47 protein-coding genes (2 of these 47 running past the window's edge) are annotated in these 57671 nt (G+C 50.6%); 6 read left to right on the top strand and 41 right to left on the bottom strand.

Features of this window, described 5'->3' with window-relative positions:
- The 11 genes from OHJ21_RS26670 to OHJ21_RS26620 all read right to left on the bottom strand — a co-directional run.
- On the bottom strand, window positions 1-471 hold the 5' portion of the coding sequence (locus tag OHJ21_RS26670) for a carbohydrate ABC transporter permease (RefSeq protein WP_486021603.1). 390 nt of this gene lie to the left of the window's left edge; the window shows 471 of its 861 coding nt (coding positions 1-471); it begins with the start codon at window positions 469-471; its stop codon lies beyond the left edge, outside the window.
- 12 nt (window positions 472-483) lie between these two features.
- Entirely contained in the window at window positions 484-1344 is an 861-nt protein-coding gene (locus tag OHJ21_RS26665; protein ID WP_486021699.1) for an ABC transporter permease, read from the bottom strand.
- Between the two features lie 249 nt (window positions 1345-1593).
- Window positions 1594-3903 (bottom strand): helix-turn-helix domain-containing protein, encoded by a 2310-nt coding sequence (locus OHJ21_RS26660; protein WP_486021602.1) that lies wholly within the window; start codon window positions 3901-3903, stop codon window positions 1594-1596.
- A gap of 361 nt (window positions 3904-4264) precedes the next feature.
- Window positions 4265-5026 (bottom strand): CPBP family intramembrane glutamic endopeptidase, encoded by a 762-nt coding sequence (locus OHJ21_RS26655; RefSeq protein WP_486021601.1) that lies wholly within the window; start codon window positions 5024-5026, stop codon window positions 4265-4267.
- Window positions 5007-5558, bottom strand: coding sequence for a helix-turn-helix transcriptional regulator (locus OHJ21_RS26650; RefSeq protein ID WP_394059087.1), 552 nt, complete (start codon window positions 5556-5558; stop codon window positions 5007-5009). Before OHJ21_RS26650 ends, OHJ21_RS26655 begins: the two co-directional genes overlap by 20 nt.
- A 195-nt stretch (window positions 5559-5753) precedes the next feature.
- Complete coding sequence (locus OHJ21_RS26645) at window positions 5754-6008, bottom strand: hypothetical protein (RefSeq protein WP_486021600.1); 255 nt, start codon at window positions 6006-6008, stop codon at window positions 5754-5756.
- A 151-nt stretch (window positions 6009-6159) separates the two neighbouring features.
- Entirely contained in the window at window positions 6160-8427 is a 2268-nt protein-coding gene (locus tag OHJ21_RS26640) for an outer membrane protein assembly factor BamB family protein (RefSeq protein ID WP_486021599.1), read from the bottom strand.
- A 186-nt stretch (window positions 8428-8613) separates the two neighbouring features.
- A complete protein-coding gene (locus OHJ21_RS26635; RefSeq protein ID WP_486021598.1) occupies window positions 8614-8934 on the bottom strand; it encodes a hypothetical protein in 321 nt (106 codons plus the stop codon).
- Window positions 8935-9186: 252 nt separating this feature from the next.
- Window positions 9187-10404 (bottom strand): sensor histidine kinase, encoded by a 1218-nt coding sequence (locus OHJ21_RS26630; RefSeq protein WP_486021597.1) that lies wholly within the window; start codon window positions 10402-10404, stop codon window positions 9187-9189.
- Window positions 10405-10425: 21 nt separating this feature from the next.
- Entirely contained in the window at window positions 10426-11118 is a 693-nt protein-coding gene (locus OHJ21_RS26625) for a response regulator transcription factor (protein ID WP_326095722.1), read from the bottom strand.
- A 154-nt stretch (window positions 11119-11272) separates the two neighbouring features.
- On the bottom strand, window positions 11273-12457 hold the full coding sequence (locus OHJ21_RS26620) for an acyltransferase (RefSeq protein WP_486021596.1): 1185 nt from the start codon (window positions 12455-12457) through the stop codon (window positions 11273-11275).
- Window positions 12458-13048: 591 nt separating this feature from the next.
- On the opposite strand from OHJ21_RS26620, the gene OHJ21_RS26615 reads away from it, so the two are divergent.
- Window positions 13049-13795, top strand: a complete 747-nt coding sequence (locus tag OHJ21_RS26615) for a class I SAM-dependent methyltransferase (RefSeq protein WP_394058623.1) — start codon at window positions 13049-13051, stop codon at window positions 13793-13795.
- A 181-nt stretch (window positions 13796-13976) separates the two neighbouring features.
- Here the strand turns inward: OHJ21_RS26615 and OHJ21_RS26610 are convergent, their stop codons facing one another.
- The 13 genes from OHJ21_RS26610 to OHJ21_RS26550 form a co-directional block, all read right to left on the bottom strand.
- Window positions 13977-14465, bottom strand: coding sequence for a cation:proton antiporter regulatory subunit (locus tag OHJ21_RS26610; protein WP_071221197.1), 489 nt, complete (start codon window positions 14463-14465; stop codon window positions 13977-13979).
- Window positions 14466-14546: 81 nt separating this feature from the next.
- A complete protein-coding gene (locus tag OHJ21_RS26605; protein WP_394058626.1) occupies window positions 14547-15767 on the bottom strand; it encodes a cation:proton antiporter in 1221 nt (406 codons plus the stop codon).
- A 368-nt stretch (window positions 15768-16135) separates the two neighbouring features.
- Window positions 16136-16738, bottom strand: coding sequence for a response regulator transcription factor (locus tag OHJ21_RS26600; RefSeq protein WP_100540608.1), 603 nt, complete (start codon window positions 16736-16738; stop codon window positions 16136-16138).
- Complete coding sequence (locus OHJ21_RS26595; RefSeq protein WP_100540607.1) at window positions 16735-17868, bottom strand: sensor histidine kinase; 1134 nt, start codon at window positions 17866-17868, stop codon at window positions 16735-16737. Before OHJ21_RS26595 ends, OHJ21_RS26600 begins: the two co-directional genes overlap by 4 nt.
- 99 nt (window positions 17869-17967) lie before the next feature.
- A complete protein-coding gene (gene desA / locus OHJ21_RS26590) occupies window positions 17968-19044 on the bottom strand; it encodes a Delta(5) desaturase DesA (RefSeq protein ID WP_394058629.1) in 1077 nt (358 codons plus the stop codon).
- Between the two features lie 126 nt (window positions 19045-19170).
- On the bottom strand, window positions 19171-20169 hold the full coding sequence (locus OHJ21_RS26585) for a Gfo/Idh/MocA family protein (protein WP_486021595.1): 999 nt from the start codon (window positions 20167-20169) through the stop codon (window positions 19171-19173).
- Window positions 20170-20219: 50 nt separating this feature from the next.
- Window positions 20220-20675, bottom strand: coding sequence for an acyl-CoA thioesterase (locus tag OHJ21_RS26580; RefSeq protein WP_326115541.1), 456 nt, complete (start codon window positions 20673-20675; stop codon window positions 20220-20222).
- 288 nt (window positions 20676-20963) lie between these two features.
- The gene (locus OHJ21_RS26575; protein WP_100540603.1) at window positions 20964-21959 is read right to left on the bottom strand and encodes an ABC transporter permease; all 996 of its coding nucleotides are present in this window, start codon (window positions 21957-21959) and stop codon (window positions 20964-20966) included.
- Window positions 21956-23503, bottom strand: coding sequence for a sugar ABC transporter ATP-binding protein (locus tag OHJ21_RS26570; protein ID WP_486021594.1), 1548 nt, complete (start codon window positions 23501-23503; stop codon window positions 21956-21958). Before OHJ21_RS26570 ends, OHJ21_RS26575 begins: the two co-directional genes overlap by 4 nt.
- An 87-nt stretch (window positions 23504-23590) precedes the next feature.
- Window positions 23591-24712, bottom strand: coding sequence for a sugar ABC transporter substrate-binding protein (locus OHJ21_RS26565; RefSeq protein ID WP_100540602.1), 1122 nt, complete (start codon window positions 24710-24712; stop codon window positions 23591-23593).
- 183 nt (window positions 24713-24895) lie between these two features.
- A complete protein-coding gene (locus OHJ21_RS26560; protein WP_486021593.1) occupies window positions 24896-25432 on the bottom strand; it encodes a GNAT family N-acetyltransferase in 537 nt (178 codons plus the stop codon).
- A 182-nt stretch (window positions 25433-25614) separates the two neighbouring features.
- Window positions 25615-26250 carry an SGNH/GDSL hydrolase family protein gene (locus OHJ21_RS26555; protein WP_100540600.1) on the bottom strand — a complete coding sequence of 212 codons (636 nt, stop codon included), beginning with the start codon at window positions 26248-26250 and terminating at the stop codon, window positions 25615-25617.
- Window positions 26251-26584: 334 nt separating this feature from the next.
- Window positions 26585-28327 carry an ABC transporter ATP-binding protein gene (locus OHJ21_RS26550; protein WP_100540599.1) on the bottom strand — a complete coding sequence of 581 codons (1743 nt, stop codon included), beginning with the start codon at window positions 28325-28327 and terminating at the stop codon, window positions 26585-26587.
- A gap of 147 nt (window positions 28328-28474) precedes the next feature.
- On the opposite strand from OHJ21_RS26550, the gene OHJ21_RS26545 reads away from it, so the two are divergent.
- The 3 genes from OHJ21_RS26545 (at window position 28475) to OHJ21_RS26535 (ending at window position 33340) form a co-directional block, all read left to right on the top strand.
- Entirely contained in the window at window positions 28475-29917 is a 1443-nt protein-coding gene (locus OHJ21_RS26545; protein WP_100540598.1) for an ABC transporter permease, read from the top strand.
- Window positions 29918-29930: 13 nt separating this feature from the next.
- Window positions 29931-31439 carry an ABC transporter permease gene (locus tag OHJ21_RS26540; RefSeq protein WP_326115547.1) on the top strand — a complete coding sequence of 503 codons (1509 nt, stop codon included), beginning with the start codon at window positions 29931-29933 and terminating at the stop codon, window positions 31437-31439.
- Window positions 31440-31519: 80 nt separating this feature from the next.
- Window positions 31520-33340 (top strand): ABC transporter substrate-binding protein, encoded by a 1821-nt coding sequence (locus tag OHJ21_RS26535; RefSeq protein WP_100540596.1) that lies wholly within the window; start codon window positions 31520-31522, stop codon window positions 33338-33340.
- Between the two features lie 463 nt (window positions 33341-33803).
- Here OHJ21_RS26535 and OHJ21_RS26530 read toward each other — a convergent pair whose 3' ends face one another.
- The 15 genes from OHJ21_RS26530 to OHJ21_RS26460 form a co-directional block, all read right to left on the bottom strand.
- Complete coding sequence (locus tag OHJ21_RS26530; RefSeq protein WP_326117241.1) at window positions 33804-34346, bottom strand: alpha/beta hydrolase; 543 nt, start codon at window positions 34344-34346, stop codon at window positions 33804-33806.
- Between the two features lie 98 nt (window positions 34347-34444).
- Window positions 34445-34579, bottom strand: a complete 135-nt coding sequence (locus OHJ21_RS26525; RefSeq protein ID WP_279300483.1) for a hypothetical protein — start codon at window positions 34577-34579, stop codon at window positions 34445-34447.
- Window positions 34580-34657: 78 nt separating this feature from the next.
- Entirely contained in the window at window positions 34658-37216 is a 2559-nt protein-coding gene (locus OHJ21_RS26520) for a beta-mannosidase (RefSeq protein ID WP_486021592.1), read from the bottom strand.
- A gap of 160 nt (window positions 37217-37376) precedes the next feature.
- On the bottom strand, window positions 37377-38393 hold the full coding sequence (locus tag OHJ21_RS26515) for a glycosyl hydrolase (protein WP_486021591.1): 1017 nt from the start codon (window positions 38391-38393) through the stop codon (window positions 37377-37379).
- Window positions 38394-38603: 210 nt separating this feature from the next.
- Window positions 38604-39599 (bottom strand): carbohydrate ABC transporter permease, encoded by a 996-nt coding sequence (locus OHJ21_RS26510; protein ID WP_100540593.1) that lies wholly within the window; start codon window positions 39597-39599, stop codon window positions 38604-38606.
- 48 nt (window positions 39600-39647) lie between these two features.
- Window positions 39648-40547, bottom strand: coding sequence for a carbohydrate ABC transporter permease (locus OHJ21_RS26505; RefSeq protein WP_326115557.1), 900 nt, complete (start codon window positions 40545-40547; stop codon window positions 39648-39650).
- Complete coding sequence (locus tag OHJ21_RS26500; RefSeq protein WP_486021590.1) at window positions 40544-43120, bottom strand: DUF5696 domain-containing protein; 2577 nt, start codon at window positions 43118-43120, stop codon at window positions 40544-40546. The genes OHJ21_RS26505 and OHJ21_RS26500 overlap by 4 nt, the downstream gene beginning before the upstream one ends.
- A 14-nt stretch (window positions 43121-43134) precedes the next feature.
- Window positions 43135-43755, bottom strand: coding sequence for a Yip1 family protein (locus tag OHJ21_RS26495; protein ID WP_100540590.1), 621 nt, complete (start codon window positions 43753-43755; stop codon window positions 43135-43137).
- Window positions 43736-45199: a gluconolactonase gene (locus tag OHJ21_RS26490; protein ID WP_486021589.1), complete on the bottom strand. Its 1464-nt coding sequence runs from the start codon at window positions 45197-45199 to the stop codon at window positions 43736-43738. The genes OHJ21_RS26495 and OHJ21_RS26490 overlap by 20 nt, the downstream gene beginning before the upstream one ends.
- 10 nt (window positions 45200-45209) lie before the next feature.
- Window positions 45210-46121: a carbohydrate ABC transporter permease gene (locus OHJ21_RS26485; protein WP_100540588.1), complete on the bottom strand. Its 912-nt coding sequence runs from the start codon at window positions 46119-46121 to the stop codon at window positions 45210-45212.
- Window positions 46122-46125: 4 nt separating this feature from the next.
- The gene (locus OHJ21_RS26480; protein WP_100540587.1) at window positions 46126-47094 is read right to left on the bottom strand and encodes a carbohydrate ABC transporter permease; all 969 of its coding nucleotides are present in this window, start codon (window positions 47092-47094) and stop codon (window positions 46126-46128) included.
- Window positions 47095-47106: 12 nt separating this feature from the next.
- Entirely contained in the window at window positions 47107-50064 is a 2958-nt protein-coding gene (locus OHJ21_RS26475) for an extracellular solute-binding protein (RefSeq protein ID WP_486021588.1), read from the bottom strand.
- Window positions 50065-50123: 59 nt separating this feature from the next.
- Window positions 50124-51491, bottom strand: a complete 1368-nt coding sequence (locus tag OHJ21_RS26470) for an ABC transporter substrate-binding protein (RefSeq protein WP_486021587.1) — start codon at window positions 51489-51491, stop codon at window positions 50124-50126.
- Window positions 51492-51921: 430 nt separating this feature from the next.
- Window positions 51922-52965 carry a LacI family DNA-binding transcriptional regulator gene (locus OHJ21_RS26465; RefSeq protein ID WP_326115563.1) on the bottom strand — a complete coding sequence of 348 codons (1044 nt, stop codon included), beginning with the start codon at window positions 52963-52965 and terminating at the stop codon, window positions 51922-51924.
- 221 nt (window positions 52966-53186) lie between these two features.
- Window positions 53187-54101, bottom strand: a complete 915-nt coding sequence (locus OHJ21_RS26460) for a hypothetical protein (RefSeq protein WP_486021586.1) — start codon at window positions 54099-54101, stop codon at window positions 53187-53189.
- A 379-nt stretch (window positions 54102-54480) separates the two neighbouring features.
- On the opposite strand from OHJ21_RS26460, the gene OHJ21_RS26455 reads away from it, so the two are divergent.
- The gene (locus tag OHJ21_RS26455; RefSeq protein WP_100540582.1) at window positions 54481-55530 is read left to right on the top strand and encodes an S-layer homology domain-containing protein; all 1050 of its coding nucleotides are present in this window, start codon (window positions 54481-54483) and stop codon (window positions 55528-55530) included.
- A gap of 93 nt (window positions 55531-55623) precedes the next feature.
- Here OHJ21_RS26455 and OHJ21_RS26450 read toward each other — a convergent pair whose 3' ends face one another.
- A complete protein-coding gene (locus OHJ21_RS26450; RefSeq protein ID WP_100540581.1) occupies window positions 55624-56049 on the bottom strand; it encodes a VOC family protein in 426 nt (141 codons plus the stop codon).
- A gap of 101 nt (window positions 56050-56150) precedes the next feature.
- Window positions 56151-56990 carry a putative RNA methyltransferase gene (locus OHJ21_RS26445; RefSeq protein ID WP_347708149.1) on the bottom strand — a complete coding sequence of 280 codons (840 nt, stop codon included), beginning with the start codon at window positions 56988-56990 and terminating at the stop codon, window positions 56151-56153.
- Between the two features lie 503 nt (window positions 56991-57493).
- Between OHJ21_RS26445 and OHJ21_RS26440 the strand changes: the two genes are divergently transcribed.
- Window positions 57494-57671: the start of a DUF6773 family protein gene (locus tag OHJ21_RS26440; protein WP_100540847.1), read on the top strand. The gene runs 338 nt beyond the window's last position; the window shows 178 of its 516 coding nt (coding positions 1-178); the start codon lies at window positions 57494-57496; its stop codon lies off the right edge, out of view.

The raw sequence follows: 57671 nt of genomic DNA, 5'->3' as shown, positions 1-57671 counted from the left end.
AATGAACAAATACCATGTGCTGATCAGCGACGGAAGAACAATTGCCCAGATCGTGTCCAGCATCCCCAGCTTCTGAACGATCAGAAAGGTCGGGATCATGCCGCCGCTGAACAGAAGCGTGAATGCCGCCATCAGCAAAATCACTCTCCGGCCGGGCAGCCACCGCTTCGCAAGCGGATACGCCATCGCGGAGGTCGCAATCAGCGTCAGCACCGTATGCAGGAATGTGTACCGGATTGTATTCCAGTAACTCATCCAGAGATCGGGGTTATAGATAAGCTGTTCGTATGCGATCAGCGTAATCTTTTTTGGCCACAGCAGCACGGCGCCGCTTGCGACCATGGCATTATTGCTGATGGAAGCCGAGAATACGTACACCATCGGATAGGCCATCACAATGATCAGCACCATCATGAACAATACATTGAATACGTCAAACAGCTTTGAGGCGAAGCTTTCCTGCTTTTTCATCGCGCACCTCCCTTACCACAGGCTGGTCTCCGAATATTTGCGTACGATCCGATTGGCCGCAACGACCAGAATGAAGCCAATCGCCGACTGGAATAGGCCCACCGCGGTGGCGAAGCTGAAATCGGCATCGAGGATGCCCCGCCGGTACACAAAGGTGTTGATAACATCCGAGGTTTCGTAATTCATCGTGTTGTAGATCAAGAGTATTTTCTCGAAGCTCGCCTCCATGAAATTACCGAGCGACAGCACGAACAGGATAATCATGACCGGCACCATGCCGATGAACGTAATATGCCGGACCTGCTGCCATCGGTTCGCCCCATCCATCTTGGCCGCTTCGTACAGCGTCGGATCGATTCCGGCAATCGCAGCCAGATAGAGAATGGTGCCCCACCCCACCTTCTGCCATATTTCGGAGCCCACATACACCGTCCGGAACCACTCCGGCATGCCCAGAAACATGATCGGCTCGATGCCGAACAGCTTGACGAGCAGATGGTTCACCACGCCTGTTGTGGGAGAGAGGAAGGTAACGAGAATGCCCGCAATCACGACGGTAGACAGGAAATGCGGCATATAGCTGATGTTTTGCACAAACCGTTTGAACCATTTGCTCTTCAGTTCATGGAACAGGATCGCCAGAATAATCGGCGCCGGAAAATGAAACAGAAGATCGTACACATTCAGCATGATCGTGTTGCGAATCAGCTTCCATGCATCGGGGGTGACATAGAAAAATTCAATCAAATGCTTGAATCCGACAAACTTGCTTCCCAAAATGCCTCGGCCGATCGAATAGTCCTGGAAGGCGATGATGATGCCGTACATCGGCGCGTACTTGAATATCAAGTAATACAAAATGCCGGGCAGCATCAGCAAGTACAACGCTTTATGCTTTCTCAGAACATAGCCGATCCGTATAGCTGCGCCAATAATCCCCACCTCCGATTGAAAGCATTTACATTCGTTTGTTGTTGTCCCCACTATACGAGCCGTGCCTTCCTCGCGTAAAGCAAACATCTTTTCCTTGAGACGCATGTTTTGCAATGCCTGCGCCGCAAGGCTTTCGGCCTGTTCCATGCAAAAAAAGAGACTTCAGAAAATAATGCAGTCTCTTTTTTCCTACTGATGAAAACTCCGGTATTTGGCTGGGGTAATGCCTTCATATCGGCGGAAAGCCCGAATCAAAGAATTTCGGCCCCAATACCCAACCTTCTCGGCAATTTCGTCAATTTTCAAATCGGTTTCAAGCAAAAATTGCTTTGCCTTCATCAGCCGGTACTTCGCGATATATTCCACGTACTTCTCACCGACCTCCTCCTTGAAGGTACGGCTGAAATGCCCGATGGACATATTCATCATGCCGGCAAAATGCTCAATCGACAGCTCTTGATCATAATGCTCATGAATGTATTCCACAATCTCCATAAACTGTTGACTCCGGCTGCTGGAAGCCGGCTTCCGGAACAAAAAACCATGAATGTCCTCGAAGCAGCACGTCAGCTCGTCCCATGTCATGCAGCGATTCATCCGTTCGAACAGACCCGAGTAATAAGGAACGTTGAGTTCATTGCGCTCCGATTCCACGGCCCGAATCCAGGTGTTGAGCACATCGGCAAGCAGGTATTTCATCTGCATGGCGGAGGCATCCTTGCCCTTTCCCTCCTCCAGCAGAGCAAGCACGGAATGAAGCAGCTTGTCATACTCCCTCGTTTTGTACTGATTGAGAATCCGCTGGACCTCTTGTACGGATAAGAAAGGATCCCACTGCTGCAGCTCCCGGGAAGGCTGACTGCCGCAAATCTCCACCGCGGAATGCAGCCCCCGGTACTTCAGCATGGCTAGAGCATGCTCATAGGACTGGTGCAGCTCTTCGATGGCATGAACGGTCTTTCCGATACCGATGGTCGCTTTATAATAAGCACCGTATTCCAGAAAAATGCCCCGAATCTGCTCCGCTACTTTTTCCGAATCATCCTCCGTGATGGGACCATGCTCAACAATGCAAGCCATCAGATCCGGCCTTGTTTGGCAGATCCAGATCATGCCGGGTGCCAGCCGGTGAATCTTGTCCTTCAGCTCCGTCAGCAAAAAAGTCTTGGTGGATTCCGATGCCGAATCGTAAACGGTTGGATCATAATGGAACGAAATGCACAGGACGGTTCTCGCCGCCTTATGGCTGTAGGCAAATTCAATCTCCTTGGCGTAATACTCAATCGATAAGGCATCCCGGTATTGCCCCAGCAGGATTTTCGTAAAAAACTGCTCCTGCACGATCGGCAGCATCCCGTTCACCATCTGGAACAGCTCTTTATTCTCCGTCATGATGAACTGGGAGTAGCGTTTGATGACATCAAACTCGTTTCCTTCGTGGCCGACCTTCCCGCTGGGAGCGTGATGCAGCTTCAATCCATCCTTAATCTCCCGGATCGGCCGGTATAAGCGCCGACTTAAATAATATGAGGCGAGCGCGCCGACTATGAGGAAGAATAGGAGGAACAACCAGCAGATCCATCGGGTCATATAGACCGGCTTCATCAATGTTTCTAAATCGATCATGCTGATATAATGCCAGGACTCGTCGAAGCCGGATGCCATGAAGGACAGCCCCATCTTGTCCGATATCGTGAATGGCGAAGCAACGCCGTCCGTACGTATTCGCTGCTGCAGAGTAAGCTGGTCCTGCTCGGTCAGTCCGGTCTGGGCTATCACTTTGGCTCCATCATCTACAATCGCTGTGCCTGTAACCCAGCTCTCCGGAATATGAATCTGCTCCTCTAGCTTGTCTCGTTTCACTTCGACCAGGAGATAGACTTCAGGAGCCGCGGTATTAAACGGGTAGCTCATGGAAGCCGTCAAAGAAGCGGATGAACCCAAGAAATCCATCATTTTTTTGCCGGATAACTCGGCTTCCAGCTGATGGCGGCGGTTCAAATCCAAGGGATAACGGGAATGGAAATAATACGCTTTATTCGTATAGGTTTCGGCATCGATCATCAAATCCTGGTGAACAAAATAATAATACGCCCTCTCGACAAGATCGTCCGATTCCAGCTGCTGCAGCTGCTCCCGCAGGGAATGAAGCAGTTCCGGAAGCAGTTGGCTATCCGGCGAAGAAGTCATGGGAGCGAGAAGCACGCTCCGTAATCTGGAGGTGCTGAGGATATTAATCATGCTCGTCTTTAAGGATTGAAGCTCGGTGTCCGTCTGCTCGGAGAATCGGTTCATCATCACTTGATTGAAACGCTCGGCATCCTTTTCAATGATGCGAACGACCAGCACCTGGGCAAGAACCGATGCCACAATAACGGGAATGAGAATGAGGAGAAAATAGTTGGCGAACAGCCTCCAAAACAGGGTGTTCCTTCTGGGAGGCGGAGAATCGGTATCTCCCGGCTCAGGTGATCGGTTAGGCGGCGTCCTTCGCTTCATGAATGTCCCCCCTTTGTTATTTAAAATTGCAAGCAACATGGCTTGCATTTACGTCTACTATATTTTGATGTAAGTTATATTATTCGCTGCACCTTCCTTGCACGGAATTTGTACTGAAATGACGTTTACCGGACATGTATGCGTCCATAGCAAAAAGAGCCAGGAATCTCCTGGCCCTTCTTACGTTTCGCTTCCCAAGTGGAAAATGGTTATTCACGAAAAAATAAACCATTAGCTTTTGCTTTGCTCACGCATCCACTCAAAATCAAGATCCACACTATTTATACAGTAAATCGCTGTGACACCCCAGCAGCACACTTGATATCGGTTATATCAACGTTTACTAATATCATATTTTCCACTAACCCACTTGATGTATTCGTGCGGATACCGGAGGTTTCCTTAAAGAGAGAGACAGCCAGACACAGTGGACGGCCAACACCAGCAAAATGAACAGGTCGTAACCGATAAATGCATCACTATTGTCATTACCGGCAAACTGGATAAAGTTGTGAAGGAAGTGGAATAGAATCAGAGGGATGATATTTTGGTTCTTCACCATCAGCAGAGCCAGTACAGCGCCTATAAGCAGAGCATATACAATCTGTAAAATCGTTTGGAATGCGTCCTGCCCTGATAAGACGTTCAGTACGTGCGTGACCGCGAACAGAATGCTGGAGGTGATGACCGCGGTTTTAATGCCTTTGGGGAGAAGCGTCTTCAGAATCAATCCCCGATAGATGCTCTCCTCCACAAATCCAACGAGCAGTGTGAAAAAGATAAAGAACAGGATCTCCGAAGCGCTGATTTCTCGCATCCCATTGAGCGAGATGGTAACCAGTATAAGGAGTAAGGGGGAATAATAGAGCCAACCGGCGGCCGGTATACTGTTCAGCTTACGGAAACCGAGCAGGTGCCACTTCTTTTTCCATGTAAAGTACGCCATCAACACCAGAGCGATTGGGATAAATGAGATCAGCACAGGCAAAGTGTAACTCAACCCTTTAATCGTGGCGTAAGCTCCGGCAGCAAATACGGCTAATAACAGCAGAACCTCGATAATGACTACGGTTAAAATCGGGTGTTTTTGCGAAAAAGAAACCTTAGTTTTCCGGTTTGACATGGTTCAAATCCTTCCTCTCCATAATATCCTTCAGCCATTGCCGTTCCATCTGAAAATGATTCAGTCCATACGCCAGAACCGATACCCGATAGTAATAATTCTCCGGATGCTCGATCTCAGCCAATTCTCCAGCCACGACGTTCTGCACCGCCTCAAGCATGTGAATTTCCTGATCCAGCTTAAATATGTACTCAGCCAATCGTTTTTGACGAAGGTCTTCATCCAAATAATCAAAAAAGAAAATGCGGATTAGCTGCTCATTACGCCCTGTCTGCATCGGTCCGGACAACCAGTCCAGAAAAGCCTTTTGACCACTGGGCCGCAGAGAATATAGCTTCTTGTTCTTGCTGTTGTCCGTTTCGGTCAGTTTTACCATGTCCTTGTCGGCGAGTCTCTTGAGCGCAGGGTAGAGACTGCCGTAACTGGCCTTGTAGAAAGTGCCCACGGTGCTGTCGATCGTTTTTTTCAGATCATAGCCGCTCATCGTTCCTTCCATCAGCATGCCGAGGAGAATGTACTCCAGCAATGTCATCACCACATTTCATATAATGTATCTGTTCGATATATCTGTTTGATATATTAATCATCGTCTTTTTTCCAAAAGTAATCAAGGAAAATTTTAACAAGTAATTCTTCTTGTCCGTCCGTTCATCCATCGCAATCCACAAAAAAACACCCCCAGCATCTGTTTCCAGACGCCAGGGACGCTTATCGTTCATCCATCCACTTATTCCATGCGCTCAAACACCTTGAACCTTCGATCTTCCTGCAAAGCCACCAACATATCATCATCATCCACTACGTAGATTTCAGTGCCGACCAGCAGTTCATTCGATGATAAATGCGTATCCGGGTATTGGTCCGGCTCGAGCTGCTTCTGGATGGTGCCTGCCAAGGTCAAATTCGCCTCTGCAAAAGCCTCCGCACCCTCGATGCCTTTTCCTATATACTCTTCATCATTGTACTTTAACAAAAGACGCATAACTGGCCGACGGTTTACTGCCGCAGCCCATGCACAGGATCAACAATAGGCTGATGACCGGAATCCCTGTTATCTTAAGCCTCTTGCCCATAAGTCTTCCTCCCTTGCGGCATCATCCATACGGTCTCATCATCTATCGATAAAAGCCAGGCTATAACAGCTCATCCAGGCGTTCCTTCAATCTTTGCGCATCATAGCGAATGAAGGCTCCACTAACCGTACCGACGAGCACTTCATGATCCGTTACGTTCAGCGCACCGTTTCTGGCATATAACTCTCGCAAATCGACGTTGCCGGTGATCACGTTATGCAATCTTCCCAAGCTTCTGCCGTCCTCCTTATTCAACACCACAAGATCGCTTCCCCAACTCAGAAGCAGGTACTGATCCAGGATTCCATAACTGCTGGCGACCAAATGGGACAGATCGTCACTGGCTTTGGCAGTAGTCTCCATCTTCCATATAATGCTGCCGCTCTCTTTATCTACAGCTGCCGGAATGCCGTTCAAGGTAAGATAGACTCGCTCCCCCTCGATGACGCCGCGGGCGGCCTTGCCTTTCACGGTCCATAATTCCTTATCTTCCAGGCTGTCATACAATACGCTTTCGTAAGCGGTAGCCCCGCTGAAATACTCCCCATTCAGTGCACGCTGCACCAATAGATACCGCTCATTCAGCACCTCGAGCCGTTCCATCTCACGTGCTGGATATACGCTTTTGCGCTCGCCGGTTTCCGTATGGAGCAGAACCCATTCCTTGCCAAGCAGCATCCATCTTGTGGTCATATCCGCAGGAGATACCGGATCGTAACGGTAGCCTCCGGTGAAATAGGGATCTCGGGACGGATCGTCCATGAACTTGTTCCCGACTTTAATATCCCATGCCGATCTGCCGGTTACGGGATCGTAAGCGGTAAGCTGTCCGTTCAGCTCGATAAGCACGTACGGATCATCCGTGCCTTGGTTCAACAAGCGGTGTTCACCGGACAACGTTTTTTTCCAACGCAGCTTTCCGGTTTCCTGATCCAGCACACTTAGCACGCTTTTGGTTTCGTTCATGTTCAAAGCTTCATCCAGAATAATCGTATCGGCTGCAGCCGTCATCGTCAGGCCAAATTCATGCTTCGGCTTAACCTCCCATAACACTTGTCCATCCGACAACCGGATATGCCGCACGCGGGCTACATAATCCTTCACCTCCGGGTTATAAGCCGAGTACATGGTAACATGCTCCCGCTCCTTGTCCGTGACAGCCGTGTACCAGCCAAATCCCGCATCCTCCTGCCACAGCTTCTTGCCGGTGCCCCGGTCTATCGCATACAAGGAAGAATTATCGTGCATTCCGCTATATCCGCCATCATCCCCCTTGAGGAGCAAAACCTCGTCGTTTGCCTCAAGCAGGAAGGTGAAATTCAGATTGCCCTGATTTCGCCAGTCGGGCTCGGCTTCTAGAGACTTCAGCGGCGGTACGGCGGCAAAACGATAGGTAAACTCGTAATCATCGCCAGGACTGTAACTCCGCTCAAAGGAATCGGTCCCCGGAATCGTCCATTCGCTGGCCGTCAGCTTTCCGGACGGAGAGAACGTCACGGTATAATGGGCATCCCGCTGCTCATATCTCCAGGTCTCCCCGAGTATCATCGGTTTATTGGAGCTCATCTCCTGATTCCGCGATGTCTCCCTCGCCTGCGGTTCGCCAAGCAGCTTTTTCACATAAGAAGAAGGGGTGCCTTTCTTGAAAAGAAACTCCGTCAAGTTGCGTACCGCATCGGTCGTTACTTCCGAATTTCCATCGAGAAGCCCGTCAGGCATCGCCTTCTTGGCGGTCGAGTCCTTGCCCCGTACCCACATCGTGGCCGGACGGTAGATCCGGTAATCTTCCTTCCACTTGGCAGGACTAATCATGACGCCATACCAGTCCTTCCACTGGGCTACGGCGATGAGTGACGTTCCGGTTTGGGATATCGGCCATTTCACCGTGCTTCCGGGAGCAAGATATATACTGCCGCTGCTGCGCAGTTGAAGCGAGAGCGGGGAAATTGGTTTCACTTGGGCAGCTTCCTTGGAAACATACCATGTCGGGAGCCACAGGTCTCCCCGGGAATCGGATTTGATTAACGCCATTTCCCCCTTCACGGAGTGAAGTCGGAGCGATTCTCCCTTGGCCCCATAATAACTGACCTTGAGATTTGTCGGATGGCTGTTCTTACTAAGCGCATTAGGGAAAAAAGCTGCCTTTTGCTGAAGTATGACGCGTTGACCGGATGTAAAGCCCCCGGCTCCGGCAGCATCGGCGAATACGGTACGAGCGCTCTCCTGCGTCTGCTGAGCCGGAATCCCAACAAGTGAAATACAGACGGCTGCCGTTATTCCGATGAATAGTCGCTTTCGGATCGATACGCGTAAACTCACAGAAACCATCCTCTCCCATACAAGCATATATAATGTAAACGCTATTATAAGGCAATCTGTTCCAAAATCAAAACAAAAAAACTCCCTTCCAGGAAAGGAGCCTATCCTAAATCTCTTTATGGTCGTCTACATTCACTAAAAGTTCTCGTTAAAATAATTTCTGCTGCAACTTCACAATCAGCCGTCTTCCCTGTATTATCGTACCTCCACACGCCAACTTGCTTCGGATAGGGTATGGCCCTGCGTTTGCCTGCCTGTCATTTTTCTGGTGCGGTTTGTCACCCCGTTTGCTATTTCCCCCCATAACTGCCCCAGAAAGGATGCTGGAGCCATCGACGTGCTTCTATGGATTGCTGTTGCCGTCCCGCCAATGGATCGATTCTCAATCCGCGGATCTTCGACGGAAATCTTGAGCTCTGCGCATCCCGATAGCAATATGACACCAACCATCACAATGATTGCCGGCCATGCCATCGTAATCCTAATGCTCCGTTTCACATGTTGTATGGATTCCATCCCGACTGCCTCCTTATGTACGTTCCTAAAGGAAAGTATAAGGAACACATCTTATCAATCCATGGTCCAAGTTCTTAACGAATGCTTAAATAAAGCTGAACAATTCCATATGGACCACGCAGAAGCAGGCGGAACTTCCGTCTTAGAATCATATAAAAAAACGCCCCCTTCGAGGGAGCGTTCGCTTGGATATCCTCTGCTGCTATGCAAAGGTAGAAAAACCACCGCGCGGCAAACTTGAAGAAGCAGCCACTATACGACTTTAGGAAATCGGGTTTCAAAAATTGTCCTCTGCCGATCGCTCCGCACCCGGATTTCGCCGCCCTGGACTTCGACAATGCTCTTCGTAATGGCCAATCCCAAGCCGGTGCCCCCTGTCTGCTTCGAACGGGAAGCCTCCACACGGTAGAAGCGGTCAAAGATGAACGGCAAATCCCGCTCGGGAATCGGATCGCCATAGTTGGTGAAGCTGATGCTCACCTGATTGCCATCGCTGCGGACGGCGATGTCGATCCTTTTGCCCGACTCACCGTAACGGATCGCATTGGTTATCAAATTCTCGTAAGCCCGGACGAGCTGGGCGCCGTCTGCCCGAATAACGAGGTCTTCCTCTGCCGCAAGCTTGCATTCCATCCCGGATTTCTCCAGGGTGGGAACGAATTCCTCGATCAGCTGTCTCATGAACTGAGCCATATCGATCTCCCGGATATCCAGCGGAAGCCCGTTATTAATCCGTGTATACTCGAATAAATCATCAATCAGTTTCTTCAGATTTTGCGCTTTCTCATAAGCGATATTCACGTAATATCGCAGCTCCACTTCATCCTGGTACCGGTCTTCCTCGATCACCTCCAGAAAACCCAGTATCGATGTAAGCGGCGTCCGCAAGTCATGGGAAACTCCCGTAATCAGATCATTCTTTGTTTTCTCCGCGTTGCGCTCCTCCAGAATGGATTGGTGAAGCTGCCTTCTCATCTGGTTGATGCTCTCAGCCACCTCACCCAACTGGCTGCCTGACTGAACCGGGATGTCGGTGTCGAAATTCCCCTTGGCAATCTCGCGAAGCCCGTTCCTGATTTCCTCCAGATAAACGTTCAACTGTTCGGTCATGCGGTTTATGCTGGAAGCGACGACGCCTAATTCGTCTTGGGATTTGAGCTCGATTCTGGAATCGAATCGTCCCGCCGTGACGTCCTGAAGACCGGTCTGGATTTTCTGCAGATCAAGGACAAACCACTTCGTGCTCATATAATAGCTGACAAAAAAGAGAAGGATGCCCGCAACCAGCATAACCGGATCCGAGCCAATATGGTTAATGATCCAGACTAGCGGCGGCTTGATTGCCGGAATAGAGAGTATCAGCGTACTTAACGCATAGAGTATGATAAGCAGGGCTGCCGTGATGCCGATGCTGGTAAGCAGCATAAGCAGCATCTTCAGGCGGATGCTATGAAGCTTCATTACTTTCAAGTTAGTCACCTCTGCTTAAGTTTACTCTATTTTGTAGCCGATCCCCCACACTGTCTTAATATATTCCGGCTGCTGCGGATCCTTCTCGATCTTCTCGCGCAGCTTGCGAATATGTACCATGACCGTATTTTTCGATTCCATGAACGGTTCATTCCACACCTCGGTATAAATCTTGTCCATGCTAAGCACGAGTCCGCGATTGATGGCCAGCATATGCAGCAGGTCAAATTCGCGCGGCGTCAGCTTAATCTCAACGCCTGCCACCGTTACCCGGTGGGAAGCGACATTCATAATCAGCTCATCAATCTGAATTTCGTTCTCATCCCTCACCGAGCTGCTGTTCAGCTGTTTGTATCGGCGGAGCTGTGATTTGATCCTAGCGATCAATTCCAGCGGGCTGAACGGCTTGGTCACATAATCATCCGCGCCGATGCTGAGCCCGGCGATCTTGTCAATCTCCTGACTCTTGGCGGACAGCATGATGATCGGCGTGTTGTTCTCCTCCCGAATTCTCATGCATGCCTCAATGCCATCCATCTTCGGCATCATGACATCAAGGATGATCAAATCCACTTTATGTTTTTTTAGAATCTCCAGCGCTTCCAGGCCATGAGATGCGGTGAGGAGCGTATAACCCTCATTCCTGACGTAAATCTCCATCAGTTTCAAAATTTCCGTTTCATCATCAACCATCAATATCGTAACTCCAGACATGGCTCCTCCTTAATTAAAAGCGGCAGTCAGCATAACGCCTTTTACGTCGTCTTGCACCATGGATGTGCAGACTGTGCGTTGCTGCTGTTTTGGTTTTTCTTCGCCACGGCCATGCCCTCGGCAGGTATACATCCTTGTTGGCTATCGCCATAGACTATGAACCGGAAAGCGGCACAGCCGGCGTATCGGTTGGTTTAACCGATCTCTTCGCCTTCGGAATATTACCGAATATCACCCATGAACCCGGTATATATCGAACCGTCAATTCCACGACGATCCATGAACATCCTAAGGCTGCCGCAAAACCGCCTGCATACCACAGATGGGTCAGCATCGAGTTCCCCGTGGTTAGCGGGAATTGACGGTAGACGAGCAGAAAGAATGGATGAATAAGATAAATCCCGAAGGACACGGCCCCCAGTCTCTCCAGCGCCGGCGTCCATCCGCGTACTCCGGCCCGGTAGAACAAAATGGCGAACTGGAGCAGGACAAGCGTCCCAAAGTAAGTATGCATATTCCACAGCAGCTCATACAGCGTTGAATTATATCCGGTTCCGTGAAGGCGGTTGTTGTAATAAATGTACACATGGCCGAGACCGGCAGCGGCCCATGCCATCCACAGCATCGTCCAAGCAGCGATGCGGTAAGGCTGTGCGTTGGCACGGCTGATCACAAGCCAGGCCTTCAGTTTCGGGTAATAGATGCCGATAAAGGCGCCCAGCATGAAATAGGCAATGTAGGACAATGCCCAGCTCCCTTTATTCGGTACCTGCCAGTAGTACTTATTCATCAGTATAAACGTCCACTGGATCACCAGTCCAATCGGTATCGCCCATTTTGCAAGCTGGGGGACCTTCTTGAACAGCCACAATACAAGCGGAAACAGCACATAAAACTGAATGCTGATAAATACGAAATATAGATGCGTGTACGCTTTGCCCGTCAACAGCTTTTGAACAAAGCTCTCCATCGTCTCGCCGAACGGCCTGCCCTGATAATATAAATAGTGCAGGAGTGCGAAGTAGAACACGGAGAACAGCGTATACGGAATGATAATATACAGCAGTCTTTTTTTGTAAAATCCGCCGATCAGCTTCTTTGTCGTGGGACGGTCATAGTAATTATAGAAGAGTACCAGACTGCTCAAAAATATAAATGTCGGCGTTCCGTATTTCATGAAGATGTTCATGAAATTGTATATAAAAAAGTATTTGGAGTCCGTCATCGCAGATACGGCATACGATGTGGAGTGAACGGACAGCACGCCGATGATGGCGAATGCGCGTACCAATTGCAGCTCGGGAAGACGTTCCCTTGGTAAAGCGTTTATTTTGTTCATGGCAGTACCCTCTCATCTTTTAAAATCCGATTATTCTCGTTCTTCGCGAAACAGATTCATCTAGTATAGTAGACAGTTCTTAACGCCATACTTCCAAATTCTTATCATTTGCTTAAGATTATGGTCCTTCCTCCTAATAAAATTCTCCTTGATCATAAAGAATCCTTGGACTTACAATAAGAAAAACATCTATCGACGTACTTTCTCAGAAGACAAACCGCGTATAGCGGAAGTTTTTCTTGCGAGATAAGGATGGTAAGCCTCTGAAGTTTATACTTTCTTATCTCTTAAAAATAATAATCTTTTCCGAATTGGGGGGAATTGGATGTTGCACTTGATCCGTATCATTCGAAGTAGCTAGGCTCGGGTTCATAGAGGACCGGGCCATGTCCAAGTTATAACTCGTCGCCATAGAGCCTGCTTTTTGCTATAAAACGTAAATCAGCTGCCGGACATTAGGGAGCCGACCGTCCTTTTGGACAAGTCCCTGATCTACAGCAAAGAACTCTACCGGCTTCTGGCTTCGAACGAATGAGGGTCAATCTGTTTACAGCATCCCATTTTATCTCATGTGGAAGGTGGACAATATAAATGAATTCACAGGAATACAAGCAGTTTTATGATATCGTAGGAGCCTTAAACGGCTGGGACTTCAGCCAGGTCCGATGTATCTCGGAAGGTGTAAAGTGGGATTTTTACGATCAGGTTGGCAAATTATGCCAACCATCCGACGTTGTGCTCGATATCGGAACGGGCGGCGGAGAAAGCTTGTTATCCATCGCTGACAAAGCAGCATCGCTGGTTGGAATCGATCTTTCGCATGCGATGATCGAGACAGCCCGGCGGAATGAACGGAACGTATCGGCTTCCAATGTACGCTTTATGCAGATGGATGCAGAGGCGCTTCAATTCCCGGAGGCGTTTTTCAATTTGATCTCATGCAGACACTCCCCTTTCCGTGCATCACAGGCGGCAAGAGTATTAGCAGAGGATGGCGTGTTTTTGACACAGCAGGTTCGCGAATGTGATAAAGCCAATCTGGCTCAAGCCTTTGGCAGAGGACAATCCTCCCGTGAAGACGGTGCCTTAAAGGATCAATATATGAAGGAACTTCGGCTTGCCGGGTTCCGCGATATCCAATATGCCGAGTACGATGCGGTCGAATACTATGAGCGTGAAGAGGATCTCATCTTTCTGCTCAAGCACACGCCCATCATCCCCGGGTTTGGACAGGAGGAATCGGATTTTCGCATCCTGCAGCAGTTCATCAGAGACCATCGCACAGATCGCGGAATCCGAACGAATTCCGCACGGTTTATGATAGTGGCACGGAAATAACCGGCTCCTCTGGAAATCCATAACCCGCAGCATTCCGCTGGTAAACAGAAAAAGCGCACAAGGGTCGAAGCCCTTGGCGCTTTTTTTAGAGAGGATTCCCAGCACATAAAAAAGCAAGCCCCTCGCAAAAGGAGGAGCTTGCTTTCGGTATGGTTATCATCTCATCGACCAAGGAGCGCTATTAACCGTTGACCAGCAGTTCTTTCAGCTGCTTGATCTGCTTACGTTCGCCCGCTAGTACCAGCGTCGATCCCGCTGTCAGGATGTCGTCCGGACCCGGATTGATTTTCTGCTCTTTCTTGTTCACAATCGCTAATACATTAGCACCTGTACGTTGACGAACCTGAAGCCCTGCAATGGATTGTCCCACGCATTTGTAATGCGGCTCGATGCGAGCCCATTCGATGATCAGGTCTTCAAGTGTCACCTCGATGGTCTCCAGCGCTTTCGGCTTATACGTCATGCCTCCGATGATGCCGGCGATTTGTCTAGCCTCATCATCCTCTAATGTAATCTGGGAGATGGTCTCCTCAGGATCGTCATCTTCAAAATGGTACAGCTCTCTACGGCCATCGTCATGAATAACAATAACCAGCTTATCCCCTGATCTCGCCTGAATAAGGAACTTCTTCCCGATACCCGGCAGATCAGATTCGCGAATAATACTCATGTGAAAATCCTCCGTTCTGGGGTTAATTCAATCTCTAGATTATATAGATTAGTTGGAAGAAAGTAAATCATCCCGGCATCCTTACACTTTCCTTTTTTTTACTTTCTCCACAGGGTCGCTCCATTTGAATATTTTATTCACTCCACGGTAGACACGTTTTGATTCCTTGGCTAGAAGAGGCCCGAGGATCGCAAGAATCAGAACATAAAGCGCCGAGAATGGTTTCAGCACGGCGGACAGTCCGCCAGCGAGTCCCAGATTCGCAACGATGATCGTAAACTCCCCGCGTGCCATGATAGTCAATCCGATGTTAAGCGACGACTTATGCGACAGTCCGGCCTTGCGTCCCGCGATCATGCCTGCTACAAGATTACCAATAATGGTCAGTCCCACAGCACCGAGTGCCAGCCATAACGCATTCCCCAGCGTGGTCGGGTCGATGCCGAGACCGAAGCTGAAGAAGAAGATCGCGCCAAAGAAATCACGGAAAGGAATGACCAGCTGTTCGATCCGTTCGCTATGATCCGTCTCGGATAAGGCTAGTCCGAACAGCAGCGCGCCAATCGCTTCAGCTACGTGCAGCGTCTCAGAAAATCCAGCAATAAAGAACATCGATGAGAAAACAACGATAATGAAAATTTCGCTGGACGTTATATTCAGCAATTTGTTAAGTATAGGTGGACCTTTTCTCGCAATAACAAAGAACAACAGCATATAACCAATGGATATACACACGGAGATAATCGTTGCCCCTACCGATGTGGCCCCGCCCAACAGCAGTCCGGACATAATCGATAAGAACACCGCAAGGAATATATCATCGAACAAAATCATGCCGAGTATTAGCTCCGTCTCCGCATTACCGGTGCGCCGCAGATCCACCAGTACTTTCGCCACAATCGCAGTAGAGGAAACGGACAACATCCCTGCTATGATTAACGTCTCGTACAGCGGCATGTTGATCACAAATCCGTAAGCCAGGCCCAGAGCAAAGTTCAATATGACATATACGGTTCCGCCTACCACGATGTTTCGCCCGGACTTGATTAATTTCTGAACGGAGAATTCAAGACCAAGGTAAAAGAGCAGGAATAGAATACCGATCTGTCCCAGAAAATCTATGATTCCCTGGCTCTCAATAAATTTAAAGTCTAGAATTCCTATCGTTGGTGCATGCGGACCTACAAGCATCCCGAGTACAATCAAGAACGGTATAATCGAGAACTTGAGCTTTCCTGCAATTATGGAGGCTATAGCAACCAGAATCAGAGCAGTTCCAACCTCAAACATCATATGGTCCATAGAAGACCTCCTCCTCCTCAAATTTGACTTCTGGCAATCATTTCTATTATACATAAAAATGCATACATTTACAAAGCAACGGCAATATTCTTGTTTGAACACCCATTGCATGCTAAATTATACACATGAAGTACAGGCTTAATTTTATTATCGATTTTATGGTTTCCAAAAAATATAAATTATATCCAAATTCTTTACCACACGAAAGAGAATGAATATTTATGCATTATAATGAATACAATACCAGGTAAAAAAATCCATATATTGCGCGAATCAAACGGCCTTCCGGACTATCACCTTTCTCTTATTTCACACGAAAAAGAAGCCCGGTGGCTGCAACCACGGGGCTTCCGGCTATTTTCAGATGATTATTTAAACCAACCTTTTTCTTTAAAACGCGTGATCGCTTCGATCCGGTTGCTGACGCCAAGCTTATCAAGAATAACGGAAATATAATTCCGCACGGTACCTGTCGTAATAAACAGCTGGTTGGCAATTTCCTTCGTATTCTTGCCGTCCGCTATCAGGCCCAGCACTTCCTTTTCCCGCTCCGTCAGCGGATTCTCTTCACCGGAATACGCTTCATCCACCAACTCGGAGGCGTATATTCGTCTGCCTGCCATAATGCTCCGAATGGATGCAGCCAGTTCCTCGCTTGGGCTGTCCTTAAGCAGGTAGGCGTTGGCGCCGGCCTTCACGGCACGCTCGAAATACCCCGGCCGGGCAAAGGTCGTCAAGATCATTACCTTACAGCCAAAGCCCTTTAATGCTTCGGCAGCCTCAAGTCCGTTCATCATCGGCATCTCAATATCCATGATACAGATATCCGGTTTATGAAGTTTGACAAGCTGTACGGCATCCTTCCCGTTCCCTGCCGTCCCGACCACTTGCATATCTTCTTCCAGATCAAGCAGTGAGGCCAGGGCTCCAAGCAGCAATCGCTGATCTTCGGCTATGACAATTCGGATCATATTCCCGCCTCCTTATCCGGCATTCTGAGCACATTAGGTACACGAAGGACCAGCGTAGTCCCCTCGCCGGAAGTGAGCTCCATGCTTCCGTTTACGAATTCAAGCCGCTCTCTCATTCCCCGCAGTCCATTTCCGCGGTTTCTCGCATCGGTCACGAACCCTGTTCCATTGTCCTTCACCCTCGCAACCAGATCCGTTTCCGTGGATTCGATCACAATGGAGCACGCCGTAGCATTGCTATGTTTCACTATGTTATTCACGGCCTCTTTCAGGCACATGCTGATCACATTTTCATTCATTAACGACAAATTTTCCGGCTCCAACGTTCCCTCAAAGTTCAATTCAATCTGGGCAGCCTTTAGAATTTGCTGAATGCGGAAAATTTCATCCGTGAGCCGGGTCCCCCGCATCCGTGTCACCATCTCACGCACTTCCTGGAGTGCCGTTCTGGCCGTCTGGCGCACATCGTTGATCTCGGCCTGAGCTCTTTCCGTATCTTGCGTCATCAATTTACCGGCCAAATCACTTTTGAGGCCGATGAGAGACAGCTTCTGTCCGAGCGTATCATGCAAATCGCGGGCTATCCGCTGACGTTCCTCCAGCTTCACCAGTTCCGAAATTCGTTTGTTGGCATCCTCCAACTGACCCTGCAGCTGATCATTCTTATTCCGGTTATAGTTCGTCACGGGCAGCAGAATCACCCCGACTACACTGACAAGCATAAATGGGAGCTGCGTGATAAAGAACGGATTCCGCGTTAACAATCCATAATTGACCGTAATGATGGTCGTGACCAGATGGATGGAGTACAGCGTGATAAACCCGGCTTTATTCTTGATGTTCCCGATGAAAAATGCGAGGAACAACGAGAAATAGATATACCCGAATACCAATGACATCGTTATCGATATTAAAATTTGCAGACTCGTCCAGAAGTAGACGAGCCAGCCTTTGGCCAGAAATGAAAGCACATAGAAGGCGAAGAACATCACAATCATCAGTGTTCCGAAGACAACCTGGTAGGTAGAGGTCGAACGAAAGATGAAATAAAACGGAAGGATGTAGAAGACGACCCATACATAAGGGCTCAGCCCCGTACTTTTATGAAATATCTGATACCATTTCTGCATGGAGTCCCACCTTCTGTCGGTTCAAGCTTTAGTCCTCATTTCTACATAACGGACCCGTATTCTTATTCATTTCTATTATAACCTCGTACCGGCAAGGAATTACTCGCCCTGCACTCTCGGTCTGCTGCTCGCCAGGCTCTTCTCGGCTTTCGCCAATACCGATTCCTGCGGTTTACGGAGCGACTTCTTGGCTTCCCTAAACGTGACGAACACCTTTTTCTCTTCATCCCACAGACGGAAACGAATAGACTTCAAACTGGTCTTGAGCGTAATTGTCGTTGCCTTTTGCAGCGGAGGAGCGGCTTCATGCGCCTTCTCCAGGTTATAATTAGGAACCTTCGGGCTAAGATGGTGAACGTGATGGAAGCCGATGTTGCCCGTGATCCATTGCAGGACCTTCGGAAGTTTGTAATAAGAGCTGCCTTCTACGGCTGCATTGATATAACTCCACTCTTCATCATGCTCATAGTACGTTTCTTCGAATTGATGCTGTACATAGAACAACCAAATGCCAAGCATCCCCGATACCATGAATATAGGAGCTTGAACGAGCAGGAATGCCTGCCATCCAATCGCCCAGCACAGCAATGCATACAATGCAACAATCGAAATATTCGTTATATAGTTACTGATCTTCTCCTTGCGTCTCGCACCTTTGCGGTTGAAACGATAGGATATCAGAAATATGGCGATGGGACCAAGTCCGAACATCACGATCGGATTACGGTATACCCGGTAGTATAAACGCTGCCAAAAGGAAGCCGCTCCATACTCTTCAACGGTTAATACCCACATATCCCCGATTCCCCGCTTATCGAGATTGCTGCTCGTCGCGTGATGAATCGCGTGCGTGTTCTTCCATTGCTCGTAAGGGCACAATGTAAGCACGCCTGTAATCGTACCGAGAATTTTGTTCGCCTTGCGGCTTTTAAAGAAAGATCCGTGACAGCAGTCATGGAATATGATAAACGTCCGGACAACAAACCCCGATGCAATCACCGCTATGGGAATGGTAAGCCAGTACGATACGGATAGGCTTAAATAGGCTGCATACCATAGCAGTATCAAGGGAACCAGTGTATTGAAAAGCTGACCTATACTCGCCTTTGTGTCAATTTCTTCATAAGGGGCAACGTTCTTTTTCAAGCTGGATAGTTTGTTATCGGGTTTAGCCATAGTTGTCTTCCTCCTCGAAATGGCGCAAGGACGTTATACATGTATCGCGCACTTGTCTAATCTAATTATAGATAGGATGTCATGCGTGTCGTAGTCATAAACGTCATTTCGGGAGTATGACAAATATCATATATCGGTCCTGGAATCGGCCGGAAACCGCAGTCCGACCTGGCGTCTGGCTTCCTCCATGATTTCAGCCGTAATGAGTGAGTTGGCATGGGTATTGATTGCACTTTCCCGTTCGCCGCACCGGATTAAATCGATAAATTCCCGGGCTTCATAATACATCGATTCATGCGTCTGCAGCTGGGTGACGTTCTCAATGGTGCCGTCTCTATAATGGATCTTCACATCATAAGGCTGATTGATCTTGTCGATAATCATCGTGCCGTTCTCGCCCTGAATTTCGGCAGGTGCATAGGAATCGCTGATCTTGGAGTGCATGATCACGGCATCCATCTCGGGATAGGACAACAACAGGCTGCCCTCGCCATCAACCCCGGAGGATAGCATATAGCCGGAAGCTTTGACAGAATCCGGTTTACCGAACAGAGTGACCATCGGGTACAGGCAATAAATCCCCAAATCCATGAGTGAACCGTTGGAATACTCAGGGTTGAACGCATTCAGTACCGTCCCCTGCTTGAACGCGTCATAGCGGGAGGAATATTGGCAATAGCTTGCAAAATAACGCCGAATTGGGCCCAGCTTGTACAGGTTGTCCCTGACGGTCTTGAAGTTCGGCATCAGCGTCGACTTTAACGCTTCCATTAGCAAAACGTTGTTATTCTTCGCTGCTTCAATCATGGCGGACACTTCGACCGCATTAGAAGCCATCGGCTTCTCGCAAAGGACATGCTTCCCGTGGTTCATGCATAATATCGCCTGATCGACGTGATAGGAATTCGGACTCGCAATGTACACCGCGTCAATCTCGTCATCCTGCAGCATCGTCACAAGATCCGTGTACACTTTGGGATCCGCGTACTTGGCCGCGAAAGCCCTGCCCTTCTCTTCCGTACGGGAGTATACGGCAGCAAGAATAAATTCTTCCGTCTCCAGAGCGGCTTGGAGAAACCGCTCGGTAATCCAGTTTGTGCCGATAACGGCAAAACGGATGTTCATCCCTAATCCCTTCCCTTCGTATCTGATTGTGATTGATCTTTCGCTTTTCGTTACATCCATCCTTCAAACGTTGAAATTCGCTCGCGTGCCGAATCCGGAATCGGCGTGCTCTTGCCGGATTCGGTATCGATGAGCACAATGGTTCCACGCCCTGCCGCCTTTAAGGCGCCGTCCACCACGATCGCATACTGGACGTCCATGGAGGAGCGTCCGATCTCAGCTACCCGGACATGAAGCTTAAGCGCGTCCTTCAGATACAATTGAGCAAGATACTGGCACTCCAGATCCGCAACCACCGACACCTTTTTGTCGCTGAACAGATCCTCGGTCAATCCCAAGTTCTCGAAATACTCAATGCGTCCCTGCTCAAAATACATGAAATAACTGACGTTATTGACATGACCCAGCATATCCGTTTCGCAGTACCTTATCTTTATCGGAATTTCAAAGTGAAACGTGTCCAGCCAAGCCTTGGGATCCGGTTGTATGAAGGTTGTTTTTTTCATGATGAGTCCCCTTTCTCTTTATAAGAGACAAATGTATGTACAATTTATAATCAGTCTTATACAAGGATAATGAATACAAGTTGAGTCCGTCAACTAAATAACCATATCATGGATAAAATGTCGGATTCGCCCGTAGAATAAGGCTTGAAATCCGCTTCTCTCATAGCTTGCCTAAATGCAGCTAGCCATGAAAAAAGACCACCCGCTCCGGAGCAGGATCACTGGAGGGATGGTCTCGATAAGTATGAATGGAACAAAGCTCGGTTAAAAAAAGCGCAGCTCAGGCGATCAATGCCGCTTCTTATAGTAGGTTAAAGCAAGCGCCAACGCCAGCACGGCGCCCTTCACGATATCCATCGCATAATACGGCACGGACAGCATGATCAGACCATTTTGCAATATACCGATCAATACTGCCCCAACAAAGGTTCCGAGCGCGTTCGGCTTGCCCGCTCCGAATACGGAGTATCCGATAAAGGTTGCAGCGACGGCATCCATCAGATAAGGTCCGCCGGAGTTGACTTCGGCCGTCATAACCCGAGCCCCGAGGATAATGCCGCCGATGGCGGCAAACAAAGCGGAGACCAGATAAGCGATCAGTCGGTATTTACTCACCGGTATCCCGGATAATGCCGCGGCTTCGCGGTTGCCCCCGATCATGTACATGTACCGCCCGTGTTTCGTATAGGTCAGAAACAGATGGACCACGAGGACCACGAGCACCATAATGATGATGATCCATGGCACCTGCCCGATCTTCTCAAACACCGCCGGAATTTTACCGGTGGCAAAGTCTCCGCTCGGCAGGATCATATTCTGGGAAATGGTAGCGCCGCGGGTATACGTGAGCGCAACGCCCTGAAAGATAAACATCGTCGCCAACGTCATCAGCATATCATCAATTTTGAAATTGATGACCAGGAAGGCGTTGATCAATCCCACGACCAGACAGAACAGCAGCGTGAGACCAATGCCGATGCCGATATTTTGCCCGTGCCAGACAAACATGGAAATGACCAGCGCGTTCGCCAGGGAAGCCGTCGAGCCAACAGACAGGTCAAAGCCGCCAACGGCCAGCGATACGGTCAGCCCTACAGCAATGATCGTCACGATCGAGATCGAACGGAGTATGTTAATAATGTTGCTTGTATTCAAAAAGTTGTCGGCGACGGTCCCGAATACCAGAATAAGTACGAATACCGTAATCAACGTGCCGTATTTATACAGAAAATCAAAAGCGAAACTAGCTGCCGGCTTCTCCTTAACAGGTCTTGCTGTATTCATGTCAACCCGCCTCCTGTGCAATAAAGCAATATTTCCTCTTCGTTGGATGACTGCGTAATTAGCTCCTTCGTGATGCCGCCGTCATACATCACATACACCCGATCCGTGATGCCAACGATTTCGGACAGCTCGCTTGAGGCGTACAGCACGCATTTCCCCCGCTTGGCCAGCTCGGCCACCAGATGGAAAATGTCCCTCTTCGCGCCAACGTCAACCCCTTTGGTCGGTTCATCAAAAATATACACATCCGCGTCAACCAGCAGCCACTTGCCGATCGCTACCTTCTGCTGGTTGCCCCCGGACAGGTTTCTCACCTTGGCTCGCTCATTCGGCGTCTTAATCCCGAGCGACTCGATCATCTCCCTCGCCGCCTGCTTTTCCTTGCCGAAGCTAAGCCATGATCCCCACTTGGTAAAACGGGACAGCACCGCAGCCGTTAAATTGACGGATACCGGCTCTTCCACGAAGACGCCTTCACGACGGCGTTCCTCAGGGACCAGCGCAATGCCATGCGAAACGGCATCGTGCGGCGAGCGGATGCGGAGCTTATTTCCGTTCAGCGTGATCTCGCCGGTTGATGTGTCGGATGCTCCGAATATCGCCCGGCACAGCTCGGTTTTCCCGGCCCCGACCAGTCCGGCCAGACCGACGATCTCCCCTTTGCGAATGTGCAGGTCAACGCCGTTGATTTTGCCTGGGTCCAACATGTCCTTCACCTCGAACCAGACGGTGCCGATGTCTCGTTCAATATGGGGAAACTGCTGCTCCATCTTGGAGCCCAGCATGTACTCCACCACTTTTGGCTGTTCGATATTCGCAATGCGGTCGCTCTTCACCAGCTGACCATCCCGCATGATCGTAATATCATCGCAGATTTCATACAGCTCCGGCAGCCGGTGCGATATGAAAATAATGCCGACCCCATCCTGCTTCAACTTGCGCACCAGCTTGAACAGCTGCTCCGTCTCGCTGTGGCTGAGCGGCGCGGTCGGTTCATCCAGCACCAGAATCCGGCACTGCTTGGAAACGGCTCTTGCGATCAGCACCATCTGCTTCTCCGCCAGCGTCAGCTCCGAAATCAGCTTCTTGCCGGGAACCCGGATATTCATCCGTGCAAGAATCGATTCGGCTTCCCGATGGAGCTCCTTCCAGCGGACCAAGTGCCGTTTGCCCATATCGTGAACCGTCCGGTCAAGCATAATGTTCTCCCCGACCGTCAGGTTCGGAATGAGCGCCGTATCCACCTCTTGATAAACGATCTGAATGCCCAGGTCCTTCGCTTCCTTCGGTGAACGAATGTCCGCCTTGCTCCCATCGATCCAGATCTCGCCCTCGTAATGGTTGTACGCTCCCGACAGAATCTTCATCAATGTAGATTTCCCTGCGCCATTCGCGCCGATCAACGCATGTGCCGTTCCTGCGGTCGTCTGAAAATCCACATCGGTTAACGCCTTAACGCCCGGAAAAGAAATCGATATGTGCTTCATTTGAAGTAAGGGTGCCGTATTCGACGAGTGGGTCGAGGCGGCAGTTGTTGGCTCCATCACGCTTCGCAAGTGTATTCTTCCCTTCAAATAGGATAGGGCGCCCCTATCGATGACCGATAAGAGCGCCTGTATGAATATTGCTGTTTATTTGCCGCTGGCTTCTTTCAACGCCTTCATCCAATCCTCTTCGAATTCGGTGCTTGTCCCCCAGCTAGGGATAATATCCGCCAGGTTGACCATGTTGACCGCTTCAGCTGCACCCGCAAGGTCGGAGCGCTCGATCAATACAGGCTCCAGATTATGCGTAGCAGGTGTTTCCTCGCCGGCAATCTTCTTAGCCAGCAAGCGAACGTTGATCGCGCCGATCGTTTTCGGGTCTACGGCCGCTGTAGCTACCCAAGGGCTGTCCGGCTTCTGGATCAGCTCCAGGTCTGCGTTGGATACGTCGATGCCGTAAATCTTAACCTCGGTGCGTCCCGCTTCCTCCAGCGCTCTGGCTGCGCCGATGGCGAATGCATCCCAGGTTGCGAAGATTGCATCGATTTCGCCCTTCGGATATTTCGTTAGGATGGCGGATACCGCATTTTGCGTTTCCAGGGAAGTCTGGTCGCTCGCTACGCCGAAACGCTCCACTTCCTTGATGCCCGGATTGTTCTTCAGCGTTTCCTGATATACGGCATTGCGTCGTACCATCGGAGGGAATCCGTCTACCCATAGATAGACAATGTTGGCTTCCGGCCCTTGCTCTTCAACCAGCTTGTCCAGCGCCAGCTTCGCGAGCTGCTCGTCATCCTGCGAGGTCTGGGTTACCCCTGCAATGTCGCCGATCTCTGGCAAGGAGTCAAATGTGACGACCGGAATTCCTTTTTCGGTAATCTTCTTTACGTCCTGCACCGATGCAGGATCGTCGCCATGCGATATGATAAATCCATCGTAGTCGCTGTCAATGGCTTGTGCGATCGCATCGTGGAATTTGGCGGAGTCTCCGTTCGCCGAGAAGGTATCTACCTTAAACCCGAGAGCTTCGCCTTCCTGTTTCGCACCTGCCAAAAATTGCGCCGTATGATCATCGCCCCCGATTTTCCGGACGACCATCAATTTCACCGGATCCTTTTCGGCAATGCCTGCCGGCAGGTTCTCGACCTTGTCCGCCAGATTGCCTGCCCCGCTGCCGCCGCCGCTGCCCGATTCGGCACATCCGGTTAAGACGATCATAAACGCGAGCACCAGCGTCGTTAATTTCCTTACATGTTTACTGCCTTTCATGTTCTCTCTCCCCCTGTTTTCCGTAAAAAGGACAAATATTAATACAAGTAATCCTATAGGATTTAACTGGAGGCGTCAACCATTATTTTTCCGCTTTAATGCATTACACCACATAGGCAAAAAAAATGAAAGTGATTTCTAACTCTCGTTCGGCTTCCGAGAAGCTTTCATTTTCAAAAAAAGTCAGGCCCTTACGACATATTCAGAATGAAGCAAACTCATCAGAATACGATCCACATACGAGCCGTTCTTATACGCTTCATCACGCAGAATTCCGTCCCGCTGAAAACCGGCTTTTTCATAACACCGAATTGCGCCGGCATTGGTAGCATCCACGGTAAGATACACCTTGTGCAAATTCAGTCTCTCAAAAGCGAACTGAACGAGGACTTGCGTAACCTCCGTGCCGTAGCCTTGTCCCCACACGCTTTTATCTCCGATCCATATCCCGAATTCCGCTTTGCGCGCCCAAGGATCGATCTTGAACAACTGAGCATTGCCGAGCGGCTTCCCGTCCTGGTTGAGCACAGTGAAATATGCACCTGACGGGTCACCCTCCGCATATTTCTGTGTCCGTTTCTTCACGGTTGCCGGGGTTAAAGGCACCCCGGTACCGGATGGCAGTGTAGAACTCACTTCAGAATCCGTAAGCCATTGATATCGTTGCTCCCAATCCTCTTCGACGACTGGTCTGAGAATTACCCGTTGCCCATACAGCATAACGTCATCCCCTTTGTTTATATATGTATCGGTAGTTCCAAGCCCCTATTTCATACTCTAAGTTCAAATCTTATTTAAAAAGAGCTTCGGGACGCAGTGATTCACGCCCGAGCTCTTTCTAATTGATAAGCCGTTCAAGATAATCCCGAGTTGGTTGCCTCTAACTTCGGCTCTTAAATCTGTTAATCCAAACGAATGCCCATTGTTTCGAGCCAAGCCTTCGCAATCAGGCCGTGTCCGGCAGGTGACGGATGCACGCCGTCCGGCGCCCAGAAGGCAGCTTCGCGGCGTACCGACGCAGCAGCGAACAATCCGTCCAGCGGCACCAGCAGCGCTCCGTATTCCACCGCCAATTCGCGAACGGCCGTGATTTTCGGATCCAGATCCTCGCGCCATAATCTGCGATCCTCCGGATGCGGCAGCACGAACGGTTCAACCAGAATCAGCTTGGCGTCCAGTGCCCCTTTAGTGCGTTCGATCAATTTACGGTAGCCGGCTTTATAATCCTCGGTGCTCGTCGGGTCCCCGCTGTCATACCGGCGCCAAGTGTCATTGATGCCGATATAGATGGATACCCAGTCCGGTTTCAGGTCCAGGCAATCCTCCTGCCATCTGTCATTCAAGTCGACAACCCGGTTTCCGCTGATCCCTCTATTCAAAAAGGTTACGTTTAACTCAGGAAATTTCATGCCGAACAACGAGTCGATCAATAGCGGGTAGCCGTTCCCCAAGCTGCCGGAAAAGTTCCGGTCACGACCGCAATCCGTAATGCTGTCCCCTTGAAATAATACGACATCCCCTTGCTGCAAACGATTCATTCCACTTCCTCCTCATCGGTATGTTGCTATTGTGCGTACCATTGGAAATTCGTAGGCTCATGTCTCGTGAGAACGCTTCCTAACATTTAAATATTTGCCGTACAGGGCTCAATTCCTTTTTATAAACCATGCAAATCATCGATTATGACCGAATTTTTTTGGAATCCCGTTGGATGAGAAAAACGTCTATCAACGTACTTTCCCGGAAGACAGACGGCATCTAGCGGAAGTTTTTCTTGCGAGTTCAGGATGGTCGACCTCTGAAGCAGATCCTTATTATCTCATAAAAAAACCTGCCCCGACTTCGGTCGGGACAGGTTCTAGTATGGTTCGATTAGGCTCCGGTCGGCATGGCCACCCAGTGGCCCTCCGATACTTCCACAAGCTCCGAATGCTCGAGATTATATTTGTCCTCTCCGGTGCGCTCTTCCAACAGTACCCGTTTCTTCTTGGACTCGATCTTCGGATCGGGTACCGGAATCGCCGCGAGTAAAGACTTCGTATAATCATGCTGGGGATTGGAGTACAGCTCTTCGCTTTCCGCCAGCTCCACGATTTTGCCCATATACATAACGGCAACGCGATCACTGATATGCTTCACCATCGACAGGTCATGCGCAATAAACAGATAGGTCAAGCCCAGACGGTGCTGCAGCTCTTCCAGCAGCTTCACGATCTGCGATTGGATCGACACGTCGAGCGCGGAGAGCGGCTCATCGCACACGATGAATTTCGGCTCCACCGCCAGCGCCCGGGCAATCCCGATCCGCTGGCGCTGACCGCCGGAGAATTCATGCGGATAGCGCGTGGCATACGCCGGATCCAATCCGACCATATCCAGCAGCTCCTCGACCCGTTTCTTCCGCTCCTGCTTACTGCCGGTCAATTTGTGAACATCCAGCGCTTCGCCGATAATGTCCACCACCTTCAATCTCGGGTTGAGCGAAGCATACGGATCCTGGAAAATCATCTGCATATGGCGCCGCATGGCCTTCATTTCCGAAGGGGATAGGCGATTCACGGACATTCCCTGATACAGCACTTCTCCACCGGTCGGCTGATGAAGGCGAAGGATAGCTCGTCCCGTCGTCGATTTACCGCTTCCGGATTCCCCGACGACCCCGAGCGTTTCCCCTGCCTGAATGTGAAAGCTGATATCATTCACCGCTTTAAGCACATTCCCTTTGCCCATATCAAAATATTGCTTCAAAGACTTAACCTCTAACAGCGGTCCTTTGTAATCCGTGCTTGGCACGATGATCGGCGCAGGCTTTGCTTTCTTCTTCTCGTCCAGACGCGGAAGCGCGTTTAACAGCTTCAAAGTATAGGGATGCTGAGGATTCTCGAAGATTTCCTCCGTCGTTCCCGTTTCCACAATCACGCCGTCCTTCATCACCGCCACGCGGTCGCACATGCCTGCAACGACGCCGAGGTCATGCGTGATCAATATAATGGAAGAACCGAAGCGCTCCTGCATATTTTTCATCAAATTAAGGATCTGGGCCTGAATGGTTACGTCAAGCGCCGTTGTAGGCTCATCCGCAATCAGCAGCGCAGGTCTGCACGCCAGGGCGATGGCAATCATCACGCGCTGCCGCATGCCGCCCGAGAACTCATGCGGGTACTGGTTATAGCGCGCTTCGCTGTTCGGTATGCCGACCAGCTTCAGCATCTCAAGCGCCTGCTTCTTCGCTTCCTGCTTGGACAGCTTCTGGTGTTTCACCAGGCTCTCCGATATTTGTTCCCCGATTCGGATCGTCGGATTAAGCGAAGTCATCGGATCCTGAAAAATCATCCCGATATCGCGTCCGCGGATGCTCTCCATCTCTTTCTCGGTTTTCTCCGCCAGGTTCTGGCCAAGGAACAGGATCTCCCCATCCTTCATATAGGAAGGCGGAGACGGCAGCAGCCGCATGATCGAGCGCGCCGTGACGCTTTTGCCGCTCCCGGATTCTCCAACGATCCCGAGAGTCTCCCCTTTCTTCACTTCAAAGCTGACCCCACGCACCGCGTGAAATTCTGAATCACGGGATTGAAAGGCTACACTCAAATTTTTAACCTGCAATATCGGTTCCAACTCTGCTCACCTGCCATTATGCATTTATGTCATTAAAGTAATATCATCTACAACTCTTATAATCTATTGACTTTTAAAATAGGCTAAAATAAAATATACTATATCACTCGGAATAATGCAATTTGAAACAAGGAGGAAAGGCAGCTTATGGGGGGGACAGAAGCAGCAAGACCAAACAGACTCATAGGTTTGATAAGTAGCACATACAGTAAGATCCTTCTGAATCCTTCTTATAGATACTTACTATTATTATTGGGAGCGCCCGTGAATCTCGTGGTCTTCCTATTTTATTTGGTTCAGAGAAAGAAGGACGACTACACAGCGGCGGAGAACCGCATACGCAGCGAGATGCTGGCTGCCGGATATCTGGAGGCCCTACGCTCCGAGATGATGGAGCAGCAGAAACGCAAGCACGACTTTTTCAAGCAAAAAGTCAATGAGGGGCAGCTCCGGCAGGAAGTCGACAAGATCGTAGAAGCAAGGTTCCAGGAAGTCCTCAAGGAACGGACCGCCAAGGAACTGAAGCTGAACAACCGTAAACGGTTGACCATGGCCGATACGTTTGGTTCTCTTATCGAGAATCCGTTGTTCTTCATTATATCACTTATTCCAGGCTTGCTGATGTACATCCTTATTTTTTTGTACAGCAATCCTTACCTGAAATATATTCTGGAGAGACTCGTGATGACGGTCTTCGTTATCTTTGGCGTAGCGGTGCTCGTCTTTACGATTCTCCACTTGTCGCCGTTCAACCCTGCAGCCAACATCCTGGGCGAGACGGCAACACCGGAACAGATCGCGGCTTTTAACAAAATGCACGGACTGGATCAGGGCTATCTCACGCAGCTGTGGAACAACATTAAAGGAATTGCCTACTTCGATCTCGGCAAATCCTTCTCGGGCAATGAAGAGATTACCTCAAGCATCGCCAGAAAGTTCCCGATTACGCTGACGCTTACGGTCATTTCCCTGATTATCGCGATTGTGATCGCATTGCCGATCGGGATTATCTCGGCTACGAGACCGAATTCGTTTTTTGACTATACGTTTATGTTTATCGCGCTGATCGGGCTGTCCATTCCGAATTTCTGGCAGGGACTGATCTTCATCCTGAATTTCTCGATCAAGCTGCAGTGGCTCCCTGCCACCTTTAATCCGGAGAACTGGTTGTCCATGATCATGCCGGTGATCGTGCTCGGTACAGGACTTACCGCTTCAGTAGCGAGAATGACGCGCTCCTCAACGCTGGAAGTTATTAATGAAGATTACATGATAACAGCCAGAGCGAAGGGGCTCAGCAAGGGTACCATCCTGATGAAGCATGCTGTCCGCAACGCCATCATTCCGATCATTACCGTCATCGGACTTCAGTTCGGCGGGATGCTCGGCGGCTCTGCCGTTACGGAGAAGGTATTCAACATCAGCGGTATCGGCAGCTACATCGTCGATAAACAATTCATCCCTGACATTCCGGCCATTATGGGCGGCGTAGTGTACACCGCCATTACCATATCGCTGGTGAACGTCATCATTGATATCTTGTACGCGTTCTTCGATCCACGGATCAGATCCAAGATGAAACAATACTAAAGCAGGTGTACTCATGATCAAGAAGCTTCTTTCTAAACAAGAAACCAAACACCAGCTGAAATCCTCACACGAGTACAGTCAAGCCAGCTTCACATGGGTTATTTCTTTGACCTTAACGGTGATCCTGCTTCTGAACAGCTTTGATTTCACTGGGGGAACCATTAAACCGTGGGTGTTCACCGCCTTTGCGGTATACGCATTGTTTACCATCATTCAGATTATCATTACGCTGTTGATCCGAAGAGATCTTCAAAGCCAGGGAGAAATCCGGCGCTCGACGAGGATCCTGGGTTACATTCAGCTGCTGAGCATTGTCACGGGAAATCTGTTTACCGTCACTTTCGGTTTCAATCTGATTAAAAAGCAGAAGCCTCCCGAATATACGATTGCCGTCTACATGCTGTTAACCCAGCTGTTTGTCATCGCGATATCGGCGCTGAACCTGTTCAAGCCTTACGTCTCGAATACGTTTCTGCCGGCGATGGCCGTGCTTCTGGTTGTAGCCGTCATTCAGCTGATCGCGCTTATCCTTGTTGCCAGGTACGTCAAAGCGAATTACGCGCACCCCGTATTGAGCTGGCTTGCCTTTCCAATCATACTGACTGCGGTAACGGGCAATATTTTTGCTCTGGTGCTCGGCATCAACCTGCTTGCGAAGATACGCAAGAACGGTAATCCGGCGATGACCCGCTGGGGTGACGTGTGGGTGAAGCTTACTGCCAACTCGACAGCTATGTCCGGACTGTTCTTCGTGATCTTCCTGTTCTGTCTATCGGTAACCAGTCTGTTTACCTTCGATTACAGCATTGCGATCGATAACAACTACAGCGCCATTCTGCAGCCGCCAAGCCTGGTGTACCCTTTCGGTACGGACAACTTCGGCCGGGATTTGTTCTCCCGAATCGTATTCGGAGCCCGGATCTCGCTGATTGTCGGATTTGCTTCTACAGCCATCCCGGTTGTCATCGGCGGTGTTCTCGGTGCCATCTCCGGCTACTATGGCCGCCATACCGATAACATCATCATGCGTTTGCTGGATGTGCTGTACGCCATTCCGGGCATCTTGCTCGCCATTGCGATTATTGCTGCATTCGGAGCCAACACCGTCAATCTCATCCTGGCACTCAGCGTAGGCGCTATACCGACTTATGCAAGAACCATGAGGGCGAATGTGCTCCTCGTCTCCACCTTTGAATACGTCGATGCGGCCAGAGCCTTCGGCTCCAGCAATTTTTCGATTATATTCAAGCATATCGTTCCTAACTCGCTTGCACCCATGATTGTGAAATCCACGCTAACCATCGGTGCAGCCGTCATCTCGACGAGCAGCTTGAGTTATCTGGGTCTCGGCGTTGAGCCGCACATCCCGGAATGGGGCAATATCCTTAAGATCGGAAGCACGTATCTTGAGACGCATTCCTACTTGGCCATTTATCCGGGTCTAGCCATCATCGCGCTTGTCCTGTCCTTCAACTTCCTTGGCGACGGACTCCGGGATGCCCTTGATCCTAAGCTGGATTAATGCTTCGGTGCCCTTGGCACACTAACTAATGGTTTCAAAAAATATTTTATATATATATACAACTCAGGAGGGTATCACCAATGAAAAAGAGTTCCTTGCTGTTACTGTTTCTCACGCTAGTCATCGTACTGGCCGGATGCAACGTAACAACCAAAGATGATGCACAGCAAAATCAGCAAGAACCAGCGGATACAGCCACGGACACATCTGCTGTTAATATCGAACTGCTCGGCATGAGCTCTAACGAATCGGATGTTAACATCATTCGCGACCAGCTCACGAAGAACGGCTTCAACGTGAAGCTGAATCTGCAGCCGGACTACGGCAGCTTCAAGGCACAACAGGATGCCGGCAACTACGACGTCGCGCTGTCCAGCTGGACTACCGTTACGGGTAACCCTGACTATGCCGTTCGTTCCCTGTTCAAAACCGGCGGCGACTACAGCATCATGTCCGACGAAGAAGTGGACAAGCTGATCGACCAAGCAGCTACGCAAACGCCTGAAGACGCTGTTGAAACCTACAAACAGCTGGAGCAACGTCTTGTTACAGACAAAGCTTACATCGCTCCACTGTACATTTCCTTGAAGAGCCAAGCGTTCAACAAGGACGTGCTGGACGAGAATTCGGTCCGTCTTTCGAAATCCCGTTCCCTTCCTTGGGAAGCCGTTGATTTCAAAGACCAATCCAAGCGTGCTACGCAGCCGCTGATTCTGTCCCAATCGATCTCTGAACTGACCTCTCTTGATCCGATCAAGGGTAATGACGGTTCCATCAACATCATCAACACCAACATGAACGTACGTCTGATCAACCTGACCGATGATGACAAAATCACATCCGAAGGATCGCTGTCTTATAACCATGCCATTGGCGAAGGCAACTCGGAATACTACTTCATTCTTAGAGACGATATTAACTTTGCCAAAATCACGAACAAAAAAGCTGAAGATTCCGGCGAGCGCGTAGGCGCCGACGATGTCATCTTCTCCATGAACAGAGCCAAAGACAAAAATTCAGTGCCTGATCATCGTACCTACACGCTTCACGAGCACATCAACACGGTTGAAGCTGTAACGGATTTGAGCGCACTGGAGAACACCAAAGTATCCGGCGGCAGCGAAAGCGTCAAGGATGCTCTGGAAGCCGGCTTGGATACCAAGATCACTTCCCTTGTTGATGACAAGAACCAAGCAAGCACCAAAGACGGTAAGTACCAAGTCATTAAATTGACGACAACCGAGCCGTTCCCGCAAGTATTGAACTACCTGGCTCACCAATCGGCCGGTATCGTGTCGAAGAAACAGGTCGAGTCCATCAACACGTATGACGTTGAGAAATTCGACGTGAACAAAGACATCCCTTACGGCGACCAAAATACGGTAACCGAAGGCGACAAATACAATAATACGCTGTATGCCAGCGGTCCGTACATCCTGTCTTCCAAAACGGACTATGAAGCCACCTTCTTCAAAAACCCTGGCTACATGAAGGGCACGGAGCACGAACCGAAAATCGAGCAAGTGAAAGTTCGCTTTATCAAGGATGCGGACAGCACGCTCTCCGCACTTCGCAGCGGCGAAATTCACCTGTACTATGGCGTGCCTGAAACGAAATACGATGTGGTTAAAGGCGACAGCAAGCTGAAGCTGCAAACCATCGAAAGCAACGCCGTCTCCTACTTGCTGTTCAACACGAAAAACCGTGATGTAGCAACAAGCGACGATCTGAGAAGAGCGGTGCTCTACTCCATCAACCAGGATGAGATCCTGACATACTACAACAACAACAAAATCAAAGCCTACTCCACCGTCAGCCCAATCGTAAAAACTGGCAACGAGTTGGTCGCCGATCCGGCGAAGGTGAAGGAATTCTTGAGCGCATATAAAGCGAGCAAGTAAAAAAGAGGACGACATTAGCGAAAAGCTGATGTCGTCTTTTTTTGATGCGAGGTTTATATGCGCCACTTCTTGCTCCAATAGCATCGCAATGGAACAGGTAGTTCTTTGCATCGCTCCGCATGCGGATGATTCTTCCGATCTCTGTTGCCCCCAGATTTCTATGAATGAATGGGCCAAAGTAGAAATCCGGGGGCGGTTTACGCTTACGATGCAGCTTTCTTTCAGAAAGCTTTCAGGAGACCGCTACCCGCTTCTCCAGAATCATTCCGCCTTCTCCGCTGGAGCACTACCTTAAGTAGTCCGTTGTTAGCTCATGTTTCGATACATCTCACATTAGCCATAAAAAGGGACGAATGATAGCCGCGGCGCAGCTACTCTCGCCTTTTTTTGGGGAGGGGGGAGTGAGAGGAAGCCCCCCTGTAATTAACATATACAGGGGGCTTACCAAGATTGATGCCTTGGATTACAGGCGCTTGATATCATCTACAAGCTCGGGCAAGCCCTCGCAGAAATAGTGATCGTCGCCCTCGTATTCTCGGGTGACAGCTTGGGGGAGTTGCTTCGCGTAGTGCTGAGCGTGCGCGAAAGGCACCACGGGATCGTGGCGGCTGTGGTACAGGTACAGACTGGATATGCGAGGCAGCATGGTGGCGAAAGAATCAGGCAATCTAAAATCTTCACTCCGCCAATCGTCGTCTTTCTCCCAATAGGGGGCGGCGATCAAAAACAGTCCAGAGACGGTTAGCTGACAGTCTTCTTCCGAAAGATATTTCAGTAGCACGGAGCCGCCTAGGGAATGACCTATGAGCAGCACCTCCCCATCCCATGCCTTGATTTCATTGGCGATCTGCGTTTTCCACGGAATGTAATCCGGATCCGGCATGCCGGGGGATAAGATATGGTAAACTTCCCCGAGCTGTTCTTGTAGATGGGCGATCAAGCCACGGCTTCCTTGGTTAGGACCTTGGGGTCCTGCGCTATGGATGAACAAAACTTGTTTTTTCATGTTCAGTCTCCTTCCCGATCCTTGCTTATGGGTATGAGCATGTCCAACAGGATGTGTACCAACCTAGAATATCCTATGGAGAGGGGTTCGACTTCTTTTCATTTGCTGACATTTAATTGGAACGGGTTAATTCCTTGCATCTTACCCGGAAACGCCCCCACTTGGTAATCATGCTTAAGATCAAGCAGCGAGGATTCGTTCTCTATCAGCCTCAAATCTACGTGGTACTCCATCTAAGATAAACAAAACCGCCCCTTCACCAGAAACGGTTGAAGGAGCGGCTCTTTTTAGCGGATCGATTATAGGATGAATTAAACCGTCAGCACCATCGACGGATCGATACAATCGGCCATGGACCGAACCATGACCCGGCCTGGCTTGCCCGGTACGAATGCCTGCTCGCCGTCATCGCGGCGGCTGAAGGAAACGGTCATCGGGATGCCTGGAATCAGGTCGAGGAAGTTATCGCTGTAGAAGCCTTCCGCTTCCGAGGACAGCCATACGTGGCGGGCGAGCACACTGCTCTCCAGCACAAACGTCGTGCCGTCGCTTCCCTCGACTTCTTTTATGCTGATGGTCGGGCTGTGCAGACGAAGATGCTTGTCATTCACGAAATAGAATGTTTTACTGTCAATCACGTCTCCATCCTGAAGCAATTGCGCCAGGAGCACGACCTGGGATGCATCATGTCCGCCAAGCAGCTCATCGGCCACCGCGCGGAATACGACGAGGGACGCCTGCTCTTCCGCACGGATCGGCTGCTCGGATATATAGAGCTCTTTTCCGTTAAAATCGAATAACTGAATCTTCAGTGTGCCCTGGACCGCTTCTGAAATATCGGATACGAGATGGACGATGATCTCTTGTTCCTTGGATTCGATCGTGACACTGACATCCCGGAAGCTGCGCTTAGCCACATACTGCAGTGCTTTCCATCTGCCGAGGTAATCCATGCCCGCCCACGAAGCGACCGGCCAGCAGTCATTCATCTGCCAATACAAGGTGCCCATGCAGTACGGTTTGTTGCGGCGATGGGCTTCAATCGCCATCTTCATCGCTTCGCCCTGCTGAATTTGGCTCATATGCAGGAAAGCTTCAAAATCCTTCGGCTCGTTATAATATTGATCCATGTAAGTCTTGATCAAGCGGTTGCCGGCACCGTTCTTCTGGTGCGCCAGCATGACCTTGGACTCCAGCTCCATATCGCTATCTTCCGCGTATGTGCGGACCGTCTTCGGTTCCGGGAAGGACTGGAACCCATATTCGCTCATGAATCGGCCAACATAAACATTGTAGTTATCAAACGGCTCCGTGTTATGCCACACGCCCCAGTAATGGATATCTCCGCTCGTTGTGGACGGATTGGCATGCTGCTCTTTATCATGGCTGAGCGATACCAGCGGAGATGAAGGCCAGTACTCTGCTCCAGGTGCATAACCGGTTACAGCCTCCGGCAGAATTCCGTGGAATACCTTTTCGTAGTCGCTCCAGATCTTTTCGCGGAGTTCTTCGGTATATTGCTGCTTCCAGCCCCAACCGGCCTTCTCTTCATAGTGCGCCCAAGCGGAATCTATCTCGTTGTTGCCGCACCAGAGCACGATGCTCGGATGATTCCGCAGCCGGATCAGGTTCTCCTCCGCTTCCAGCCGGACGTTCTCCAGAAACGCCTCATCGCCCGGATACATGCTGCAAGCGAACATGAAGTCCTGCCATACCATGAGTCCGTATTCATCACAGAGATCGTAGAATACGTCCTCTTCATAAATACCGCCGCCCCATACGCGCAGCATGTTCATGTTGGACTCCGCTGCGGACGCAATTTCATGACGGTAACGCTCCGCCGTCACTTCCGTTATGAAGCTGTCATTCGGGATATGGTTTGCCCCTTTGGCAAACACGGGCGTCCCATTGAGCTCAATGTAAAAGGAAGTACCGCGGTTATCCTGTTCCCGAACGAGCTTCACGCTGCGCAGGCCGGTTCGAACCTTTTTCTCCGCAACGGTTCGTTCTGCTTCCACCAGCTCGGCATGGAACGAATACAGATGAGGCTCGCCCAGGCCGCGGCACCACCACAGCTTCGGCTCCGCAAGCGCAAGGCTCAATTCAACCGAATGACGGCCCTCTTCCAGCCGAACATCCTGTTCCCATGTCTGGCCGCCTGCACTTACCCGAAGCACGCCTTGCCAAGCATGCTCCGCCGCAATGGAGGCAACGGCCGTGACCCTGGCCATTTCTGCCGTAACCTCATCCTGGCGAATAAACAAATCATCCAGCCTGACTTCGGACCAAGCCTCTAGCCTGGCCTCCCGCCAGATCCCGCTGGTCACGAAGCGCGGTCCCCAATCCCAGCCGTAATGATAAGGCGCTTTCCGGGCAAAAATACTCACTTTCTGGTCGCCCATCCCGCCAACCTCGGACTGGTCATTCGAAGCAGGCAGCGGATATCCGAGCTTCTCAAGCTTCGGCAGATCCTCCTGGATAGGGGAACGGAAGCGGATTTTAATCACATTTCCCGAATCCTTGAGCTGCGATTTCACATCGATCCGCCATGAACGAAACATATTATCGGCGGAAAGCACCTTGGCCCCGTTCACGTACACATCCGCGTAGGTATCCAATCCGTCGAATACGAGTTCGATGCGGGATTGGGCGCTCAGATTCGAATCCACATCAAACGACGTCTCATATTCCCAATCCTTCTTATCGATCCACTGCAGGTCATGCTCATTCGTCCCGTAGAAGGGATCGGGGATGATGCCATTCTTCAGCAGGTCCGTGTGAACGCAGCCCGGCACCTGGGCCGGCAGCCACTCGGATTCGTCGCAAGCTTTGAAGTTCCATTGATTTAAAGTCATAACGTTAAAATTCATGATAGTCTCTCTCCATCTCTATATATTGATTTTGATGCGGTTCGGGTCATACTCCATACAGATATGGCTTCTTTCGCGTATCAGCTTGTTCTCCACGCTACGATCAGCTTCCCGGCGAGCGGCAGCGGCCTACAACTGGCATGCCTTACAGATCAAGCCGTCAGCCTTTCAGATCCGGAAGTTCATCCAGCGTGACGGTAAACGGATGATGATAGGTGCGAATCAGCTGCAACTCATCCGTATACTCTTCGGAATACCTCCGGTTATTTCCTTCCCCTGTGAACACAAAGTTTCCATACCACGTGCAATTCCATGCCCACGGGCATCCGTCTGCCTGCATGAGATCGGGGTCGGGTATGACGCCGTTCTCGGTCAGGGCAATGATTTTCCTCGTGTCCGTATACGATAATGCCCTGCGGAACCGTTCGGATTGCGAGCTGTAATCCCGGGCAGGCGGATAAATGTCCTCCCCGATGATATCAACGTAGGAATCACCCGGATACCAATCCTTGTGCTGCCCGTTCCATACCCAGATCAGGTTGTTCAATTCGTGGTGATGCGTCATGCGTTCGTACATCAGCTTCCAGAGCGCAATGCAAGGCTCGGGGCCTTTGGCCCCCCACCAGAACCACCCGCCGGAGGCCTCGTGAAGCGGTCTCCACAGCACCGGAATGCCGGCATCCTGCAGACGTTTGAGCTCGACAGCGATCGTATCGATATCCCGGAGGATAAGGCCATACTCTTCCGACGAAGGCTCCGACATCGCCCTTGCGATATCAAAGGTTGTCGCATTGGTGTAAAAGCCTCGGCCCCAGGTCCGATCCGGCGGCAAATCGATCAGATCCTTCGGGGCATTCCAATGCCAGCAGAAGGTCACAATCCCGCCGCGCTTCCACCACTTCATCGCCAGATCCGTATCTTGACGCTCGGCCCCTCGCTCCACCCGGGATGGGGAGTAATTCATGAAATCGAACCCGCCGACGGCCGGGTATTTGCCCGTGACCTCGTGGATCATCTCGAACTCCGGCGTTAGCACAACGCCAATCTGCTGCCCGGTCAGCATCCGCTTGCCGTAAATGCTGCACAGATAGCCCATTAACCGTTTCGCTTCATCGGAAGCGGCCGGGTTGATCAAGTCCGGTTGGACCTCATAGCGGGTGCTGCTTGCTTTTGTCATGCGATTCACTCCTATCCTGTAATTGCCGTATGGATGAAAGAACCTACAGATTTCCTTCACCGTAACCCAAATGGCACAGCCCAATTCCAGCAGGATACCTATCAGGCAAGCACGATACCTAACTCACGCCCTCCACTCATCCTGCGCACACGGCACCTATCTTGCAATACAATATCTATCCTGCAACACGACATCCATCCTCAGCAGCTTCTACCCGACAACCCCCGTACGCTCCACGCTCTCCACAAAATGGCGCTGCACGAACAGATACAATCCGATCAGCGGCAGAATGGCCAGCAATATCCCCGTATCCACCACGAGTGCCACATAGTTCGGATCGGCCTTGGCCGATGAGCCGAGCCCCATCAGAGCCGGGAGAAACTGGTTCGCGTCCGCCGGCAGTGAAGCGATTTTCAGCGGCATGAGGGACTGTTCGCTCATAAAAAGCGAGGTATAGAAGGTGTCGTTATACTGCCAAACGAACGAGAACAGCGTCACCGTAATGAGCGGCGGGATCGCATTGGGAAGCATAATCGCAAAAAACGTCTTGATCCCGCCTGCACCGTCGATCAACGCCGCCTCCTCAATCTCCTTCGGCAGCCCCCGGAAAAATTGACGGAAGATATAAATGAACAGTCCAGCCTTTAGCCCGGTGGCCGTAGCCGAAGTAATGATCGAGGGCCAATAGCTGTTTAACAGATTGATACCCTCTTTTCCGGTAAACAAGTGAACCAGCCCCAAAATATCGAAGCTGCGAAAGTGCAAATACATCGGTACCATCAGCGTGCTCATCGGGATCAGGATCGTCAGCACCACCAGGCCGAAGAGCAGGTTGCTTCCCGGAAAGGTGAACCTGGCAAAGCCATACCCGGCAAGCGCGGTCGACATCGTGGTCAGCAGCATCGTGATGAATACGTAAATCATCGTATGAAGCAGCAGCGGCCAATAATCCAGCAAGTCGAGCACGAGCTTGAAGTTATCCAACGTGAAATGCACCGGAATCATGTAAATCGTCGGATTATAAATATCCTGTTTGTCTTTGAACGCGACGGAGAACTTGGAGATGATCGGATAGATGATGATGAATGTGATGCCGATGATCAGCAGGTAGCGGAACACCGCCCATAGGATAGGCAGCGCCTTGTTCTTGAACCGGTTCATTCGTTCCTGAGCCGCTTCGTCCGAGCGATCCCGAATCGATGCCATACGGACCTCCTTTTTTCCTGCACCCGTCAGTCAGGAATCTCTTTGCCATTAATTTTGATAAAAGGTTTTCCTCGATACGATGATCCCCATGATAATCAGCAGCACGCTGATGACGATGGTATACAGCCACGCCATCGCGGCACTGAGTCCGAAATTCTGCGTCTTGAAGGCTGTCTCGTAAATCGTCCGGGTCACCGTGCTGTCTGCAAACGAATCAATGATGGTATAAATCATGTTTGTCAGGATGAGCGGGCTCACCATCGGAAACGTGATTTTCCAAAAGGATTCATAGGCGGTAGCCCCTTCGATCTTCGCCACCTCATACATCGAGCCCGGCACGGCCTGCAAGGCTGCAAGAAAGATCAGAATCTGCACGCCCGAGCTGCTGATGATATCGTAGATCCTCATGACGGCCCCGATAATATACTCGGTTACGGTAATCGGAAATCCGGCCTCGGATAAAATGCGCACCATCGACAGCACATTGAATTGCCCGGAGGCTTGCCCGAGCTCCTCCGCCACCGTCGCGTTTCCGACCAGATTGATCAAACCCGAGGTTTCCGCTGCGGAAATCGCGCCTGACGCCAGGATGACCGGCAGGAAGAAAATCGCCCTGGCAAGGGCTCTCCCCCTGAATTTCTGATTCAGCAGAACGGCCGAGAACAAACTGAAAAACAAGATCAACGGAACGTCCACCACCATGCCCAGTATCGATTCCGTCAAGATTCGGTTGAAATTCGCGTCCACGAACAGCGCCGTGTTGAAATTGCTCCATCCAACCGACTCCAGTTCATAGCCTGTGGGGGAAATGTTCAATTTACTGAAGCTGAACAGAATCGACTGTAACAGGGGTCCGGCAAACAGAAATATGAAACCGATCAGCCATGGCGCGATGAAGAGCAGGCCGAGCATGGATCTTTTCTGAGTCAGGGACAATCTCATTTTCATGCCCGGTCACCCCCTACGGCATAATTTTGCGGTCCCACTAGAGTTCCGTTCACATCGACGGCTTGATCGGTATAATTGATCAGAATCGACGTGCCGCTCTCATACCTCACTTCAACGACGCCGTCAGCATGCCGTATATGCTCCACTATCCGCTGCGTCCGGAGCGGCGCCAGCACCTCTCTTAGCTCTTGATACAAGGAAACCGCCTCATCGAACCAATCCTTGTAATGGGTGGCGTACATGTCATCGAAACGCGTGTACTTCAGCTTCGAGCTTGGCTCATAAGACCACAGAAAGTGTGGAGCCGATCCGAATTCCAGCGACTGCAGAAGCTGCTTGCGCAGGTTTTGCTCATTCAGGTTATTGACCGATGCCCCTGCATAATCCAGATATCCGTGAATGACCATTTGATAAAAGGGGACTTCCTCATCTGTCAGCCCAAATCCGCTGCTCGACGACGGTACATCAATCACGTGGCTGGCATAAGGCCAGCTGTATGCATTGGCACCGGAAACCATCGTATCCGGGTAGGCCTCATGCAGCTTCTGGAGCTGATCCGTCACGATAAACTTCGCGGTTTCTCGGAAAACCACCCGCTGCACCCGGTAATCGGAGCTCAGGATATCGCCCAGGTCCCGCAATGACACGGCCCCCATGCCAAACCGTTCATATTGCCCCGCAAATCGTTCCACGTAATAGGGAAGCTTCGCCGGCGACATCAGGTTGTACGTGCCGTAATACGAGTCCATCCGGTTCGTGTTCCGATCATACGGATGCAGCGCTGCCGTTTCCCTGGTCACGTAACGGGATGCATCGGATGACGGCGTAAACGCCCCATCGTCATGGTAGACATGCTGGAAGGCGATATCCGGGTACAACCCGCCGCCGGCGTCCTGCAATTGCTTGGACAGTGCCTTCAGCCCGGCGGCGCTTCCAACGACGCTGTCTGTCTTTACCTTCACCGGAGTTTTGTGATGGACGCCTTTGCCAAACCATCCGAGGTAACGCATTCGAAGATTGGCGATGCCCTCGCCTTTCAGAAGAGCGGCAATCTCGCCTGCCTGCTCGAAGGTGGTCATCGAGACGACGGCATCATACGGCACGCCCAGAAAAGATTTCCGTTTATCCACGCTTCCCAGCATATCGAGATAGAACGGGATGCCCTCCGCTTCTTCCAGGGGAGCCAGCTTGTTTTCCTCCACAAGCGTTTCCTGATATAAGCGGGCCATGCCCGAGTAGCTGGCCTCGTCGCCGGACAGGAAACGGTATCTTACGGACAGCTTTCCGTTGTAGAGCTTGTCATTCAGCAGCTGGATCTCCTGTATCGTGCTGCCGGTGTATAGCTCCAGCATATCCTCGCCGCGCAAGGCAAAGCTGCTGAATATATGATTGTACGAGTTCTGCTTCCCGCCGATATCGGCGGACACGCTCGCGATGGCGTCGCCTTCTTCAATCACGGCAAACCAGCCGCGATCGCCGCTCTTCATGCCGAACACAGGCAGCCGTGCCTGCTCCGCCACTTGCCCGCGGCTGCTGCTGTTATTATTCGGATCGGTGCCGTATATTCGCTGCACGTACTGCTCTTCCTTCACTTTGCCGTTATTCAGCTTAATCAGGCTGCCGCTGCCGTCCGGCACCAGCATGTATCCCTCGGCCTTCGAGCCCGCCGCTCCGAAATAGCCAAGCAGCTCCACGCTGCGCAAACGGTGGCTCTCACTTTCCGTTACCTGATCAAGCGGTATGGAAACGATCAGCGAATCCTCTTCCAGCCTGTATTCGAGCGGAACCTTGAACTGCGGTTTCGAAGAGGCGCTTGCGGCCGCTCCTCCACCCGCTTCGTTATCGTAGGCAAGATCCTCCGCGGTGTAGCCCGCTTGTTCAAACGCCCCCAGCATTTTTTTCAGCACCAGCTCTTTCTTGATCTGGTCATCCAATCGCTCCAGCATCGCAGGGTTATCCTTCAAGGGGTAGTACCGGGCCTGAACGTATCTCGCCAGGGACTCATCCAGCTTGCTGATCACCTTCTCCTGCAGCCGGTCCTGCGAGATGTATTTCGGCAAGGCATCGATCCCGAGCGACACATCTCCCAGCGTATACGTGACTCGAATTCCGTTGTCCAAGCTTTCCGCCGTATAGTTCCCGTTCATCACACTCCACGTATAATTCGGATAGGTCTCAAGCGTGCCGATCTCATCCCGGAACGTCAGCGTCAATTGCGAAGATAGCACTTCCTTCTCAAACGGCGAGGCAATTCCGTCCTCCATCCGGTCTGGCGGATTGCTGTACCATACCGTGTCGCTCCGCTTATCCCGAACCGCTACCTCGGTCGTTTCCGGATGATAATACAGGGCAAGCGCCGCCGTCTCCGCTACCAGATCCATACCGGGTACGCCATCCGTCGAATCGTTCAGGACGGTCAGCTCACCGCCCGGCGTCGGCTCGGCTGCCGCGGTACGGTAAGCCGCCACGTCCACCGCCGGTGCTCCCCGGTACACGTAGAACAGAAAGCTCGCAGCCATGCACGTTATAACGGTACATGCAAGCACCGTGTACAGCCATTTTCTTTTTTTCACGGCCCACGGCCTCCTTATTGCCTGAATAGGATCTCTCGGTAAACGTTGACAACGAACGTGTAAATCTGCTGCAGCATGCTCAGGACGAGCGTGCCCAGAAATACAATAATGCCCATGACGATCAAGCTCAGAAACATCGTGACGATCGTTTTGCCTGCGGAGTATTGATGAACCGTCATCGTACCGACAAAGAGCAGCCCGATAAACCAGATCGCCGCTACCAATGTGAGCAGATAGTAGAACACGGTCTCTTCCTGGACCATGAACCGGCTCGCCAGCGTCATGGGCGGATAAATCAGAACCATCGGAATCAGGGCATACGCGCTGGCCATCACAATCTCTTTAAACTTTCCTTCCCCGCCCATGAGCGTGGTGACCGACCAATTGGAGACGCACCACAGAAAGAACGGGAGCACGAAATAGATCAGTTCGTCGATGCTGCTCAGCGTCCTCGGATCATTGTAATTGACCAGAAATCCCGCATACTGCCGCTGCAGAATCATGGCCATGACCACAAGCGCCAATACGACATAAGCAACTCCGAGGCGTCCTCTGTTCTCATACTTCAGGTCCCAATACCCATCGAAGGGGTGCACGATCAAATGAAGGGGGAATCTAAGATAATCCTGTTTCATGCTTCCCTTCCCTCCTCTGCTTTCGGTATCTCACCGTTCTATAGACCGCATAGAGCAGCACAGCGCTGGTCCCAACCGATAAAATGGTGCCGAAATGCTCCTTCATGACCTCCCTGCGATATCGTTTATAAGCAACGGAATAATTTTTGCGGTCCATGCCTAACTCAAAATATCGAAGGGCTTCCTTGTTCTCCCCCTTCATGAGCTTCGCTTTCCCGATGCCGATATAAGCGATGTCATAGTTGGCATTCAGCTGAAGCACGCGTTCCCAGTACCTTTCCGCCTCCGCATCTTCTCCCCGGTAATGATGGCGGACAGCAAGGTCAACCTGCTTCCCGAACTCGGTCGGCTCGAACATGACAATGCTCGCTTTTCCCCGGTCCAGCACAAGCTGACGGTCTCCAAGCTGTTCAATTGCCGCCGGCGTCTTAAACACGCCCAGCTGATTCCCGATGCCGCCGTAGACATACAGCAGGTTCCCGGTCTCATCGTAAGTGAATACGCGCCCCTGGGTAGAGTCCAGCGCGCTGTATATCCCGTCGCCAAGCACTTTAATATCAACGAACTTGGAGGGACCTACCGTTCTCCGATAATAAATATCCCCGGCAACCGGAAAGTAGCCAAAGCGTTTCAGCACATCCTCACCCGACGGATTGAGGCGTTTAATCGGCTCCTTGGAGCCGACATCAATATTCGTGGCATAAACGAACCCTTTTCCGTCGATATCCAGATTGGAGAATTCGGTCGGGATGAACAGTCTCATCTGGGCCTTTTGCGCGCTCGTCGATACCAATCGCCAGAAATAATCGCCATAATCGCGCTTCACCTTAATCGTTCCGACGTAGCCTAGAAAGGTACCGTCCTCCTCGAACTGCATTATGCCTTCGTAAACGCCGCGTGCGACAACGAATACCCGCTTGGCTTCATCCACCGTTACTTTCAGCGGAATGAATTGAAAGCCTTGAGGCAGCACATCCGACTCCGGCTGCTCGATGATCCGGACAAGCTTGCCTTCCGCCGTTAATACGACAACCCGCTGGTGGTCCGTATCCGCAACATAGATTTGCTCATCTCCGTCAATGAAGATGCCGGTAGGGTTCGCAAAACCGTCCTCTTTCCCATCATTCATAAAAATATCGATGACACGAACGACCTTCCACGTTTCATCGAGGCAAACAATACGTTTGTTGCCACTGTCCAGCACGTAGATGTTTCCGGCCTCTGACACATGCATATCGCTGGGCTCCAGAAACTCCCCGATACCCAGATCCTTCCCTGTCACGGAGCGAACCGGCAGATAGGCTGCAGGCACGGCGACCGTTTCCTCCCAATAATTGTAGATATAGCTCTCATACGGAGCACTGGCGGAGACGCTCCCCGGCATCAGGCCGGTTAGCAGCAGGGAGGCCGCCGCGAGCGATAGCAACCATTTTTTCGCTGACATGTGATCCCCCCTAGTCCTTCATTCCGGATGTGGCCATCGTCTCGATAATCCGGCTCTGCGAGAACAGAAAGAGCACAATCGGCACGCTCATCAGGATGACTGCCACGGCCGCGCCTGCGCCGGCCCGGGAAATACCGCCCAGAATGATCTGATTGGAAGCATAATGCAGGGTCTTGAGCTGCTCGCTGTAAATAAAGCCGTTGCCATCGGTTCCCCACAGGATCTGGAACAGTAAAATGATCAGCGTGAGCCAAGCCGGCTTCACGTTCGGCATCACGATGGACCAGAAGATCCGATATTCGCTGGCTCCGTCGATCTTGGCCGCCTCCAGCAGGGCATCCGGTATCTGTTCCATGAACTGCTTCATCAGATATAACCCTAGCGAATAGCCGAAAGCCGGTATAATGACGGCCCAGTAGGTGTCGATCAGCCCCAGCCACGACAGGATCATATAGTTCGGCGTCGCCGTAACGACCGGCGTGAACATCAGGGACAGCACCACGACCTGGAACAGGAATACCTTGCCCGGAAACTTGTGCTTGGCCAGCGGATAAGCCGCGGCGGAGGCAAAGATCACATGCCCGACAATGCCGACCCCGGTTATGAAGACCGTATTGAAGATATACCGCGAGAACGGTACCCAGGACTGGCCCAGCAGATTGATCAAATCGGAAAAGTTATTCCATGTTGGATTGCGGACAAACAATGTGGGCGGGAACAGGAAAATTTCGTCCAGCGGCTTGAACGCATTGTTGATGGCGTACACCAATGGCAGCGCCATGAAAGCGCCGAACACCGCCAGCAGCGCAAACAGGGAGATGGTGCCCATGAAGGAACGGTTTACCCGTTTGCTGCGAGCTTTAAGACTTACGTTCAGCAGGCGGCTGCCCCGTTTTTTCGGAAGTTCGTATGTAACCCTCATGCGTCTACTCACCTACCTTGCGCAGCAATTTTTGGACGATCAGGTTGGTTCCCACCATCAGGATGAACAGCACGGTCGCAATCGCCGACGCAAAGCCCATCTCGAAGCGCGTCGTGCCGAAATCAATGAGATGCGTTACGATCGTTTCCGCCGCGTAGTTCACGCTCGGGAAACCGGCAAGCGCAATCGAGACGTCGGCCACGGCAAACGATGTCGTGAGCTGAATGACCGCGCCGAACATGAGCTGGGGCCGCATCGAAGGCAGCGTAATGAACCACAGCTCCTGCCAGCGGTTGCGGACCCCGTCCACGGCCCCGGCTTCGTAGAGCGTTTTATCTACGGTCTGAAGACCGGCGATGAAAGCCAGGAAGCCGGTTCCAAGGCTGAGCCACAGCTGGACCAGAATGATAATCGGCATGATCAACGCTTCGGTCTTCAGCCATTGGATCGGCTCCAGAATGATGCCGAGCTTTATCAGCATACCGTTCGCTATGCCGTAGCGGTCGCCCGAGAAGATCATCAGCCAAATGAAGTAAATGTTCCCCGAGATCGAAGGCGCATAGAAGATCAGAGTCATGAACGCCCGCAGCCGCGGACCCAGCTCATTGATGACCCAAGCAAACAGAAAGCAGGCCAAATAGCTGATGGGTCCTGTTATGGCGGCGAAGAGCAGCGTGTTCTTCAGCGCAACCAGAAAGATATCGTCCTCCAGGAACAGTCGTGTGTAATTATCCCAACCGACAAACCGCGGAAACTCCAGCATATTAAAGTACGTAAAGCTGAGAATCATCGAAATGACGACCGGAAACACGGTAAACAGCGTGAACAGGATCATATAAGGCGCAAGCAATATATAGGAATGCTTGCTGGCCTTCATCTCCGCCAGCTTCCGCTTCCACCAGGATTGCGGCTTAACGGGGCGGATAGCGGCGGGCATCGTAACCTCAGGATCCTGAAGGCTGGCATTATGCAATTTGGACTCCCCCTATTCCTGCAGCTCGCCGAATTCTTCTTGCTTGGTTCGGATTTCGTCGTGAATATACTGCACCGAATCCATCAAGGCCTCCCGCGGCTCGATGCCGCTGATGACCGCACGGTAGAAGGCATTGAACAAATGTCTGCCCGTGGAATAGCCGCCCGGCACCTCGGGTATTCCCTGGACCCATTCAAATTGGGATTTCAAATTCTCATAGTCGGCTACCGGCCATGGCAGACTGTCCAGCGCCTTGATGTTGGCGGTCGGATAGCGGGCCGCCGCCCCCATAAGTCCTTCCATCTCGCGGCCAAAGTTCGTCTGTGTTGCATCGCTGGTCCACCACTTCAGGAACTCCCAGGCTGCATCCTTGTCCTTCGCATCGTCCAGCATCAGCACGGCGCTGCCGCCGCTTGGAACGGTGCGGTCAATGGTGCCGTCCGTCTGAACGGTTCCCGGTACGGGCGCGAAGCCCCATACGCCCCGGATCTCCGGCGCGAACACGGACAGCTGGTTATAGGTGGTATAGTCGGAAATACCGATTGGCATCTGTCCGGTACGGAATCGGTTCGCAAAATCGTATTCCCGCTCCAGCTTGTAATCCGTGTAATATTCCGTCCATTGTTTGAAGGCCTCCAGCCCAATCTTGGAATCCAGATCCGATTCCTGATCGTTGTTGCGGTAAAATTGCCCGCCGGATTGCATCAGGAGCGCGGCATATAAAGAATTCGGCGGCAGCGTGGTCCACTGATCCGGTGCCTGCGCCACAACAGGAAGACCAAATTGCATATGATTTTTGTTTAATACGGCAAGCAGGCTGGCCACGTCGTCCCAAGTCTTCGGAACTTCAAGACCAAGCTCCTCCAGCACATCCTTCCGGTAGAACATCATGTTGAAGGTTTGCGTCTCGGGCAGCGCGTACACGCCCTGCAGGTATCGGTAAGGCACCAAGGCGCTGTCCCAGAACCGGTCCGCTACCGATTCGAAATCATGGAATTGCGTCAGGTCCGCTGCCGCATTCCGCATGGCGAAGTTCACCGGGAGGTCATTGCCGATCTGCATCGCGACCTCAGGTCCCTGACCTGACAACGTTGCGGGGAGCAGCGTCCCCATGTTCACCAGCTTTAGATTGACGTTGATTCCGGTCTCCGGCGTAAAGGTCTCATCAATCATTGCCTTGATGGTATTGGCCTGATCCCGCCCGCTGCCGATCCATACCGTGATCGAACGCTGATTCTTCTCATCCGAGACATTACCGATATTGTTGTAATCGATGAAGAAGGAGCTGAAGAACGTCGACACTTCATGCTTCACCTTATCGGTTGCCCCCATTCCGCTCTTCGGCAGCTTGGCATCGGCTGACGCAACGTAGAGGGCATCGATCTCGAGCGGCTGCTCCCTTGCCTGCTGCAGCCACGTTCCGAGTCCGCCGCTGTTCGTCTTGTAAGCCTCCAGCCTGCGCGGAATCGTATCCGGCTTCTCGATCATCTCATCCAGCTGAAGCGCCATGGTCTTCAGCAGGGCCTCCTGGTCGCCGGATTGTCCCGACAGCTCAACCAATCTGGCCGCGATGGCTTTTAATCTGTCACTCTCGTACCGGAAGATTTCCAGCAGCTCCGGTATCCGCTGCTCTACGCGGTAATCCCGGAATTCATCCGGATTCGTGCCGGTGATCATCAATATTTTGCGATACATGGCATTCAGGTTAAGCAGACTATCCTCCACCTCATGAATGAGCGGAGCGAATTCACCCAGACTCGCCTCGAGGCGTAACACATGCTTACCTTGCTCCAACCGGAACAGATAAGGTTCATCGCCCCCAAGCACGTCCATGCGATATCCATTCTTAAAGCGGAAAGCGACGTGGTTCATTTCTTCAAACGGAACCTTCCCGTCGATCGTCAGCTTTCTCGTCGAGTATATGCCCCTTACAAAATTTTGCTGCGATTTGAATGCAATCTGGTAGAGCCCACTCTCGGGTACATCCAGCTCCCATTCGATCCACTGTCCGGGCAGCCGCCAGTTGAAGCCGCCGATGGTATTGATCCGTACCTTCGACGCGCTGTAGGGACTGACGCTCGGACTCGAACGCTCGCTTAACGGATACAAGGTCGGCGAGGATTTGGCGACTGCGTCCTCACCCTGAATTGTAAGCACGGTTCCTTCGATTTTCCGAATCCCTTCATCCTCATACTGTTGATGCAGCTCGGCGTACGTCAGCGGGCCCTCCTGCTTAAAAAGCTTCAGCTCTCCGATCACCATCGGCTCCCTTGCTGCTGTAAGGGACACGGTATGTTCCCCTTTTTCAAAGTAAAAAAGAAACGGCTCCGTAATGTATCCGTCCGCATCCTTAAGCACTGCCTCAACCCAGGCCGGACGTTCGATTTGTTTCGGTCTCAGGTCATTGCCCTGGTTATCCTGATCGATGCTGTCCTTGGCGTTATCCCATATCCGGTCAAATTGCAAATAGGCCGCCTCCTGAAAGGGAACCTCCCCGTCGATGCGGATGGAACGCTCAATGGAGGAACTCTTTCCTTCCACTGGATAATAGAGCAGGGACAGATTGTACAATCCCTCTTCCTCCACATGAACCTTCCATTCCACCTCACCCTTCTCGCCCGTAAAAAGCGAGGTACCCGAATGACCCTCATAGGCTTCCAGCTTGCGGAATTCCCCGCCCTCGGCACGGCTGTAATCGACAGCGGGAATCGTGATTTCACGATCCGGCCGACTCTTTTCGTCATGATCCGACAAATACTGGGCATAGGAGAGGCTTTTTCCCGGCTGCGTGCTGAGATTGACCAGCGATGCGGGACGTTCCAATGAAAGCTCGGTCCGGCTGTCTTCCGCTTTTCCGACGGATCCGAGTTCACTTCCCCCTCTATTAAAGAACACAATCAAAGCGGCCATGACCGCCAAAAGAATCCATAATCGGTTCATCCATTTTTTCAGCTGCGTTTGAAGTGTCAATGTTCATCCCCCTGTTCAGGAGAAGGGGGCGCGGCTTGCGCAAAACGCCCCCGTCCATCTTATTTGCCCATTTTATCGACAGCAGCCTGTGCCTGTTGTTTATATTTCTCGGCCGTAGCGGCTACCGATTGATTGTTCACGATAATATCCTCAATGAAAGCGCCCGTAGGGTAATCCGTGTAAGCCTCGTCAACCGTGATGACGCCGGTTCCGGCAATATGCTCGCGAATCATGTCGATGTCTTCCTGATTGGTATAGATGCTCTCCAGGTAATCCTGACCCGGATATTCCTCTGTTGGCGGTATATCGAACGTCTCTTCATAAATTTGATAGACGATGGCCGGATCTTTCACGCCTTTTGGAATGAACTTCGCGGATGCGGCGGTATTGGCATACGTTGTTTCCACCGAGCCTTGCGGACCGCTAGGAATCGGAACCACGCCGACCTCGAACGTAATGTCGCCGAGCATCCATTCCGCTGCCGTAAACATGGCTACATCGCCGTCCTTAAAGGTGTTTGTCTCTTCCCAGTTTGTTTTGTTGCCGCTCTTGACTTTAACAACCTTCTCCACGTTGTAGAGGCGGTTCACAAATTCGGCTGCTTCCAATGTTTTTGGATCGGTCAAGCCTTCTTTGCCATTGGAGTCATCAACGATTTTCCCCCCGTTAGCAGCGGTGAAATGCTTTACCGCATCAATCGCCCAGCCGGAGAAGCCCCATACGTCCGTTTTCCCGTCGTTATTCGTATCTTTGGTTGCCTGTTTGGCAATTTCCATGAGTTTATCCCAGTTCCATTCTCCCTTGGCATACAGCTCCTGAAGATCCGGGAGGCCGTTCTTCTTAAACAAATCACGATTGTAATGAAGTCCGAGCCCGATGGAGGTCGGATTATCGAATCCGTATTCCCCTCCGCCAATGGAAGGATATTTCGTCTGCAGATCGGCTTCGTTATTAATGTTGTTCTGATCCGTCGTAAACTCGCTGATCGGCAGAATCTGCCCCTTCATAATGGCCGGCAGTGCCGATTTGTACTCCAGCTGCACGATATCGGCAAACGGCTCGCCTGCCAGTACGCTTGTCGTGAATTTGTTCATGTACTCCTCAAAAGGAACGTTGACGAACTCAATCTTGCAATTGTACTTCTTCTCGATTTCAGCAATCTTCTCCAGGCGGGCTTTCTCTCCGGCTGTTGTGCCTGCCGGCTTCAGGTCCCACCAGGCAGCGACCTTAATCACGCGGCCGCCTAGATCAACAGGTTCTGCCTCAGGTTCAGCGGGTTCTTCTTTTGGAGTCTCTGTCGCGGTTTCCGTGCTAGGAGCCGGAGTCGCAGGCGGTGTCTCTGCTTGTTTTGCCCCTCCGCCGCTGCAGGCCGTAATCAAAAATAATAAACAAACAAGCAACAAAGAAAGCCCTTTCATTTTTCTCACACCAAAAACCTCCCTTATTTGTTTAACACCCTGTTAACTGCTGCATGTACCCCTAAGATGATGTTGAATAGATCTATTCCCGGTGCTCCCTGCTGCTCCCCTCGGCCCCCCCCAATCCGTTATCCCTGTTTGCCAAAAAATATATCACCCTATTTGTGAGTTAGTCAATATAAATTATGTTGATAATAACAAAAAACCTAATTAAAGTGTTATAATTCACCTAAATATTTAGTGATAACGATTACAATATGAATCTACACAGTTCGGCTTTATTCGATATAATTCCATATATATCAACGGTTTATTTTAATTCATCTGGATAAAACGCCCCTTATAAAGGCCAATATATTTGTTATTTTTTTGTTATGAAAGTAAAAAGCCCCGATGTCATGAAGACATCGGAGCTAACATGAAGATATGACATTACAGCTTATTGTTCATCCGTATCGCGTGTTGCGTTATTCAAATCCCTAACAATGACATCTGCTTGAATTAGAAGCCGCTCGTAATTCGAATCCGGATTCAGTATTCGCCAGAGCAATTGATCAACGGCACGCATCCCGAGCAGTTCCTTATCGATGTTGACGGTTGCCATAATCGGCAGGTTATCGTACGTATTATCAAATCCGGTCACCTGTACACGGCCTGGTACGTCGATGCCCTGATTCCTGAGCGCCTCCATGGCGAACATGGCGGTGATATCGTTAGCGCACACAAACACTTCCGGAAGCTCGTTTCCGGCAAGAGCCTTTCCTAACGCTTCGTGTATATTCTCAATCTCCGGGCTGATCAGGGAAGGCAGCTGCCGATGTTCGATTTTGTAATCGGCCAGCGCGGACGAGAAGCCGATCCAACGCTCATAAAAGCTCTGGGCATCTTCGATATTGCCGATGAACTGATATTTTTTATAACCTCTGCTGATCAGCTTGGTCATGATTTGTTTCATGCTGTGCATATTGTCAGTGAACACCGTGTCCGATTGGAACGCCGGGTCCATGTGGTCCACCATGACCACGGGAATGTTCAGCTTCTTGATGTCCATTAAATTTTGGGTGGATACAGATCCCACCGTCACAATTCCGAGAATCCCCTGGGGATTTAGCAGAGTGAACATATGGTCATTCGAAGGCTCCGTCAGCGTCAGAATGTCCAGTCCCTTCTGATTCAGGCGAGCGGATATGCCGTCAAACACCGGTCCCCAATAAAGGGATTCCCGATTTTGATAACGGACATTCGGGAACAGGACAAGCACCGCCCCCGCCCATTTTCTGTTCTCCGGATCTTGAAGCTGCTGGTTTTTTCCCGCCGCTTGGTTCGGCTGATCCTTAAAATATCCAAGCTGTCCGGCTGCCTTCAGAATCATATCCCTGGTCTGGGGACTGACGCCCGACTTCCCCGACAAAGCACGGGATACCGCGAATTTAGACACGCCGGTAAAATCGGCAATTTCCTGAATCGTCACTTTCGTTTTCATCGTTATCAACCTACTTAAGTGCGAATTTGTCGTTCAATTTCCGTGTTATTATTGTTAGTTTTTGTTAGGTTACTGACATAATATTATTTGAAATAATCGTCAAAGTCAAAGAATATCCTGCATTTTCTTGTTTTCATTTTTACAAAAACAAAAGCCGCCCCTATGATCATGTTTAGACCATGAGAGCAGCTCTTCTCCAGTAAGCGGTAAGATTTACGATATTATGGTTTCTTCACGAGCAGTGGTTCCCATTGCAAGCCTTCTCCGGTGATTTCGATCCGAAGATCGGAGATGCTCTTCAGTGCCTCCTCGCGGCGTGTCTCGAGTGTGACCACTGTTTCCTTGTAAAGCTCCCCTATCTTCTTCTGCGTGCCGCTTGCCATTTTCGCTATTTCGGATTTTCTTGCGGCGTTGCTCTTGGAGATCGCGGTTGTCTGTTCCTTAAACAGCTTACTGTATTGGCTCTTGGCTGTTGCCTTGCTGATTTTCCCCTGTTTGTACTTCCACATCGGACTGTTCAGGTACGACGTACTGGACCCGTTCCGAAGCTTCCACATCGGGCTGTTCAAATAACTTTCACTGACCGTTTTGTTAAATTTCCACGCGGAGCTGTTCAAATAATCCGGGCTGATCGTCTTCTTATAGGTCCACATCAAGCTGTTCAAATAATCCTCGTTCATTTCTTTGCTTAGTTTCCAGAGCGTGCTATTCAAATAACTCCGGTTTGCAGCATTCGCGTACTTCCACATCGGGCTGTTCAAATAACTTGGATTGATGAACCGTTCATATTGTGTCAGCTTATCCTTTAAGTCCCGGTTTCCTTCATACTTCAGCTTCAGCTGCTCCAAATCAGCTTGAAGCTTCTCATCCCACTGCTTTTGATCCTCCAGCACTTTTTTCTCCAGCTGATCCAGCGACGCATGGCTTGTTTCATAAAATAACTTATATTTCTTGTCCGCTTGCTTCTGGTAATTGTTATAGGCGTTTACCGTCTTCTTATGATAGGATTTATACTCGCTCCATACTTGATTCATCCATTTCTGATCCGCTGCGTGAACCGTTGTTTGCGGGATCAGGACCGAGACTGCAAGCAAAAGGCTGCACAGGGTCAATAAGGATTTTCGCACCAATCTCATCAAAATTTCGCCCCTCTTCTATAGATCGTAAACAAGGGATATTTTACCTAATGGCTTGGTATCTTCCAATAGGAATTCCGAACCCCTAACTTTTAGACTATAGCTGTCTTTTTCCACGCTCGAATATTTCAGGGTACAGCGTCCTCCATTCCCTAGCTCCTTCGCGAAAAACATGTCTTTCTTTCGCAATTCCATTTCCAAAGTGGAGGATTTATGCACTTCCTTAGTCCTGTAGTCACTAAGTATCGCTTAAGTTAGTTAGCTAGTTATAACAGCCCATCTTTGACAAGAACCGCTTCCAGACGCTTGACCGCTCGAAAAACACACTTATACAATGTATTTTGTAGTATTTTAGCAAATTATAGATGGAGGATTGCAGATGTTGAAGTTCAGGACACTATGTGCGCCTATACTCCTGGTTGTCTCTTTATTCGTAGGGGCTGGCAGCGCTTCCGCCGGGGTTACGTTTCGGGATATTGATAATCACTGGGCAAAAACGACCATCGAATGGGGCGTCGATCAAGGGATTGTCAACGGTTATGCCAATGGGATGTTCATGCCCAACCAAAATGTGACCGAGGCCGAATTCATTCGTATGCTCGTTGTCGGCATCACGGGCAAAGACCTGCAGGAGAACTATTTGACCGAACTATGGTCGGATAAATATTATCATTTTCTGCACTTCAAGAACTATCCTGTTCACGGATTCGCAGACAAAACCAAGCGCAGCCAATACATAACGCGGGCCCATGTGGCCGAGCTGATATCCAGCGCCGACGGCGTGAACTACGACGGGAATCAAGCGATTCAATACGTTTTGGGTAAAAAATACGCGCAGGGCCGGATCAAGGGCGAAAACACGATTGAAGGGTATGTAGGCAGCGGCACCATCACGCGCGCTGAAGTGCTTCAGCTTATCAAGAACCTGACCGATCGTGGAATGTCGAACCTGTATGATCGCCCCACTGTGCCAAGTGCGGAGGCGATGCTTCCGAAGCTGCCAACGCCTTGGGATGTGTACCGGGATGAGATGTATCTCGTGATTCGTCAGAAGGTATTCTCGAACTACAGCGGCTACAGGATCTATGACGACGGGTCAAACAAAATAGTCATGACCAGCACAAAGCAAACCGGCGAAACGGATTATGCCGTGTCCGTTCAATTCGAGCCGCAGATTATGCAGTTCAGCGGAATCGCGCTTTCCAATGCCGCCGATAAAACGCAGCGCAGCATGCTGATCGAGCTCCTCCAACTGTATGGATTCCAAGTCGATTCCTCCTTCCTCGCGAAGATAGACTCCGCCGAGAAGAACAAAAAGGTGATCGAGCTGAAAGTGAGCGGCAAGACGATCGTGATCGATCCGCTTGTGGCAAGCCCCGCCGGGCATGTCCACATCTACTATAAGTGGTGGGATGGATCGCGGGCGTAGATTAGGAAACTGGATTTTGGCTTTAACCGAAAAAGGCCCTGACGATTTGCCGTCAGGGCCTTTTTATTATACCTGCAGGAGTAGCATCTGCTTCTAAGCTTCAACTTCGGTTGAGATATTCCAGTTAACGCCGTATTTGTCCGCAACGATCCCGTAGGCCGGGCTCCAGAATGTTTCCTGCAGCGGCATAACGACCTTGCCGCCCTCACGCAGCGCTTCATATATCTGCTTCGCATGTTCGGCTGCATCGGTCATGATGCAGATCTGGACCTGATTGCTGGATTGGACCGGTTGACCGGGAAACGTATCGGATAACATCAAGACCGTCTCGCCGACCATAAGGTTTGCGTGGGATACCCGATCCCGCGCGCTTTCCGGCAGCGGAAAGTCCGGGTTGGCCGGCATCTCGCCAAAAGTCTGAACCATGACGACTTTGGCGTCCAAGGCCTTCTCATAGAATTGAATAGCTTCCTTAGCATTTCCATCCATAATGAGATACGGATTCATTCGAAGTGTCATGCGATAGTTAACCACCTTTTATTTTGATAACTCATATTATCTCCTATGGTGGACACTTTAGCAAAATACGTCGGAGATCCGGGCAGGAAAAATACTTCCCCTTATTTCCAACCATAGAGAAGTGCGAAGTCGGCGGTTACCTCCATCTCTCCACCTGACATCCGTTCAATAACCTCAGGTGAAACGCTCCAGGATAACGGCGTCATATGAATCAGCTGCTTCGTCTGCTCGGAATCCAGCATGATGCGATACCGAATCTCTTCGAACTCGATCCGTTCAAAATGTCGGCTGAACAGCTCCATCGTGCCGTCATTGGAATACGTCTCCTTACCTGTACCTGTATAAAATAAAGCTCGAAGCTCCTGCAAATACAGGCTCCCCGGAATGACCTTCACCAACATTCCGTCACTCGTAAGCAATCGCCTGAACTCCGAATAATTGGAAGGGGACAAAATATTCAAAATGTAATCAAACTGTTGGTCAGCAAACGGGCTCTGAGACAGGTCAGCCACGCACCATATAGGGTCCGGGGATGTCTTGGCGGCCATTACGACCCCCTCTTTGGCGATATCCATGCCCACACCGAGAATGTCCGGCACCGTGGGGTGATCGAAAAGCTTACGTCCAATGGCGGATAGATGGGAACCCTCTCCGCAGCCTGCATCGAGCAGTCTCAGAGGTTTGCCGGATTCCGGCGGCTTCCGAGACTGCATCCTGATCAGACGATTCGAAATCCCTTCAATCATCGGGCCAAAGAACCCGCTGCTGTTAATCATTTTTCGTGCCTCAAACAAGGCCTTATCATATTTGGTTTTGGATCTGTTGGACAGCAGGTTGACGTACCCCTGTCTCGATATATCATAGCTATGCAGCTTCTCGCACACCAAGCTTGCCAGCTGCTGAACTCTCATGGAACTGCCGCAGATCGGGCATCTAAACATCTTCTCATGTTTCGATAGCCATTGTGCTTTTTGTAATAACCTTTCATTTCTGGACACAGCAAAAATCACCCTTTCATTCGATCATACGTAATGAAAAAGGCACAGAAAAATAAACTCAAGCCGCAATGTCAAAAAAAAAGGGCCGAGCCTACTTGGATCTGTACCTCACATTAACGTAAGCGAATGAAATGGATCATAATCATGGCAACGAACACGCTCCAGTTATCAATTCGGGCAAGAGATCTGCCCTATTCCCATTTTAAACACGCTGTGAAGCGTTGTAAACCCGCCGGCCTATAGTTCTGTTTTAGCAAAATAGATCAAGAATAAACTCCCCCTACGGACTATGATGAAATTCTTGAGACTACATCCACTTCCTCGGTCAAAAAGACAAATATTGAAATCAAAATGACATATATATATTGCAAAATGACGTGAATACTATTACAATGCAGGTATCCAGAAAATCTCAGGAACGTATCTCTAACCAAACGAAAGGAATGATGAGCTTGAATTGGTTTAAGAAAAACTCGGTTGAGGATGAGCGTATCGTCAATTTGAAGAACAAGTTATATAAAGAGGTGTATACCTTGATCATGATCATATGCAGCATTTCCGTCATCATCAAATCTTTTGCGCTGCCACGGACGGAATCCGTTTGGCTGGAAATGCTGATCATGC

This window comes from Virgibacillus sp. LDC1, from assembly GCF_025792345.1.
GTDB lineage: Bacteria > Bacillota > Bacilli > Paenibacillales > Paenibacillaceae > Paenibacillus_AQ > Paenibacillus_AQ lautus.
Note: the sequence above shows the minus strand (reverse complement) of the source record. Positions and strands in the feature narration are given on the sequence as shown.

Excerpts from the sequence above, each read along its gene's own strand:
- OHJ21_RS26460 (WP_486021586.1), bottom strand. The coding sequence starts at position 54,101 with ATGAGATTGGTGCGAAAATCCTTATTGACCCTGTGCAGCCTTTTGCTT.
- OHJ21_RS26600 (WP_100540608.1), bottom strand. The coding sequence starts at position 16,738 with ATGATCCGAATTGTCATAGCCGAAGATCAGCGATTGCTGCTTGGAGCC.
- OHJ21_RS26610 (WP_071221197.1), bottom strand. The coding sequence starts at position 14,465 with ATGAGTATTATTCGCGAATCTGATCTGCCGGGTATCGGGAAGAAGTTC.
- OHJ21_RS26465 (WP_326115563.1), bottom strand. The coding sequence starts at position 52,965 with ATGAAAACGAAAGTGACGATTCAGGAAATTGCCGATTTTACCGGCGTG.
- OHJ21_RS26565 (WP_100540602.1), bottom strand. The coding sequence starts at position 24,712 with ATGAAAGGCAGTAAACATGTAAGGAAATTAACGACGCTGGTGCTCGCG.
- OHJ21_RS26545 (WP_100540598.1), top strand. The coding sequence starts at position 28,475 with ATGGGGGGGACAGAAGCAGCAAGACCAAACAGACTCATAGGTTTGATA.
- OHJ21_RS26520 (WP_486021592.1), bottom strand. The coding sequence starts at position 37,216 with ATGAATTTTAACGTTATGACTTTAAATCAATGGAACTTCAAAGCTTGC.
- OHJ21_RS26560 (WP_486021593.1), bottom strand. The coding sequence starts at position 25,432 with ATGCTGTATGGGCAACGGGTAATTCTCAGACCAGTCGTCGAAGAGGAT.
- OHJ21_RS26615 (WP_394058623.1), top strand. The coding sequence starts at position 13,049 with ATGAATTCACAGGAATACAAGCAGTTTTATGATATCGTAGGAGCCTTA.
- OHJ21_RS26555 (WP_100540600.1), bottom strand. The coding sequence starts at position 26,250 with ATGAATCGTTTGCAGCAAGGGGATGTCGTATTATTTCAAGGGGACAGC.
- OHJ21_RS26450 (WP_100540581.1), bottom strand. The coding sequence starts at position 56,049 with ATGACACTTCGAATGAATCCGTATCTCATTATGGATGGAAATGCTAAG.
- OHJ21_RS26485 (WP_100540588.1), bottom strand. The coding sequence starts at position 46,121 with ATGAGGGTTACATACGAACTTCCGAAAAAACGGGGCAGCCGCCTGCTG.
- OHJ21_RS26660 (WP_486021602.1), bottom strand. The coding sequence starts at position 3,903 with ATGAAGCGAAGGACGCCGCCTAACCGATCACCTGAGCCGGGAGATACC.
- OHJ21_RS26540 (WP_326115547.1), top strand. The coding sequence starts at position 29,931 with ATGATCAAGAAGCTTCTTTCTAAACAAGAAACCAAACACCAGCTGAAA.
- OHJ21_RS26635 (WP_486021598.1), bottom strand. The coding sequence starts at position 8,934 with ATGGAATCCATACAACATGTGAAACGGAGCATTAGGATTACGATGGCA.
- OHJ21_RS26570 (WP_486021594.1), bottom strand. The coding sequence starts at position 23,503 with ATGGAGCCAACAACTGCCGCCTCGACCCACTCGTCGAATACGGCACCC.
- OHJ21_RS26490 (WP_486021589.1), bottom strand. The coding sequence starts at position 45,199 with ATGTCAGCGAAAAAATGGTTGCTATCGCTCGCGGCGGCCTCCCTGCTG.
- OHJ21_RS26620 (WP_486021596.1), bottom strand. The coding sequence starts at position 12,457 with ATGAACAAAATAAACGCTTTACCAAGGGAACGTCTTCCCGAGCTGCAA.
- OHJ21_RS26455 (WP_100540582.1), top strand. The coding sequence starts at position 54,481 with ATGTTGAAGTTCAGGACACTATGTGCGCCTATACTCCTGGTTGTCTCT.
- OHJ21_RS26580 (WP_326115541.1), bottom strand. The coding sequence starts at position 20,675 with ATGAAAAAAACAACCTTCATACAACCGGATCCCAAGGCTTGGCTGGAC.
- OHJ21_RS26640 (WP_486021599.1), bottom strand. The coding sequence starts at position 8,427 with ATGGTTTCTGTGAGTTTACGCGTATCGATCCGAAAGCGACTATTCATC.
- OHJ21_RS26665 (WP_486021699.1), bottom strand. The coding sequence starts at position 1,344 with ATGCTGCCCGGCATTTTGTATTACTTGATATTCAAGTACGCGCCGATG.
- OHJ21_RS26535 (WP_100540596.1), top strand. The coding sequence starts at position 31,520 with ATGAAAAAGAGTTCCTTGCTGTTACTGTTTCTCACGCTAGTCATCGTA.
- OHJ21_RS26495 (WP_100540590.1), bottom strand. The coding sequence starts at position 43,755 with ATGAAACAGGATTATCTTAGATTCCCCCTTCATTTGATCGTGCACCCC.
- OHJ21_RS26625 (WP_326095722.1), bottom strand. The coding sequence starts at position 11,118 with ATGTCTGGAGTTACGATATTGATGGTTGATGATGAAACGGAAATTTTG.
- desA (WP_394058629.1), bottom strand. The coding sequence starts at position 19,044 with ATGGCTAAACCCGATAACAAACTATCCAGCTTGAAAAAGAACGTTGCC.
- OHJ21_RS26595 (WP_100540607.1), bottom strand. The coding sequence starts at position 17,868 with ATGCAGAAATGGTATCAGATATTTCATAAAAGTACGGGGCTGAGCCCT.
- OHJ21_RS26575 (WP_100540603.1), bottom strand. The coding sequence starts at position 21,959 with ATGAATACAGCAAGACCTGTTAAGGAGAAGCCGGCAGCTAGTTTCGCT.
- OHJ21_RS26510 (WP_100540593.1), bottom strand. The coding sequence starts at position 39,599 with ATGGCATCGATTCGGGATCGCTCGGACGAAGCGGCTCAGGAACGAATG.
- OHJ21_RS26525 (WP_279300483.1), bottom strand. The coding sequence starts at position 34,579 with ATGGAGTACCACGTAGATTTGAGGCTGATAGAGAACGAATCCTCGCTG.
- OHJ21_RS26650 (WP_394059087.1), bottom strand. The coding sequence starts at position 5,558 with ATGACATTGCTGGAGTACATTCTCCTCGGCATGCTGATGGAAGGAACG.
- OHJ21_RS26605 (WP_394058626.1), bottom strand. The coding sequence starts at position 15,767 with ATGGACCATATGATGTTTGAGGTTGGAACTGCTCTGATTCTGGTTGCT.
- OHJ21_RS26530 (WP_326117241.1), bottom strand. The coding sequence starts at position 34,346 with ATGAAAAAACAAGTTTTGTTCATCCATAGCGCAGGACCCCAAGGTCCT.
- OHJ21_RS26645 (WP_486021600.1), bottom strand. The coding sequence starts at position 6,008 with ATGCGTCTTTTGTTAAAGTACAATGATGAAGAGTATATAGGAAAAGGC.
- OHJ21_RS26515 (WP_486021591.1), bottom strand. The coding sequence starts at position 38,393 with ATGACAAAAGCAAGCAGCACCCGCTATGAGGTCCAACCGGACTTGATC.
- OHJ21_RS26585 (WP_486021595.1), bottom strand. The coding sequence starts at position 20,169 with ATGAACATCCGTTTTGCCGTTATCGGCACAAACTGGATTACCGAGCGG.
- OHJ21_RS26655 (WP_486021601.1), bottom strand. The coding sequence starts at position 5,026 with ATGTCAAACCGGAAAACTAAGGTTTCTTTTTCGCAAAAACACCCGATT.
- OHJ21_RS26445 (WP_347708149.1), bottom strand. The coding sequence starts at position 56,990 with ATGTTTAGATGCCCGATCTGCGGCAGTTCCATGAGAGTTCAGCAGCTG.
- OHJ21_RS26505 (WP_326115557.1), bottom strand. The coding sequence starts at position 40,547 with ATGAAAATGAGATTGTCCCTGACTCAGAAAAGATCCATGCTCGGCCTG.